Below are 57,671 nucleotides of genomic sequence, written 5' to 3'. Positions count from 1 at the left end.
GTGAGTATAATCAAAATACTTTCCTTCTCTCTCTCCAAAGTCAGCTTATCTAAAAGGAGGCCCAAGAAACATGAATGTGAAAAATACTCAATTTGTGAAATTTGTTTTTAATTACATAAAACCAAAAATAAAATTATTTATTATATCATTTCTTTTTTTAATTGGCTTATCGCTAATTTCTCTTTTGCCTCCCTATGTTACCAAGTTAGCTTTTGATGAAGGAATAATGATGAAAAACTTGAGTATTCTGACAAAATACGTTTTAATACTTGTTGTAATTTATATTTTAAAAAGCACATTTAATTATTTAAGTTCGGCACTTTTCACCATAGTTAGTCAGAACACTTTATTAGAAATAAAAAAAGATTTGACAAATCACATTATAAAATTACCATTAGAATTTTTTTCGAACAGTGAAAGTGGTTACATTGTTTCAAGATTTGGAGAAGTTGATTCTTTAAGTCCATTATTTTCTATGCAAAGTTTCAAGTTGATTCTGAGCATTTTTGAATTCATAGGAGCAATGATAATCATGTTTTTAATGAACGTTAAGTTAACTCTAATTTTAGTCTTAATAATACCTGTATTCTATTTAATCACAAAAACCTTTGAAAATGCTTTTGGTAAACTCACAAGTCAAACAATGGAAAAAGCAGCTACATTTCATGGTAAATTTCAGCAGTCAGTAAGTGGAGTTGAAGAAATCAAGAGAATGAATTTAGAAGATAAAGAAACTGAAAAGATAAACAAAATCAATAAAGATTATGTAAAATCTTCGATAAAATACAGTATCCTATTATCGGTTGGCTCCGAAGTTATTATTCTTCTTTCTTCAATTGTAAGTGTTCTTCTTCTCTATATAGGTGGAAAAGGTGTCCTCCAAGAAAGTTTATCAATAGGAACTTATATGGCATTTGTCGGATATTTTGGAAAATTATATGCCCCAGTAATCAATTGGAATTTAAGTATGTTTACTTTCAAACCAGCTTTTGTAGCTCTTGATAGAATCAAGAATTTCTTCTTAAAGTATCCTCAAGAGAGTGAAACATCCGATAAAATAAAAATAAACGAAATAAATATGATTGAAATGAAAAATGTGACATTTAGCTATCCTGATGGGAAAGAAACTGTTTTAAATAATTTTAATTTAAAAGCAAAAAGAGGGGATAAATTACTTTTGAAAGGACCCAATGGTAGTGGAAAGTCTACAATCATAAGATTGATATTAGGTTTATATGACAATTATGACGGTGAAATTTTAATAAATTCTATAGACTTGAAAAAACTTTCAAAAAGATCTTTAAGAAGTAGAATATCAATAGTTTCACAGAAGATATTCTTATTCAACGATACCATAGAGAACAATATAAAAATAGCAGGGGACGTAAGTGAGGAAAAATACGAGACAGCACTAAAAAAATCTGGGTTAAAGCAGTTTGTAGATAACCTTCCTTTAAAGGATAAGACCTTAGTAGGGGAAAATGGGATAAAGCTTTCTGGAGGAGAAATACAAAAAGTAGCAATAGCGCGAGCACTTATAAAATCAGATTCTTCCGATTTATTTATCTTTGATGAAGCGGCTGCACATTTAGATAAAGAAACAAAAGAGTTAATTAAATCGTTTATAGATACAGAATTATGTGAAAAAATATGCATAATAATAGACCATTCCGACTATTTTACTGATATATGCAATAGAACTATAAATTTGATGTTAAAGCCAAACAATTGGAGTGAACAAAATGTCTAATTTTCTAAGATATCAGAAATTTAGAGGAAAAAAGGATTTGTAGAGGTGTGTTTTGATAGAATGATGATAGTTTTTATCAGAAACATATATCGCTATGTATCAGAGGGGTGCGGTGTAGCTGCTTGCCCTGCCGCTGGTTGCAGCATTGATGCCTGTGGTGCAGCAGCGTGTGGAGGAAATGGTTGTTATTTAAATGGTTGTGTGGCGGTTGCTTGTGGACTTGACGCATGCTTTGCATGTGTGGTTGATGTTCTTCCTTGGTCTAATGACTCTGAGAAGTAGAAAAGTATATACCCATAAGTTTTTAAACCATTTGGACAAAGAATTCACTACTTGAAACCATACCAAGTACAGAACACTCCTTTTGTTCTGTATAGTAGATTTTAACTAAGTGTTTAGCACTGTGATAAGGATCTACGCAGAAGGACTCAACTTTAACTTGTTCATTATTGAGATAAATACAAGCAGCTACAAAATTAACTTGTGTTTTTCTACTATATTAATTTATAAAGGAATAAAAGGTTCTTTTGATTTATTAGATAGTCCATTGAGATTTATTATTGGAGTGTTTTAAAAATCAATGTTCTGTTTTGTATAAAGTGGCTTAAAAGTATTGTATCATTCATTCATTCATTCATACATACATACATACATACACCTACCTGATTAGGTGTATGTATGAGAAATAGAAATCGGCTAACTAGATATTCAACCTTTGTGATAGTTCTAGATTTATTGTAGTAAAAGTATAATCATTAGCAAAGATTATGACCACTTAACGTAGATACCATTGTTTTAACGGTGTAAATAAAATTATGACAGCCATGATGATGTCATTTGAATTCAACTTTTTCTCAAAACTTGGAGGTGACTTGGTGAAAATTATAGAAACGCCTTGGAAAGGGCTATATAAGTTTTTTTTATTCTTATTTGGTATTCCATTATTCTTAATAGGGGTAATATTTTTAGTTATAGGCGGAAGTTGGGCATTCATACTTAATGGTGCTTTGTGGATTATTTTTGGTGTGGGACTAAAAATTAAAAGTATTTATAATAGACGCAAACTTGAAACTTTGAAAAGAGAGGGCCTTTGTTATGAGGGTTCTGTTGTAAGAATAATTCCTTCGCCTTGGATTAGGATTGGAAGTTATGTAACAGGTCGCGTTGAATGCACCGTTAAAACTGAAAAGGGCGATTGCTTAGTTAAGAGTGGCTATCATCTTTTATTGCCTTTTGACAGAAGAGAAGATTTATATGCAAAAATTTATTTTGCTCATAACAATTCAGAGAAGTACATGATTGAACTTTTTCGAAGAGATACCGACGTGTCACTTTAATCTATTACGATTTCACAACTATCAAAACTTTCAAGAGGTATTAAATTACAAAATACGTATAGTTAGAAATCAGCTGAACGTAAAATTTCTTCCTGACTAACAAATTAAATAACATAATCACCCCTCATGGAGATTGAAGAAAAATAAAAGAAATGGTAAAATAAAACAAGCGGTGAGAATATGAAAAAGAAAAAGGTTTATTCCAGTGATTTAAAGCTGCAAATTATTAAAGAATATTTTAACAGTGAAAAGCCTTTAAAAGATTTCTCTGATGAGTATTCTATACCAATTAACACTCTTTCTCAATGGGTTCAAAAGTACAAAAAGTCTAATTATGATGACTCTGTGTTTAATACCAAAAAAGGAAGAACTAAGTCTATGATTTCTGATTACTCAAAGATTCCTCCAATCATTTATGAATCAGCTGGAATAAGTAGGCCTGATGATTCCAACAATTCTAATGATTCTGCTTATCTTAAAAAGAAACTCAATTATTATGAAAAGATACTTCTTGAAAAAGAATTACATTTAAGAATATTGCAAGATGAAGTAGAACTTTTAAAAAAAATATGAACCACAAGTGAATCATACAAGGCTAAAGCTAAACAAAAAAGATTCGTAGGATTCTCTTATACTATCAATGGTCAAATTGTTGAGGATGAACGTATTAAAAAGATTATAATTTCAATTTATTCTAATAACAATCCAAACGATCCAACTTTTTACTTTAAATCTCTTGGAGATAAGAAGTTATCCGTTGCCTTTAAGAACCAATTTGGAATAATTGTTAATCACAAAAAGATTTACAGATTAAGAAAAGAACTAGGCTTTGTTAGACCATGCAGGAACCATTTCAAACATCCAAAGAAAAGACCAAGTAATCATGAAATAGATGCTCCCAATAGATTCTGGGAAGGAGATATTAAATTTATTCCTACAACGAAAGATGGCTTTGTTCCCATACTGGATATTATCGATGCTTTTGATAAGACGATAGTTTCTTCACAGATTGGATACAAGAACAATCCTAATTCACAAGCGTTCATTGAATCACACCATTCAAGCCTTGAAAGAGAGTTTGTTCAACTGAATTCTTTTGAAAATATTGAAGAGGTATTTCAAGCTTACAACGCATATATGTTCTTTTATCATAACTTAAGACCACATGGTTCTTTGAATTATATGACACCTAGTGAATTTAGTAGAATGTTTTCTGATGATAATAATTGTTTTAATTCCAAAACCATTTTTATGAAAAAGTAAGATTTCTTTATTTATTCTCCAATAACTGGGGGTGAGGCCGAATATTACATTTAATATCGAAATATTATTTACACTGCTTTTGGTAATTTTACTGTTTTTTATATATAATGGATTTGCATTGTTATCGTATTTTAAATTTGAAAATTACAGTAAAATTATCTCTGCATTAGTAGTTTTAAGTACAATGATTATATTGATTTTTACAGGCTCATATGTTCCTATATTTTTGACTTTGAATATATTAGTAATGTTATCATCGTTAACATTATATACAAATATTGATAATAAACATTTTCTTCCGTAAAGTCTATTTTAAAATATACAAATCCAATTATTTTATTTGTACTGCTTACATAGTCGCCACTTGACTTCATAATGTCACAAAGATTATATCATGAAAACAATTAGTGCAAATGGCCAGATGTGATGCCTTATGTAAAAGTAGTTGTGTAATAGATGTCGATGGGAGGATGCGTTTTTAATGCGTTAACTATTGAAAGATTGCACGCCTCGTTTTGGAAAAAACCTTACGCTTGCATACCTGCATACCTTGGAAATATAATCTAAAAGCATAGGTATAACATTGACGGATGGAGGTTTTATTTCTTAACTTTTATTTTGAAATATGCTAAAAAAAGAATGAGCTTTTTTATTTAGGAAATATATTGCAAGAAGGGAGCCTTATAAAGGTAAGTGATTTGATGATTTTTCTCAAAAACGTTGAAAAAAAGTTTGGAAAAACAAAGGTTTTAGAGAACATCTCATTCAACATACAAGAAGGGGATGTTATTGCTTATGTTGGGCCAAATGGAGCTGGAAAAACGACAACTATAAAACTTATACTCGGACTTCTGAAACCTTCTGCTGGTGAAGTAAAAGTTTTCAGTGAAAATCCTTATTCAAGTTTGAACGCTCGAAAGAAGATCGATTTTGTATTGGATCATCCAGGGGTAGATGACGATCTAACAGCTTATGAAAATCTTAAATTCTATTCAATGTTATATCATGCAAAAGTTAATAATATAGACAACATTCTTAAAAAGGTTGAGCTTTACGGAGTTAGAAATAAACTTGTTAAAACATTTTCAAGGGGTATGAAGCAAAGGTTAACTATTGCACGCTTATTCCTAAGAGAGCCAAAAGCCATAATAATGGATGAACCAACAAGTGGGTTAGATGTCGATGGAAAACTTCTGGTAAGGGACCTTATCAAAGAGCTTACTTTAACTAAAATCCCGATGTTGATAAGTTCTCATGACCTATACGAGCTTCAGCAAATATGTAATAAGGTTATTCTTATTTTCAATGGAAAGATTGTGAAAATGGATTCAATAGAAAATATTTTAAAAAGTGGGAGTGAAGATTACCAGATAATTATAAACGATGAAGCACCAAATTCATTATTAACATCCTTAGAGATGTATGGTTTTACTTCTTATGACTCTAAAGAAAAAAGGATTTTCATAAGACTTATGGCAGGGAAGATATCTGAAGTTATAAATGTTATTTCTAAAGAAAATATAGAAATAAAAAGTATAGACAAAGTACAAACATCTCTTGAAGATGTTTATAGAAAGGAGAAAAAAAGAGATGTTTAAAGCTATATTTTGGCGTGAATTTAAACGTTATATTAGAAAATTTAAACAGACTCCTAATTTAAATAAGATCTTTCGTGTTATTTATATAGTTATTTTTTTTCTCTTTTCTATATTATTGAGCTTATTAGATGATTCAAACCCGTGGAATGGATTATTCTTTTTTCTAATCAGTTCTACTCTATTTGTAGCAAGTTCTGCAACTAATTTCAAAGAAGATTGGAAAAGAGAAATGTTTGATTACATTTTAGCTATGCCAATAAGTCCTAATGGTTATGTATTATCAGTTAGTCTTTTCGGAGCTTTAATGTCAACTTTTTTTGTTATTCCAACTTCATTAGTACTTGCTTTAATCATGTTGTTTATTTTTAAAGGATCTTTTACTCTAATTGTTTTTTTCTACATTTTATTAATACCATTTGTGCTAGGTTTCCTCATTGCTTTGAGTAATTCTACTTACCTACTTTTCTCATTAAAAGTTCAATGGGTCTACGGGATTATCTATTCAATATTCTTTTTTCTGTCTATTATCATACTTCCTTTTTTACAGCTTATCAGACAAATACACATTTCGTGGATTCATTTTACTTCGGTTTCCATTTTAATTTTTTTTATGATAGACATCCTAATTGTAGTGTTTTTGGATAAAGAAAAAGCAGTGATTAAACAATGAAATATATTTTTTGGTTAGAGATTAAATCATTAAATAAACCACTTTGGTTTGTTGTTATAACAATTTCTATTGCTATATATATATTACTTTTCATCTCAAAATATGTCGGTTTGCCTTTTTTAAATTATCTTCCCATACTTTTAATTGTAACAGTACCCTTGTTTATTCAATCAGATAGATTTAGAAGAATAGATAAATCAAAAGGGTTAATAGACTATTTTTTAGTTATTTCAAGTGCAAGGGCAATTTTGTTGATCAGAGGATTAACGGGGGGATTAATTGGAACGATTATTCTTCTTCTTTCACTACCGGCGATAATCATAATAGGAGGATGGAGTTATCTTTTATTTGCCATTGCCGCTGTCGTATGGACGACTGCCTATATTTTAGTTGAAGGTTATAGTATCTGGTATAGATCTGATAAATTTTCTTCTATCTTCACTGTTGCTATCATGTTTGGAGTAATAATTGCAATAAACTTTCCTCAATTAGATTTTTTAGTTTTCACTGTTTTATTCATTAGTTTTGTAATTTCAGGAATATTATCCTTATTTTATGCAGAAAAGGATAAGGAGAAGATTTTGAGTTAAAACAAGGTGTATTTTCAATGTGAGCAAATTATCATTAGATATTTATGGTAGTAGTTCAAAATCCGAAAGAGTGTTTTTATTTAAAAAAGGAAAAGTATAAGAAAAAATAAGGTATTTGAGCGCAAAAGAAACATCCCGCAGGAGAGATAACAAAAATTGAAACGGAAGGAGATGAATAAAATGACTATGATGCCATTTTATTATTTTTCTCTTAGAGCGGCAGATAAGGTAATAGTATTAAAAGAAGGAGAGATAGTAGGAGAAGGAACACACAACGAATTAATAGAAAGTTCTCCTGTTTACAAAGAGATCATCGAAAGTCAGTTGGTGGTGTGAAAAGAAGATTATAAAAAATTAGTGCTTAAACATATCTTGAAATTAATTCAATTATTTTCAAGATATTTTTCTATACAAATAACAAATTGTTCTAAGTCTTTCAAGTCTTCTTTTACTATATCATACAGTTCTTTTTCAGAAATATTATGATACAAATGAACCAGTCTATTTCTGTACCCTGCCATTTGAATTAATTTCTGACTTAAATGTTCGCTTACTATGCCTTTTTCTCCAAGACCTTTAGCAATTGCTTTATATTCGCCAGCCATATCGATGTTACCAGTTTTAGCCAATATATGTCTACCAATATCGAAGATACATTCTAAAGACCTTCTCAAAAAACTTTCTACTGCTGCCGGGTTCCTACTATCACTGAGAAATTCTTCTTTTGAAAACTGAGATAGCATTTCTAACTGAGATAGATATTTATTAATGAGCAATAGGCGATCTCTAACAAGGCCTTTATTTATCATTCTAAATTTCATTCCTTTCAAGAATTATTTATTATTATTTTTCTAATGCTTCTTTTCTGTATAGATCCAAAACGTATTTAAAATCTGCAGCTCGTCTTAATATTACCATTTCATATTCATCTTTAAAATTTTCTGATACATAATATGCGCATATTCCTTTTAAAGCTTCAACTTGAAATACAGCATGAGTTTCTTGCAAAAAAACAAGGTCTAACTTGTATGGCTTAAAAATCTCTTCAAAATCATTATATACAGCAGAATATAATTTGTACACATGTTTAACTTTTTCCAATTCAAATAGAAAAACTACTCCTACATCTATATCAGTAAGAGGATCATCTATTTTGACATCATCTGAATCGCTACTTAATAATTTAAAGGCTTTATCTTTTTGTGAGCCAAAAAGATAAACCAAGCCAATTTTATATTTTTTACAAAGAGATTCTAACAATTCATATTTATTAATATTCATATTTTCACCTGCCGTATTTTTTCCATATATATTTTAACATAAATTAGTCAGCAAAAATTAAGACCTATTTTTCAAATCATCTCGAAATTAATTTTTCTTTTGCGCTCAAGCAAACGCTTTCAAAGTTTCAACAATCTTCTCTCTTTCTTCACCTTCAAAAATATAGAAAGAAGTTGCAGATAATCTTCTTTTTAAAGTGTATTTCTTCACAAATACATTAATTTCTTTTGGTACTTTTGGTCTTAATTCTTTTGGTATATTTCTTATTTCATAATACCTTCCATAGTTCATTATGAACTTTTCTATTATCTCTTTTTGATTTGAATCAAGTTTTATATATTTTTCAATGAACTCTTGTAAGTATGTTTTATTTAAATCTTTCATGAATCTTTTTACAAGGATTTTCCTTGCTGAATAGTAAGGATGTTCTTTGAAGGTTATATCTTTGTTTGTGAATGTTTTTGATTTTAGTCTTTGGTTATTTATTAGTAATGAATCAACACCTATCTTTAGAGTTTTTTCAAATATTGAGTTTATTAACTCTCTTGTGTAATAACCACATCTTTCTTTTATTAAACTTTCACTTTCTATCTCTTTAATCACCTTTTCTAATTTAACCTCTTGCCTGTGATAATGAACAAGATACGAAGTAAAAAATTCAGAAAGTTGGTTTTCTACCCTTAACTGCATAAATTTGTAAAAGTTTTCTTCAAACTTTTTGTCTATATCTTTCTTTTTTAGTTCTTTTACTATTGGAATAGCAAGAGAGGTGTTTATTTCAAACTCGAGGTTGTTTATTATGTTTCTCAATGTATTCGGCTTTATTTGCTTTGTTTTTCCAGATAAGAAATCATTCAACGTTCTTTTTGAGATATTTAGTTCTTTAATGGGAACTTGCCCATTTTCTATTTCTTGCTTTAGAAAGTCTCTTAAAGTCTTTGTGTTTAAGTAATAACGGTTATCTAAGTTAAAAACACAGTATTTTAGCTGATTGATACTTTTTCCACATTGCTTTTTTAAAATGTTGTATCTTTCTTTATCGACCTTTGATAAATACTTTGAGAAAATATAAGCTGTTTCATACATCATTGGATCGTTGCTTTCTTTTTGCACTTGAAAGATAGTATCAAGTGAATTGAAAACATTGAAGTTATCATTGTCAAAGTAATAACCAAGGTAAAATCCTAATCCTAAGCTAAGGTTTAAAGCTATACTTTTATCTACATCTTTTAACCACCAACTTATATTGTTTAAAGCTTGTACTATTCCAGATGGATGAGGAACATCTTTCAATATCTTAAATGCTTCAATATTTAACTGAGTCGCTTCTTCATATCTTCCTTCATTCTTTTTCTCTCTTGCATCAGCCATGAGGATAAACCCTTTATCAACAGGATTGTTTTCGTATTCTTCGCTCCAATGTCTAACCTTTTCTATACTTTCATTGGATTCATAATACAATTCTCGTATGTTTCTTAAAGATTCTACAACAACTCCTCTAAGATACCTTGGAAGTTTAGAGAACCCGTTTCTTAACTCATAGAAAGTTTCTTTAATTTCTTTCTCCTTTGAAAGTTTAACCAATACATCCATCTTTTCCACTAAAAGCAAATAATCAATGCTTCTTTTTTTAGATAACGTTATTGCCTTTTCTATCTTTTCAAGTGCCTCTTCATATTTTGCAGCCCATTTTAATTTTAATACATCAATGTAATTAATAACTTCTTCATGTTGTTTTGTTGATTCATTTTTCAAATACTCACCCATATAATTTAAAAACGGTTTTGAAAACTGACCAAAGTTGAGTATTTCTACAATATTTTTTAGATTCATCCCTAATTCCCCCAACCGATATATAATCTTTTAGTTACTGAATCAGTACCTAAAAGTTACTTAGGATTGCTTTTCCTATAATGTTAACGTCTTATAGAAACAACGTATTTTTTATTACAAAGATTATTATATCATAACCTTTATTATTCTTGACATAAAGCAAAAATAGGAGAAGATGAAATGTAAAAAACGAGAAGTTGTAACATTTATTTTTAAAAATTCAAAAATAACAATCCTTTGTTTATGCATATTCTAGAAGTTGACAGAACACTTGAAAACCATATAGAAAAGAGTATGATAAATAGTGAAAGGGTGTTTATCTTAAATTATGTGGGGGGGTCAAAAATGAAAAAGGTGCTTGTTATAGTAATTATGATGATGCTGTTTTCATTCGGAACAATTACTTTTGGAGGAGATGATAAGGATACGGTTAAAACAAATATGTTAGAAACTGGAGCTACGATGAATATTATTGAAGAAAGCTGGTAAATGTGTATTTTAAACTTTTAAAGAGGATTAAAAAGATGTGGAATGTTTGGAACGCAGGAGAAAATTATTGAATGGAGAATAAGAATTAAGGTTATTAGCCGGCAAATAAAAATCCTGCAGGAAAGTAAAATCTAAAAAAAGAGGAGGTGAAGAAAAGTGAAATACATAAGTGATAAGATTTTTGATCCTGAAGACCTAAGTAAATTAGCATCAATAACTGATCCAAATCCTCAAACTGTGAAAGATCATTGCTGCTAAAAATTATATTGATGTATTCCTCTGCAGGTGAATGCTTGCCTGCAGAGGATGATTCGAAGTCAAAATTTTATACATAATATAGTTTAATTCTTTTGGTTCTCTCACGAATAGAGTGGGTAATTAAGCTGGAGTTAAATTAAGTTTACCCAAAGCGATAAAGATAGTTATTTTTAAATTCTTTGATGTTTTAAATCCAAAAGCTCTTTTAGTAAAACCTCTTAGTTTAGAGTTCATGCCTTCTATTTTGCCGTTAGTTATATTTGTTTTTATGTGTAATAAGATACCGTCTATATGATTGAGAATAGTATTAGCTGCTTTAATCATTTCTGGTATATGTGTATCTCATTTAACTGTTGAGTTATCTTTACTATTTCCCATGGGTCATTTACATTGAGTATCTGTTCAAAGAATTTTGGTAGTTCATTTCTCATCCACTATCACCTCATTGTTTTTGATTTTGTTCTTTAGAAGATGATACCAGATTTTTTACATTTTAGTCATGCTTTATTTTTTCTACCCACTGTTTTTGGAAGAGAACCTTTCTTTTTTAAATGTAAATAATTGATTTATTATAGTAGGTCCTTAGTTAAGTAGTGGGTTAGAACAATTTAAATAAGAACAAAAATCATAAATCTGGCATCATCTAAGCAAATAATTAAAAAAAGAACCTGATAAGCAAGTAAATTACTTAGGGGCATATAAAAAAATTAAAAACTTAAAGAGGACAGTTTGAAGAAAAAAATATATAAAATTTTAAATAATAAAGATGTTTTATCAAGAAATAATAAGTTTTGAAATATATCACAGAAAATAAAAAGCGAGAAAGAGAGGTTATCATAATGGAATTAAAGAAATCAAATTATAATGTTTTTTTTAAAATAAATGAAGAAAAATTTTTAGCATACAATCTTATGTCCAAAGCACTAGCAGAATTTTGTTCAGAAGATTTTGAAAAAATAAATCAAATATTAGAAAAACCAAATATAAAATATGCATCTTCATATGAAAAACTAAAAGATGATCTATTAAAAGGCAAGTTTTTAATAAAAGAAAGATTGAGTGAAACAAAAATTCTAGAGACATTATATTTAAACGAAAAATTCAATTCAAGGAAATTATCTTTAACTATTATTCCTAATTTTGCATGTAATTTTGATTGTCCTTATTGTTACCAAAATCAATTAAAAGCTTCATCTTATTATGATTTGGAAAATGCTAAAATGAATCAAAGAGAAAAAGATGCAATAGTAGATTATATAGATAAGGCAACAATTAAAAAGGAAGAACTATCAGTAACATGGTATGGAGGAGAGCCACTTTTATCCATATCAGATATAGTCAATATGAGCCTGGATATTAAAAAAATATGTGAAAAAAATGACTGTAAATATTTTTCTTTTATTATAACAAACGGCTATTTATTAAACATGGAAACAAGTAAAAGACTTAAAAATTCAGGAATTAAATATTTTATTGTAACTTTTGAGGGGCCTCCAGAAATTCATGATAAACGTAGAGTAACAAAAGATGGCTCTCCTACTTTTGATACTATTTTTCAAAATATCAAAGATTCTTTGAACATATTTGATAAAATTTTTATTAGGATTAACTTGGACACTGAAAATATTAACTTTCTTGGGGATTTCATAAATCTATTAATATCAAAAGGATTGGATAGTAACAAAGTTTATTTAATTTTTGCTCCTACACAAATTACTTCTGCATGCAATATGGAAGGCTCACAATTAGATTATTCAATCTTCTATAATTTATTAATTGAAGAGATTGATCATATTTTAAAAACACATATAAATATTTTTGTAGGGGATAAATCACAAACATTTGGGTGTTCCGCTACTAAAAATAATAATTTTGTTATTTCCCCAGAAGGAAATATCTATAAATGTGTTACATTTGCTGGGGACACTGCTTTTAGAGATGGTTATTTAGATACTAATAACGCAGAAATAAAGTTAAATTATAATACTATAGCGTGGACTTCTTGGTCTCCTTTTAAAGATGAAAAATGCTCAAATTGTTATTTACTTCCATTTTGTTATGGAGGATGCCCATATAACAGCATTTTAAAAGAATTAAGACGAGAAGACAAATATATGAGGCCAGCAGTTAATGTAAATTGCAAGGGAAATGTATTAAAAGAGCTAGAATTTTTTATAATGCAAAAATACAGAAATTATATGAGAAAATATAATGTATAAAAATAAAAATGAAGTTATAATAACTGGTGCCGGGGTGGTAAGTCCTGTTGGAATTGGAATAAAGTCGTTTTTAAAAAGCTTAAAAAGCGGGGAAAGTGGAATTAGTGAAGTAAGCTTATTCGATATCACTGATTTTCCTATTAAAGTTTCTGGTGAGATAAAGAACGAATCATACAATGAAATGATACCTTTAAAGCAAAGGAGAAACATGGACAGATCCACTAAATTTGCTATATGTTCAGTTTTCGAAGCACTGAATGAAGCAAATTTAAATATAAATTCTAACAACGAAAGAAGAATTGCTATTATTGTTTCAACCGTTCTTGGTGGGATTCCAGAAGCATTACATTATTATGACAGATTTAAAACTTATGGTATTAAACGTGCTAATCCATATTTTACAATTTTTACTACTGATATAGCAGCGTCTCATATTGCAGTTAACTTTGAAATAAAGGGACCTGCATTTAGTGTATCATGTGGATGCTCTTCGGGAGCTGCTGCTTTATCAATTGCTTTTGATTTAATAAATTCTGAAAGTATTGATGCAGTCATAGTTTGTGGAACAGAAACCCCCATAAATAAGGCTGTGATTGCTCCTTTATATATGTCTAAAGTTTTATCAACGGATTTTGAGGAACCACAATTAATAAGCAGACCATTTGATATAAAACACAATGGATTCGTTATTTCGGAAGGAGCAGGAACCATAATATTAGAATCAAAGAGAAGTTTTCTCACGCATAGTTGTAATCCCTATGCTTATTTATTAGGGTATGGATGCTCTACCGATACATTTAGTGTTAATTATTCTTCTAAAACACCTCAAGAAATGATAAATAGTATGAATATGGCACTAAAGAATTCAAAGGTAAAACCTCATGAAGTTGATTATATTAACGCCTATGCTAATAGCTGCAGTCATTCGGATAATTTAGAGGCAAATGCAATAAGTTCTATCTTTGATAACAAAAATTGTCATTTATTAGTCAATTCTACAAAATCATTGATTGGTCATTCTTTGGGAGCGTCTTCTATTATTGAAACAATAGCCACCTTATTAGAACTTAAACATGATTTTATTCATCCTAATCTAAATTATAATAATCCTGATCCAAATGGAAATATAAACAAATTTATTGCGAAGAATACAATTCAAAAAAATATAAATATAGCTCTTAAAAATTCCTTTTCATTTGGTAACAGGAACTATTCACTTGTTTTTAAGAAATTTAATTAATATCAATGTAGTATTCCAATAGGTATTTCCTATAAAGGTTTAGATCTTTCGACAAACAGAATAGCGATTCTCAACCCAATTATAAAGTAACAAGCGATTTTAGAGTAAATATTGAGAATAATTCATGCGTTTTGTTAGTTGTTTAACTATAACTGCCACGTATTCATTGAAATCTTCTTTAATCATATATAAAAAGGAGAATTGAATGATTAGATTATCTAACATAACAAAAATATATTCAACAGGCTTTTTAAATAAAAAAAATTTAACAGCGGTTGACAATCTTAATTTAGAAATAGAAGAAGAAGAAATATTTACATTGCTCGGACCAAATGGTGCAGGGAAAACAACTACCATAAAAATGATTTGTGGACTTATCAAACCAACTTCTGGGAAAATCTACATTAATGGAAACAAATTTAATAAAAATAGCAAAAAATTAATTGGAGCCGTATTAGAAGGAAGCAGAAACGTTTACTGGAATTTATCAGTTTTAGAAAACTTATTTTATTTTGCGAGAATACATAATTGTTATGATGAATCAACACCTAAATATGCTCAAAATTTACTTAAACAATTTGATCTATACGAAAAAAAGAGTACTCCAGTTGGAAAGTTATCAAGAGGTATGCAACAAAAAGTAGCATTATGTTGTGCATTAATAAAAAATCCTTCAATTCTTCTAATAGATGAACCTACTCTTGGGCTTGACGTTGCATCAAGTAAAAAGATAAAAGAAATGATAATAAATTTCAGCAAAAAAGAAGGTAAAACAATCTTGCTGACGACTCATGACATGAAACTATCCTCAGAAGTCTCAGATAGGATTGGAATTATTAACAAAGGTAGACTGATAAGAATCGGTAAACTTGAAGAATTCAAAAAAGATTTTCAAAGATCTGTGTACAAAATTCATTGTGAAGGTAGCTACGAAACAGATTTCATATTATCGCTTCAAAAAAAATTCCCGAATATAAATATAAAAACGGAAAACCAAGATACATTCTTAATTCAAGTGCATATGTCGGAATTTTCAAATTTGTATGAAATTCTCAATTTTTTGAAGAATAACCACATTGTATTTTCTTCTATAGAAAAAGAGCAACCTGACCTTGAGGATATCTTCTTAAAATTGACTGGAGGAATGTGATTATGAAAGGATTTTTGAATCTTTTGTATGCAGACCTTTTTAAGACCTTTTCTTATACTAAAAGATACATTATATCAACTTCTTCAGATGTACTGTCTTTTTATGCAATATTTCTTGTTATGTATTTAGGAATTAGCTCAACTGCTTCAGGTTTTACTACTGAAGAATTCAACAATATGATTTCAGGCCAAGTTGTAGGTTTTATAGTATTTTATTTTTCATCCATGTTTTTAACCGTGCCAGATCATCAACTTTACAATGAAATACTTCAAGGCACAATGGAACAAATAATTCTAACACCACATAATTTGATAACTATAATATTTTCAAAAACTTTTTCGCTTTTTGTTAGAGATGTTTTGGCAGCAATACCGCTCTTTCTTCTTTTGTTATTAACAACAAGGGTTAAAATTACAATGAACTTATCTATGATATTAATATTTTTTCTCGTTTTAGCAGGGGTATTTGGACTCTCACTGATACTTGGTGGATTAATGTTGGTTTTTAAAAGGTTAGGTTCTTTACCATTTATATTTCAAATATTATTTTTGGGAATTGGGTTCAGTACTATAGAAAACCTGCCTGAAGTATTATCAAACATATTTTTAAGTCTTCCTTTTACAAAAGGAGTTTCAATGATTAAAGGAATAGCTTCCACTACAATTTCGTTTTCTTTTTTAAGCATGGATTTTTATTTTTTAATACTTAACACGTTGTTATATCTTGTGATTGGCATTTTTACCTTATGGCTCTGTGAAAAGATAGCGAAAAACAGAGGTCTTTTAGGAGCATATTGAAATTGTATTTTCACTTTAAATGCAGCGACAGTGAATTCAAAGATTAAAAAAAGAAAAGAGGAATAAAATGTCAGGTTCTAAGGGGAGTTTAAATCTTTTAACTAAGAATAGAAATTTTTTACTTTTATTCGTTGGAAGACTTGTTTCAAGTGCAGGAACAGCAATTTTTACTATCTCTATTCTTTGGTCTGCTGCAACTGAGATAGGCGGAGTTGCAGCAGTTAGCGCTATTTTATCTACGGTAGCAGTTGTCAATATAATTTTTTCTCCATTTGCAGGAGTCTGGGCCGATAGGTGGAAGAAGAGGAACATTCTTGTCATAACATATATAACATGTGGCGTGATCCTCTTGTTGTTAGGTTCCTTTTTTGGCACTTATTTATTCCAAATATGGGTGTTAATTTTGGCAATTTTTGGATTACAGATCTGCGGTAGCTTGTTTGGTCCTGCTTTACTCTCTTTGATACCCGTTATTGCTGATGACAGAGATCTTTCTCAAGCAAACGCTTTAATCTCAATGACTGATAGGCTTTCCCAAATTATAGGGATGATTAGGCATCTTTCTTTGATTAAACTTCCACTTTTTATATCTTTAATCACCTTTTCTAATTTAACCTCTTGCCTGTAATAATGAACAAGATAAGAAGTAAAAAATTCAGAAAGTTGCTTTTCTACCCTTAAGCTTATAAATTTGTAAAAGTTTTCTTCAAACTTTTTGTCTATATCTTTCCTTTTTAGTTCTTTTATTATTGGAATAGCAAGAGAACTATTTATTTCAAACTCAAGGTTATCTATTATCTTTCTCAATGTATTTGACTTTATTTGCTTTGTTTTTCCAGATAAGAAATCATTCAACGTTCTTTTTGAGATATTTAGTTCTTTAATAGGAATTTGCTCTTTTTCTACTTCTTGTTTTATGAAATCTCTTAAAGTCTTTGTGTTTAAATAATAATTGTTTTCTAAGTTACAAACACAGTGTTTTAGTTGATCGATCGTTTCTTTGCATTGTCTTTTTAAAGTATTGTATCTTTCTTTATCAACCTTTGATAAACACTTTGAGAATATAAAAGCTGTTTCATACATCATTAGATCGTTACTTTCTTTTTGCACTTGAAAGATAGTATCAAATGAATTGAAAACATTAAAGTTATCATCATCAAAATAATAACCAAGATAAAATCCCAATCCTAAGCTAAAGTTTAAAGCGATACTTTTATCTACATCTTTTAACCACCAACTTATATTGTTTAAAGCTTGTACTATTCCAGACGGATGTGGAACATCCTTCAATATCTTAAATGCCTCAATATTTAAACAAGTCGCTTCTTCATATTTTTCTTCATTCTTTTTCTCTCTTGCATCAGCCATGAGGATAAATCCCTTATCAACAGGATTGTTTTCGTATGCTTCACTCCAATGTCTAATCTTTTCCATACTTTTATTGGAATCATAATACAATTCTCGTATGTTTCTTAAAGATTCTACAACGAGTCCTCTAACATATTGAGGAATATCACAAAAGTTATCTCTTAATTCTTTGTATATTACTTCAACTTCTTTGACATCTTTTAACCTTTTTAAAATAATCATTTTTTGTTCTAAAAAAAGATAATACAAGCCACCTTTTGATAATCCTTTTATTCCTTCTTCTATCTTTTCAAGTGCTTCTTCATATTTTGCAGCCCATTTTAATTTCAATACATCAATGTAATTAATAACTTCTTCATGTTGTTTTATTGATTCATTTTTTAAATACTTACTAATATAATTTAAAAACGGTTTTGAAAACTGACCAAAGTTGAGTATTTCTATAATATCTTTTAGATTCATCTCCAATTCCCCCAACCGATATATAATCTTTTAGTTACTGAATCGGTACCTAAAATTTACTTAGGATTGTTTTTCCTATAATGTTAACGTCTTGTAGAAACAACATATTTTTTATTACAAAAATTATTATATCATAACCTTTATCTTTCCTACCATAAAGCAAAAGTAGGAGAAGATAAAATGTAAAAAACGAGAAGTTGTAACATTTATTTTTAGAAATTCAAAAATAACAATCCTTTGTTTATGCATATTCTAGAAGTTGACAAAACACTTGAAAACCATATGGAAAAGTGTATGATAAAAATTAGAATAGAGGAATTTTATTTATCAAAATAAGTTATAGGGGGTGAAGAAAAAAGTGAAGAGACTTATTGTAATATTCTTAATCACTATTTTAGTGTTGGGGGGAATATTTGTTTTTGGAGGTGATAATACAGGAGTGGATGGAACATCTGGATTTAACCCAGGGGAAGTTGTAAGTTATATTGATGAAAGTTGGTAAGTATGTATTTTAAACTTTTGAAAAGTATTGAGAAATGTTTAGAAACTAATGTGTGAATTATTAAAGGAAGAGCAATAATTAGGATTATTAGCCAGCAAATAAGAAACTCGCAGAAAACACAACACAAAGCAATAATGTAGCTTCAGGTAGAAGTCGAAGTGTTTTGAGGGTACTTAAGAAAGTGGCATAGTAAGGGTGGGACAGGCATTCTTAAGAAGTATCCTATTTAACTAATCTCGAGAGCATCTTGATAAAAAAGTTTGGGTACTTGGCGGAATATCAAAGATCTTTGGAAGGAAGGTGGATACCTTGGATTTCATATCATTGCCCAAGGGTTGTGATGTTTCTCCCCTTTGCTGCGGTGATAACGGCAACTGCAAAACGTGTGTGAATGGAGGATGTACGGATTGCTACCCAAACGGTGATTGCCACCCAAACGCTGGTTGTATGTGAGTATAGAGTGTGAGGGAATCTTTCAATATTAGTACGAGGAGGTGAAAAAGATGGAGTTTTTAGAATTGCCAAATAAAGGAAGTGTTACCCCACTATGTTGTGGAGACGATGGAAATTGTGAGCCTTGCTACCCTGACGGGAGTTGCCATAACCCTGTGTGTGGATGCCAGGCAGGTTGTCAAGGGGTTTGTGTATAAGAGCTAATTTTAAAGAGGGGACAACTCAATTGACTGTTGATGTGGAACCTGAGTTTTTCACTTTGTCCCCTCTCCTGATTGAACATACATAACCAGGTATTTTGCAAGTTGATTCAGGAGTAGCTTATTATGGTATGTTCCTTTTGAAGTCAAGAAATCATATGAAGAAAACTCTAAAGGAGGAAAACAAAAATGGAATTTTTGAGTTTACCAAATAAAGGAAGTATTACCCCGCTATGTTGTGGAGACAATCCAGACTGTCAAGGTTGTTATGACCTAGGATGTTTTGATTGCGCGTGCAATCCCAGCTTCGCAGGATGCGACAACAACTTGTGCTACTCTTGTGTATAGTTTAACTCTACTATATATAGTAGAATGTTGACTCTAAAAGTTTTCAAAAAATTGATTGAGATAGTTTGTTAACGCGTAGAATCGATTTTATAAAGTTTGAGGAGGTAGAGAAAGAGTGCCTAAATACAAAGTTTCCAATTACAATGTTATCTTCAAAGATGGGGAGAAAGTTATTTTTGTAAATTTTCTGACAAAAGCTATTGCAAGAGTTGATAAAGAGAAGTACAATATCATAGAAAAGATATTGAACTCACCAAATGAGAATTGGGAAGGAGAATATGCGAAGCTAAGGAATGATCTAGTGTATGGTGGTTATTTAATAGAAGAGAATTTTGACGAAATACAACATTTAAAGATGACGAATTATAAAACGCGGTTTGATTCTTCTGTGGTTTCTCTTACAATAATGCCAACTATGAAATGTAATTTCGATTGTATCTATTGCTACGAATCCCATGAAGGTGCAAGTATGGATAAGGAGACTGCCTCTAATATTGCAAATTACATATCAAAAATTGCTAAGAATAAGCAAGGAATTTCTATAGCGTGGTTTGGTGGAGAGCCTCTTTTAAAATTTGATATCATGAAATATATAAACGAAAAAGCCATAAAAATGTGTGAAGAGTACAAAAATAATTTTTCTTCCTCAATATCTACGAATGGCTATCTTCTAACGCTGGACAAAGCTGTATTATTTGATCAGCTGAAGATAAGAAATGTTCAGATAACACTTGATGGACCTGCTGAATACCACAATAAATATAGACCATTAAGAGGCGGAAAACCTACATTCCAGACGATATTCAATAACATTGAGGGATTTCTTAAATTTACGAAAGAGGCGAGTGTCAACTTAAGGGTAAATGTGGGGCCAGATAATTACAACAAGATACCTAAGCTACTCGATATGTTTGAGACTCTTCCAAAGGATAGAATAAAGGTGTACTTTAGATGGATATTTCAAGGCTCAGAAGTACAGAAGGAAATACATCGTGAAGTTATGAACTTTAGAGGGGAAAATTCTTACGAAAAATTGGCTAAGTTCTATTACTATGCATCTCAAAAAGGATTTGAAACTTTTCTTCCTATTCTTTCTAATCCGATTTATTGTGAATATGACTGTGAATCTTCTATTTTAATAGGGCCTAAAGGCGAAGTTTTCCCTTGTACAGTTGCAGTAAATGAGGGGAACGAGTTTGGAAAAGTAACAAACAATGGCATCGAATATGATAAAACAAAGTACCTTTTATGGTATAAACACGATGCTTTTCAAGATGAAGAATGTAAAAAGTGTGAGTTACTCCCTCAATGTTTTGGAGGATGTAGAAATGCTATAGTGAATTCAGGAGTTAGAGGATGCCCAGAAGAAAAAACTGCTTTAGAATCTTTCGCAAGATTGTGGTATTTCACAAAAGACATGGAAAGAAAGCTGAAAGCGGTGAAAAAAGATGAAAATATCAAGGTATAATCAACTTATAGAAAAAGATAACTATCTCATTTTATTTAATAGCATTTCAAATGCCATTCTATATGTTGAACCAAACAAAGTAAAAGAAGTTAAAGAAGTTCTTGAAAGTGGAAATATAGAAGAAATAAAGCTATCTGATGAAGATATAGAAAAGTTGAAAAAAGGATTATACATTATCCCTGATGAATTTGACGAAATAACATATTTGAAGATGAGGTTAAACAATTACAAATACAGTGATAGATTTTTAAGATATACTATAAGTTTAACTGAAGAATGTAATTTTTCTTGTGTTTATTGCTATCAACAAATGTTGATAACTTTAATGGATAAGAAACCCGCAAAAATAGCAAAAAATATTGTAAACACAATTCTAAATATGACGGAAAAAAGATTTGAAGAAGAACATCCTAAAGTATTGAGCATAACTTTTTATGGAGGAGAGCCGCTTCTTGCACTCGATGAATTAGAAACGTTAAGTAAAGGTTTTGAAGAAATGTGTAAGAAGTTCGAAGTAAAGTATGAAGCGAATGTCGTAACGAACGGTTATTTGTTAACTCATGACATTGTCAATAGACTACTGAACTGTGGAGTAAACTCCGTAATAATAACAATTGATGGAGATAAGACTCTTCATGACAAATATAGAAAGACTAAAAGTGACAAGCCTACTTTTGATAAAATTATGGAAAATATAAACTATGCACAAGATAAGATGTATGTAACCATTAGAACAAATATCTCTAAAAATAGTATAGAAAATGTGAAAAAAATGATAAAGATACTTGCAGAAAAGGGATGGAGAGTTGATTTTGATTTTCAACCAGTTGAGGTAGTGGAAGAACTATCTACGGGATTTAATGATGAGATGCTTACATTGAGAGAATTTGCTAATGTGGAAGTAGAACTATACAAAGAAGTCATCACACTCATACCCGATTATCCATTCAATCCATTTAGAAGATTAAGAATGGCCAGATGTGATGCCTTATGTAAAAATAGTTGTGTAATAGATGTCGATGGGAGTATTTACAAGTGTTGGGGAGAGATAGGAAATAAATTTTCTTCTGTAGGTAAAATAACAAAAGAAGATATAGAATTAAACCATAAATTTGAAAAATGGATAACTTACGAACCGTTCGAAGATCAAAAATGTATGGAATGTCCTGTACTTCCAATGTGTATGGGAGGATGTGTTTTTAATGCAGTAACTGTTGAAAGATTGAGCGCCTCGCCTTGGAAAAAACCTTACGCTTGCATACCTTGGAAATATAATCTAAAAGAAATGGTAAGTTTAGTTGCTGAGCAGAAACTTAGAAAGAAAGCAAGAAAGGAGGAGTAGCTTATGGACTTTTTAAATGAGCCGCAGGTAAATAATAAGATTTATTTCTCACCTTGCGATGGTGAAGAGGGTAAAGATTGTTGCGCTCAAGTGGGGAATTGTAGTCCATGTTATCCCGACGGGGTTTGCTATGAATGCCAAAATCCAAGGGGTAAGCAAAGATTCCCATGGAGTTGTGCGGATAATTAAAGTTGAGAGATTTAGAAATATCCTGAACAGAGAATCTTACCACGATATTCAAGATAAGAAAGACGTTAGAAAATACAAACCAACCTCCCTTAGGATGAAAAGTACTTTCTTTAAATTTAGAGGAAAAAATGATTTATAGAGGGGGAGTAACTTGGAAATATTTAAAGAATCACTGAGAACACTTTTTTCTAACAAATTAAGGACATTTCTTTCAATGCTTGGAATAATAATAGCCATAGGAGCTGTGATGACCATAATAGCCATAGGGGATGGAGCTCGCAAACAAATAAAGGATACCCTAGCCGGTTTAGGAACAAAGATTATAATTATTAATGGTCAAACTTCTCTTTACTCTTCCAATCCAATGACTGTTCAAGATGCAGAAAATATTAAAAATTCAGTGGCATATATTGAATATGCAATAAGTGTTATGGGTGGAGCAAATTTTATAGTCAACAACGGTAAAAAAACTACTAAAATTCATTTACTTGGTACATTCCCAGAATTTTTTAATATGATGAATCTAAAAATCTCCTATGGTAGAGATTTGGAGGAAGACGATATTGACAAATTAAGACCTTGTGCTGTTATTGGATTTAATATAGCAAACGAGTTATTTGGGAGACAAAATGTTATTGGAGAAAAAATAAGGTTAGTTATAAATTCAAGCGCTGGTGGAATTGTGGAAGTTCCATTTGAAATAATAGGAGTTATCGAGAAAACAGGGAGCATAGTTTTTTTCAATGTGGATGATTTAATGATAATACCATATACTGTTGGAGAATATAGAATAATGAACTCTGATTATAGTAGAAAAGCTCCTCAAATAATAGCTTCTTTTATCGATGAAAACACTTCCGACTTAGCAATTGCGGGAGTCGATCTTTATCTTTTTAATAAATTTAAAGATACAAAATATTACAGTATAACAAGTCAAAGTGCGATGTTGGAATCAGCAAATCAAATTGTAGGAATTATTAATGTCATATTAGTAGGGATAGCAGCAATATCGTTAGTTGTTGGTGGAATAGGGATAATGAATATAATGCTTGTTACAGTCAAAGAAAGAACAAGAGAGATAGGTATAAAAATGGCGATAGGAGCAACAAGACAAAGAATACTGCTTGAATTCTTAGTTGAAAGTATAATCTTAACGGTAGTAGCAGGTTTAATAGGAATAATGTTGGGAGGGCTTCTATCAAGTATAATAGCGTTCTTTGGAAGGTCTTTTGGACTAACAGCATTGGTAACATGGAGATCGATACTTTTCTCATTTGGAGTATCTGCAGGAGTTGGATTATTCTTTGGAATATATCCAGCCAATCAGGCTTCCAAATTAAGCCCCGTAGAGGCTTTAAAGTATGAATGAAGGGATGATATTATAGAAACGATAAAAACACAAAACCTAACGAAGGTATTCAAAGTAAAAAAGAAAGAAATAAGAGCCATACAAGATATAAACCTATCCATTCAAAATGGAGATATATTTGTTTTGCTTGGACCAAACGGTGCAGGGAAAACTACTTTCCTAAAAACCATCTCCACTCTCATACTACCAACATATGGAGATGCTTGGGTTAACGGATACAACATCAAAAAAGATGAGTACAAGGTAAGAAAATCGATAGGGTTATCAACAGGATTTGAAAGATCGTTTTATTACAGATTGAATGGTTATCAAAACCTCGAGTTCTTTGGTACTTTGTACGGTATAAAAAGTAAGGACTTAAAAGAAAGGATAAACTTTTTACTCAATCTGTTCAATTTAGAAGACGCCAAAGATTTAAAGTATATGAAATACTCAACTGGTATGAAGAAAAAACTTTCTTTAGCAAGAGCATTATTACATGATCCTGATGTATACATATTCGATGAGCCAACATCTTCTATCGACCCAATAAGTGCAAATGAGATAAGAGACATAATTCTATCTCTCAAGGATAAAAATAAAACTATTATACTTTCCACACACGATATGCATGAAGCAGAACTTCTTGCCGATAGAATAGGTATATTGAACAAAGGGAATATGCTCGCTGTTGATAAAAAAGAAAACTTAAAAAGAGTATTAAAAAAAGAAATAATAAAAGTGAAAGTAGATAAAGCTATCAGTGAAGATTTAATTTCACAAGATGGCATCAAAGAAAAGATAAACCTATTTAGAAGGATAAAAGATAACGAATTTGAAATAGAAGTTGAGAACTCTGCAGAAGTACTTGATCAACTGATAGAAAAACTGAAAAGCCAAGACAGAAAGATACTTACAATAAATGTTGAAATCCCTTCAATAGAAGAAGTATTCATAAACTTTGTGAGGAATGATAAAAAATGAGTTTTTTAAAAAAATTATGGATATTCATTAAAAGAGGGTTCATAACAAATTTCAGTTATAGAACGTACGCAATACTTGGAATAGCAAGTATGCTGATAGGTGTTTTAAGGTTTGGATTCATGGCTAATTTTTTGCAAGAAGGGAACACCTTCCCCCTGCTTGAACCTTACGGTGGAGACTTAATGGCATTTCTAATAACAGGAACGATGTATATGAGTTATGTCTCAGTTGCATTAGATTCTTTTAGAAATTCTATAAGGTCAGAACAAACAATGGGAACACTTGAATATTTATTGATGAGTAACACACCATTGTGGCAACTGTTAATATTCAATGGAATAAATAGTTTCATATGGACTACAATAAATGTAGGAGTTATTTTTTTGTTTCTGGTTTTGATATTCGATATTCAAATGACAATAAATATAATTTTATCGTTATTCATTTTAATACTTTCAATAATATGTATAAGTGGGATAGGTCTTATGAGTGCAGGAGTAATAATGGTAACAAAGATGGGAGATCCAATAAGTTGGATTTTTAGTACACTGTCTGGCCTTGTTAGTGGGGTACTATACCCAATATCCATATTACCAGCATGGTTGAGGAGTTTTTCATATTTTTTGCCGCCCACATATGCTTTAAGTGCATTGAGAAAGTCCTTACTGACAGGGGCCACCTTTGTTGATGTGAAGAACGAGATAATAGTTTTGATCATCATGAGTTTATTGACAATTCCATTGGGATTGTTGTTATTCAGATTTGGTTTCAACAAAGCAAGAGAAACAGGTAGTTTGATAGAGTATTAGATATTATTAAACTCAAAAAGTTGACATTTTTTACAATATGTGTTATAGTTAAATATAACAACAAAACATTGGAGGTGATTGTAAATGTCCAGTTACAATTATTTGTTAAAGCTTGTCTTTGCCGCTGTTTTCGGTATTTCGGCTCTTTTTATACCTTCTCTCTTTTTGAAAATCATTTTTTCGACAGTTGCGATTGTTCTTCTGGCTCTTAACCTGAAAAGTTTTAAAATCTTGTTTGTTATTTTAGCGGTAGTTTTATTTGTGATTCCAGCAAGTATATTTTCTTATTTTATAGACGCGCATATAGATTGGGATAATTTATGGAATAATATTTTCAACTGGGAAGAATTATATAACCAAAACGGTTATAGCTACAATTCTGATACTGAAGAAATCCGACCAGATACCTACATAGAAAGGGCTGAAAATTTACAAATTGAAGGGATAAATTTAGAAATAATTTTTGATGAAACGTCTGAGCAGATTTACATTCCTAGTCAAATTGATCATAGGAGAAATGAAGATACACTAACATTAATATCGAACATTCAAGATCAAAAATATGTCATAGTAATTGGCTCAAAAGTACCCTACAAGAACATAAGAATAAACTCAACAGGTTTGAATGTAGAGGGGAATTTAGAGGTAGAAAATTTTGATTTAAATACCACTGGACTTAATTTCAATACGACGCTTGAAGCGAGTAATCTTTCGATAAATTCAACAGGTTTAAGTCTTGGTGGTAATATACACGTGGGCAACGCTGAAATCAATGCATCAGGGATTAGTTGGCATGGCTTGGTAGATGCCGAAGAGTTAACGCTAAACGGTGCTGGTGTAGAAATTGACCTCTCAGTAACTAACGCAGAACATATCTATATTAACGGCGCAGCATTGACAGGTACCATACAATACATGGATAAATGGGTAGGTACGAGGTATTTATCAATTGAAGGGGCTTATGGTGAAGTAGACATTCTGGAACCTTCGGATAATGAAGGAAGGTTGGACCTTGATACCCAAGGCAGAATTAAGATCAGAAGAAAAAAATTTTGAAAGGGTTGTAAATATGCTGTATGAAGTAGATAAACACAGTGGGATACCATCTTATTTACAAATAATGAATCAGATAAAAAAGGAAATAATTATGGGAAATCTAAAAGAAGGTGATCAATTACCACCTGTTAGGGAATTGAGTACAATTTTCAAAGTCAACATCAACACGATTTTAAAAGCTTTAGATAAGTTAGAAACATCAGGATACATAGAAGCCCAACATGGAATAGGTTTTTTTGTTTCAACGAATATAGACTTGAAAAAAGGCATTGTTGATGAGATTAGAAATTGTGTAGAAAAATTAAAAAAGGAAGACATAGACTTAGAAACTATAAAATTAATTTTGGAGGAGGTTTGGAAGGATGGTCAATTTTCTGAATAAGTTGGAAGTTTACTTTCAAAAGGAGTTTACTGAAAAGAGTGGAAGAATATTTATATTCTCTTTGATCTTTTTATTTTTCATAACCTTTGATATACCGTTTTTAACGTTATTTTTTATATTCCTTTTCCTTACTAACATGATCGGACATGATTTAAGAAACGGAAAGTTCTCCCTTATAATATCCCTTCCTTATTCATACAGAGAGGTATTTTTCTCATCTTATGTACTTTCCCTGCTCTTGATAGTTATACCGAGTTCTATTGGGCTAGCCTTTTTTAACTTTGGAAGTTTGTACTTGTCAATGGCACTGTTAAAGATTTTGAGTGTCATAATATTTGCAACCGCTTATTTTGCTATTATTATAATCTCTGTTACATTAGGTGGAGATACATTTGGGATACCATTTTTGATATTGATTGTTGATGGAATCCTTGGGGCAATTGGTTCCAGTTATGCTGTAAATCCCTATAAATATATTAGTCCATCACATCAAGGGAATGTTTGGGCAAGTTTGATATTTTCTGTGTTTCTTTTACTCTTATCTTTATATCTGTTTGAAAAAAGAGGTGTACAAAAATGATAGTAGAAGTGAAAGACTTAGTTAAAAGTTTCAATTCAAAACCGATATTGAACAAGATCAATTTTAACGTAAATGAGGGTGAAATCTTTTCTCTAATAGGTCCCAATGGTGCAGGTAAAACAACAACTTTGAGATGTCTATACGGGGAGTTGAAACCAAACAATGGTGAGATAAAGCTTTTTTCTGAAAAAATAACTCCTAAGATAAAAGCAAAAGTTTCGGTGATGACAGAAGATAGATTGACATTTTCTAATTTTAAAGGAAGTGATTACCTAAAAATTTGGAGTATGTTGTATCCTAACTTCAACGAGGAAACATTTTCTAATTTTGTTTTACATTACAACCTCGACATAAACCAAAAAGTGGAAAGATATTCCATGGGTATGAAAACATTGTTTTATTTGGCATTGACCATATCCAGTAATGCCGATCTTTTGCTCTTAGACGAACCGACTCAGAACCTTGATCCCGTTATAAGGTCGGAGGCTTTAAAAATTTTAAGAAATTATGCAAATGAAACGAACAAGACGATAATCATATCTTCTCACGAAATATATGAGCTCGAGGAAATATCCTCATCTTTTGCAATTATAAAAGAAGGTAAAATATTATATACAGACGATATGGATTCTGCTAAAGAAAAGCACAGGATGATAAGAAAAGGTGAACCCATTCCAAGTGGTGAAGTTGTTGCTAACTTTGAAGAAGAGGTATTGGTAAAAACTGAAGAAGAGATCGGAAGATTTGCGACATTTAACGAAATTGTTCTGGGATATTTAAGGAGTATCCAGACTTTTACCCCTTTTGAAATTAAAAAATAACGGTTCTTTTTCTTCCTTTTCAAAAAGATAAAAAGAAAGGATGGATGCTTTTCTGACAAGGTATCCCCCATATAATATAATATTTTAGATACTAGTAAAATAAAAGGGGATGAATCTGATGAAAGTCAAAGAAATAATATTTATAGTAGAAGAAGATCCAGAAAGCGGATATAACGCAAGGGCTTTGGGAGAATCAATCTTTACAGAAGGATCTTCCTTGGATGAGCTTAAAGAAAATATTAAAGATGCTATAAAATGTCACTTTGATAAAGAAGAAGATATTCCTGATATTATAAGATTGCATATTTTGAAAGAAGAGACAATCAAATATGCCGAAAGTTCCAAATCATAAATTTCTAAAAATAGGTACGTTAAATAACATATTAAGAGATGTCTCAGAATACTTAAAAATCACGGAAGACCAGCTGGTAGAAGAAATTTTCAAAAAATAAAAAATTGGTTCTCTCCCACAAAGTGTGGATAGAGAAAAATTAAATATGAGCAAATGATTAAATAATCTGATATCATGTAGGAGAAAATAAAATACATAAGCGATATATTAAGCAATTACAAAAACATAGAAAAGTTATTCTTAGAAAAAGTGAGGGTCCATTATGTATTATCTAAAAAGTCAAAGGTAGTGTTAAACTTGAAGTCAAACAAAGTTAACACTACTTTTTTTCTATTTATTAATGTTAGTAGTAAAATTGAGAGAATAAAAAAGAATCTATGTAGGGGGGGTGAATTAAAATGAGTGTTCTGATTAAAAATTGTAGGATTGTGGATGAAGAAAAAGATTTATTTGGGGATTTGTACATTAAAGATGGGAAGATAGATAATTATGGCAAGGATTTGAATTACGATGCATATACTATAGATGCAAAAGGTTTGGTTGTTATGCCGGCTTTTGTGGATATGCATGCGCACTTCAGAGATCCTGGTTATACTTATAAAGAGGATTTACATTCTGGAAGTTTAGCAGCATTGAAAGGCGGATACACATGCGTGAATCTAATGGGTAACACCAATCCTATATGCAGTGATATGAAAGTTGTTAATTACGTGTTGAACAAAGCTAAGGAGTTAAATTTGATCGATATTCACCAAACGGTTTCTATCACAAAGAACTTTGATGGAAAATCTTTAGAGCATTTGGATTATGTAGATGACAATGTGAAATTCATATCCGATGATGGAAAAGGTGTTCAGTCAAATTTGACTATGTATTTAGCGATGATAAAAGCAAAGGAGAAAGGGTTAACTATCATAGCACATGAAGAAGATAATGAAATAGTAACGATAAACACGAGACTTTCCGAAAATTTGATGACTTTTAGAGATATATACCTTGCGAAATTGACAGGGGCTTGGCTTCATTTAGCCCACGTAAGTACAAAAGAGGCAATAGAAGGTATAAGGAAGGCAAAAGGAGAGATACAAAATCTTACCTGCGAAGTTACCCCCCACCACTTAGCCTTATACAATTATGATTACAAAGTTAATCCTCCAATAAGAGAAAAAGAAGATGTTTTGGAAATAATCAAGGGAATAAAGGATGGGACTGTAGATATTATAGCAACTGATCACGCCCCACATTCTATGCAAGACAAAGAAAAAGGCGCACCTGGTATCTCGGGGTTAGAAACTGCTTTCCCCGTTTGTTATACGAAGTTGGTAAAAAATGAAGAAATTTCACTGAATCGCTTATCTCAACTTATGTCTTCAAAACCAGCACAAATGTTAGGGGTTAAAAAAGGAAAAATACAAACAGGATACGATGGGGATGTAGTTATTGTAGATTTAGAAAAAAAGGTTAAAATCAACAAAGACGAATTTTTATCCAAAGGCAAAAATACACCTTTTGATGGGATGGAATTTTATGGAGAAGTTATAGCAACAATTCGAAAGGGAGAGATCAAATACAAAAAGGGGAGTGTCAAATTTGATAATAGATAGATTATTCAACGAGGTTGAAAAAAACGGGAATGTTTGTGTCGGATTGGATACACATTTGGATTATATACCGGTTAACTTAAAAGAAAAGTATCAAGATATTGATGAAGTTTTGTTCAAATTCAACAAAGAGATAATAGACAAAACATGTGATTTAGTACCGGTATATAAATTACAAATAGCATATTATGAAGCATACGGCATAAAAGGCCTTTTAGGGTATAAAAAAACGATAGAATATTTAAGAAGTATAAAAAAGATAACGATTGGGGATATAAAACGAGGTGATATTTCATCCACCGCTCAGATGTACGCTAAAGCCCATTTCGAAGGAGAGTTTGAGGTTGATTTTATAACGCTAAATCCATACCTTGGTTTTGATACCTTAACACCTTATCTTAAATACATTGAAAGTGGAGAAAAAGGAGTCTTCGTACTTGTTAGAACATCGAATCCAGGAGCCAAAGACATACAATATTTGAAAGTATCTCCAAAAGACCAATATCTTTATTACGTTGTGGGAGACAAACTCGATGAAATAGGGTCTAAGTACCGTGGGAGTTGTGGTTACAGTTCAATTGGGGCGGTTGTAGGCGGAACACATGTTGATGAAGCGAAAGAAATTAGAAATAGATACAAAAATATGTTCTTTTTGATCCCTGGATACGGTCATCAAGGGGCAACTGGAAAAGACGTTTCTCTTTATTTAAACAACGGTAATGGTGGCGTTATCAACTCTTCAAGGGGGATAATTACCGCTTATAAAAATTACGAGGATGGGGGCCAAAGATTTGCAGATTACGCCAGAAAAGCGGTACTTGACATGAGGGAGGATATTCAAAGTGAAAGAGGGGTATAGGGAAGTAGATATTTCCTCTAATACTGAAATCGCAAAAGACATATTCGAGTTGAAAGTTCAAATAGAATCCAACGACAGTTTGGGTGATCCTGGACAGTTTTATATGTTTCGTAGTTGGGATTTTGATCCTCTTTTGTCTAGACCTTTTAGTATATGCAATATAGAAGGAAACGTTGTGACTTTCTTGTACAAAATTGTTGGACGAGGAACAAATTACCTATCCAAACTGAAACCAAAAGATAAGTTAAAGGTTTTGGGTCCCTTGGGGAACGGTTTTAATTTGAATGTAAATGGAAAAGCTGCTTTAATTTCCGGTGGTATCGGTATACCTCCAATGATTTATTTGGCAAAAAAGTTGAGTGCAGAGATAGATTTTTATGCTGGATTTACAAATGAAGTTTATTATATGGATTACGTACACAAGTATGTGGATAAGATCTATATAACGACCGAAGATGGTTCTACAGGTCAAAAAGGTTTCATAACGGATATCTTCAAACCAGAAAAATATGATGTTGTTTTCACTTGTGGCCCTTCTCCCATGATGAAAAAAGTAGTTGAAAAATGTGAAAATAAGATTCCTGTTTTTGCCTCTATGGAAAGTATCATGGCCTGTGGTATGGGAGCATGCTTGGGATGCAGTATAAAGACAAAATCTGGGATGAAAAGGGTATGTAAAGAGGGGCCTGTTTTTAAGGGAGAGGAGGTATTTTTTGATGATTGATACCAAAGTAAACATCGCTGGGGTAGAGTTTAAAAATCCTGTAATAGCCGCTTCTGGGACTTTTGGTTTTGGTAGAGAGTTTTCAGAATACTTTCCCATCTCTAAATTAGGTGGATTATCCACCAAAGGGCTAACTTTAAGACAAAGAGAAGGAAATAAAGGTGTACGGATTCATGAAACCACAGGCGGAATAATGAACAGTATTGGCTTACAAAATCCCGGCATAGATGCATTTATTGAAGAAGAGATCCCTTTCCTAAACAGTCAAGATACGGTGATAATTGCCAATGTTAGTGGAAATACGATCGAAGAATACGTTATTTCTGTTGAAAAACTGAATCAAACCAAAATAGATATGATAGAGTTGAACATTTCTTGCCCCAACGTAAAAGAAGGAGGCATTTCTTTTGGTACCAAGGCAGAAATAGCTAACAACGTTGTAACACAAGTTAGGAAAGTTTGCAAAAAGCCCCTCATAGTAAAATTATCTCCAAGTGCTGAAAATATAGTTGAAATGGCTGAAAGTTGTGTTGAAGCAGGAGCGGACGCACTATCACTTGTAAACACTTTTCCTGCCTTAGCGATAGATATAAGCAAGAAAAAAGCCATCTTCGATAATATAACTGCGGGTCTATCTGGACCTTGTATCAAACCTATTGCCTTAAGAATGGTGTATGAAGTTTCAAAAGCTGTTGATGTTCCTGTTATAGGTCTTGGCGGAATTATGGATTATAAAGATGCTATTGAATTCATAATGGCAGGTGCGTGGGCTGTGCAAGTAGGTACCGCTAATTTTATCAATCCCAAGGCTTGTGTTGAAATCATTGAGGGTATAGAAGAATACATGAAAAAAGCAAGAATTTCAACTTTAGAGGAAATAAGGGGGATCATTTAGTATTTTAAAATAAATTGAAACTTAACTAATTATGGAGATTCTGGTTTAAACTTTAAGTGTTGTTTAAGGTACTGTTTTTTGTAGAATTTTTCTTGACTTAAAGTTGACTAATATGGTAGAATTTAAAAGTAAGATATATAAAAAAAGATATCAGATTAGAAGGAGGAAAAGTGATGTCAGCTCTTTTAGAAATACAGGATTTAAAGGCAAAAGTTAGAGATGAAGATGTCGAAATATTAAAAGGCGTTAACTTAACTATAAATAAGGGTGAGATACACGCGTTAATGGGTCCAAATGGGTCTGGAAAGTCTACATTGGCCCATGTTATTATGGGAAATCCAAAGTACCAAGTTACCTCAGGAGATATCTTATTCGAAGGGCAATCCATTTTAGATCTTTCTACAGATGAAAGGGCTAAACTAGGTTTGTTTATGTCTTTTCAGACTCCTGAAGAGGTTGAAGGTATAAAAATGAGACAATTTTTGATTAATTCTTTCAGAAACATTCATAAAGAAGATAAAATTACACTATTGGAATTGAATAAAGTAATTTCCGAGTTATCTCAAAATTTAGATCTCAACGGAGAATTTCTGGAGAGATATATCAATACAGGGTTTTCTGGTGGTGAAAAGAAAAAAAGCGAAATACTACAAATGGGTTTTCTTAAACCAAAATTGAGTATATTAGATGAGATAGATTCCGGTTTAGATATTGATGCCTTGAGGATAGTGGCAGAAAACATCAACAGAGTAAAAACTGAAGATATGGGCATATTACTGATTACCCACTATCAAAGAATCTTGAACTTTGTTATTCCAGATTACGTGCATATATATATAGATGGGAAGATAGTTAAAACGGGATCAGAAGAATTAGCCAAAGAAATAGAGGAAAACGGTTACTCAACGCTAGAGCAAGAGATGGGAATAACTATTTCCGAGAGGTGAAATTATGGCAAAAAATGAAAATGTTAACATAGAAGATTTGTTGGTAGACCAGAGCAAATTTGATTTTAGAAATCCCGAGACGTACGCCTACAAAACCATTCCAGGATTAAACGAGAAGGTGGTTCAGGAAATATCCGAGCAAAAAGAAGAGCCTGCCTGGATGAGAGACTTACGTTTAAAATCTTTACATATATTTGACACATGGAGAGATCCTCGATTCGGGGTTGATGTTTCTGACTTAGATGTAAGTAAAATCGTTGCATACATTAGGCCAAAGGCAAAAAAGTCTACATCATGGGATGAAGTTCCTGCCGAGATAAGGGATACTTTCGATAAACTAGGAATACCAGAGGCAGAAAAAAAGGCTTTAGCTGGCGTTGGAGCGCAGTACGACTCGGAAATCGTTTATCAAAACATAAAAAAAGAACTTGAAAATTTGGGAGTAATATTTTTAAATATGGAAAGTGCCGTTAAAGAATACCCGGATTTAGTTAAAGAGTATTTCATGAAGGCAGTAGCTCCTACAAACCACAAATATGCTGCTTTACATGGTGCCGTATGGAGTGGAGGAACATTTTTATACATTCCAAAAGGTGTAAAGGTTCCATTGCCACTTCAAGCCTATTTTAGGATGAATAACCCGGGAATGGGGCAAATGGAGCATACGATAATCGTTGCCGATGAAGGTAGCGAGGTGGCATTCATAGAAGGTTGTTCTGCTCCTTATTATGAAATAACAAACCTCCATGCAGGGATGGTAGAAATATATGTAAAAAAAGGCGCCAGGGTAAAATATGCAACGATTCAGAATTGGAGCAAAAATACATACAATTTGAATACAAAAAGAGCAATAGTTGATGAAGATGGTATAATGGAGTGGGTATCAGGCTCTTTGGGTAGTCATAAAACGATGATATACCCATCTTCAATACTCAAAGGCAAAGGAGCGAAAACGGAAACTAAGGCGATCACTTATGCCGGGCCAAACCAACACATGGATTCAGGATCAAAAGTTTTCATGTTCGCGCCATATACCAGTGCAAATGTCGATGCTCGAAGTATAAGTATCGGTGGTGGTTGGGCTTTTTACAGAGGATGGTTGAAAGTAGGAGAAAACGCCAAAGGTGCAAAAGCTTCAGTATCTTGTCAAGCATTGATGCTTGATAATGAATCTAAAAGTGATACGGTGCCTCTTATTGAGGTTTACACTGATGATGCAGATGTTGGACATGAAGCTCGCATAGGTAGAATCAAAGAAGAGCAGATTTACTATTTGATGAGTAGAGGGTTAAGTGAAGCTGAGGCTAAAGCCATGGTGGTTAGAGGTTTTGTAGAGCCTTTTGCAAAAGAGCTTCCATTAGAGTACGCTATTGAATTGAACAGATTAATTAATTTAGAAGTAGAATCAAGCATAGGATAACATTTTTGATCGAAATAGTTATAACAAGGAGTGAACAATAATGGACACAATTTTTGAGAAACCTATAGATATGAGGCATAAAGATCTAAAAGCGGTTGAATGGCAAGTCCCCCAAATTACACCAAAAAGAGATTACGGGGATTATGAATTTCAAGCATCACTGGAACACATCTCTAATGAAATGTTAAAAACATTCAAAAATTATAGATACGAAGCTTACAAAAATTGGGGTTTCCCTAAATGGAAAAGGGCTAAATTAAATGGGTATGAACCAGATAAATACGTTTCCTTTGTCCCTGTTAGCACAACAGGGAAGATATTAGGTTTGAATGGAATCGACCAGGATGGAATAGAAATTTTAGCCAAATACGACTTTGAAGGTGCTCATAGGAAGTTTTTATTGATGGCTGAAGCTTTTTCTAATACTGGTTTTTATCTGAAAACCAACGAAGGAGAAGAAAGAGAACTGATTACTTTGACGTATGACTGGAAGTTCCCAATTTATGAGACCTCAGTTTATAACATAAGCCCATTTTCTAAAGCCACAGTAATTAGGTATTTAATGCCAAGCAAAAATGAAAAGTTATTTAGAACAACTTCAAATAGAATAATAGTGAAAGAAAATGCTTCTTTAGAGCTGATAAATATAAACTTATGTAACAACGACAGTATAAATATTGATAACACACTTATTGAAGTGCAAAAAAATGGAAAAGTTGAAGTCGTTGATATAAATATTGGTGGAAGAATTTCTTCACCTCATATTGTGTTCAGACTTGCAGGAGAAGGCGCACAGGCTCATTTGTTCCCTTATTTTTTGGGAGATGAGGATAACGTTATTGACATGCTTTATTTAATGAGGTTCTATTCACCTGAAACAACTGGGGCAATCGATGCCAAGGGCGTTATAAAAGATGAATCAAAGGCGATATTCAGGGGTTTCTTGGACTTGAAAAAAGGTGCAAAGGAAGCCAATGCATCCGAATCAGAGTACACTTTAACCCTTTCTGAAAAAGCCAAAGCTGAAGCGCTTCCCAGTTTGTTGGTGGATGAAAATGAAGTAAATGCTGCACATGCTGCTACTGTAGGTACTATTGAAAAGGAGAAATTATATTATCTGATGACTCGTGGATTTTCGTTGGAAGAAGCCAAAAAATTAATCTCTTCAGGTTTATTTGAATCCGCTATAGACAGAATTAAAGTTTTTGATGAAGGGATGAGTCAGGTGGTAAAAGATGTTATCTTCCAAAGAATATGAGGAGATATTTCCAGCTTTAAAAAGAAAAATAAATGGGCATAAATTGATCTATCTTGACAATGCTGCCACCACGTTAAGGCCAAAGGAAGTTATGGATGCTGTAAATGAATACAGCCTCAACCATCATTCCAACGTCCACAGATCAGCGCACACTTTAGCAGCTGAAGCTACTCAGTATTATGAAGATGCGAGAAGTAAAGTTGCAAATTTCATAAACGCTGAAGCCGAAGAAGTTATTTTCACAAAAGGTGCGACTGAATCTCTTAATCTTATAGCATATTCCGTTGCAGTTTCAAATATTTTGCAGTCTGATGACGAAATTTTGATATCTACAATAGAACATCATGCAAATTTTGTTCCCTGGCAGCAAATAGCCAAAATTTTTAATTTAAAGATAAAATACTATCCCGCTAAAAGTGGGATTTTTGATTTATCTGATTTTCTCAAGCATATTACAAATAAAACGAGGTTAGTAAGTATTACCGCTTTGTCAAACGTTACCGGTCAACTTATTCCAGTTAATACTTTAATAAAACAAATTAGAAATATCAGACAAGATGTAATTATTGTTGTGGATGGGGCTCAAGCTGTACCTCACCTTCCTATCGATGTAAAAAAAATGGATTGTGATTTTATAGCCTTTTCTGGCCATAAGATGCTTGGACCCACGGGAATAGGTGTGTTGTATGGTAAAAGAAAGTATTTAAACATGATGACCCCTTTTTTGTTTGGGGGAGAAATGATCGATAAAGTTTCTACCGATGGAACTACTTTTAACGTGTTGCCTTACAAATTTGAGGCGGGAACTCCAAACGTTGACGGAGCCGTAGGATTAGCTAAAGCCATAGAAATACTTGAAAGTATTGGCATGGATAATATTCAAGAACATGATAAACAACTCACCTCTTATGCATTGAAAAAATTAAAAGAGTTAGATTTTTTAGAAATATTCGGCCCTCAAGACGAAACGCAGCAGTCAATAATATCCTTCAATATGAAAGGTGTTCATCCACACGATGTAGCGCATATGTTGAACGATTTGACTGGAATAGCCATTAGAAGCGGTCATCATTGTGCACAGCCATTGATGAAAGAGTTTGGTACAACCGCCACTTGTAGGGTAAGCTTCTATTTGTATAACGAAGAAGAAGATGTTGATAAATTATGTGAAGGATTAAAAAAGGTTTGGGAGTGGTTAAAATAGGTTTAGAAGAACTTTACTCTGATATAATATTAGATTATGCAAAAAATGAGAGGTACAAAAAAGAGATACAAAACGCTAAGAAAGCTGAAGGGAAAAATTTATCTTGTGGAGACGAGATAACCCTTTATTTAAAAGTAGAAGATAATATAATAAAGGAAATTACTTTCACAGGGCATGGCTGTATTATAAGTCAGGCAAGTGCATCGATGATGTGTGAATACCTTGAAGGAAAAACAGTAGACGAGGCAAATAAAATTTTTCAAGAAATTATAAAGATGTCACAAGGCAAAGAATTTGATAAAGAATTAGTAGATGGAATAGAAATTTTTTCTGATATCTCCAAATTTCCTATGAGAACTAAATGCTTCACCCTTGCTTGGCATACGTTGGATGACGCCCTCAATGGTGGAAACAAGTAAAAATTAAAAAACCGCCTCAGCGAGGCGGCTTTTTTCTTAACTTTCTACAATATCTTTTAGTTGTGCTACTCTGTTTGGATGTCTCAATTTCCTCAACGCCTTAGTTTCTATCTGCCTTATTCTTTCTCTTGTGACGTTAAAGAACTGTCCAACTTCTTCTAGTGTCTTTTGTTTGCCATCTAAAAATCCATATCTCATTTTCAAAACCAAAGCTTCTTTAGAGTTTAAGGTGTCAAGAACTTCCTCCAGTCTTTCTTTCATAATCATTTTTTGAGCTTCTTCTTCCGGGGTTGTTTCTTCGGTACTAATAAAATCTCCTGTTTCAGATTCTTCATCATCACCATTACCGCTAGATATAGGTGAGTTTAAAGAAAGTACATCTTTTGCACTCATTAGGATTTCATTAATCTTATCTTCTGGTTTATCTAGAATTTCTGCAAGTTCTTGTGCTGAAGGATAATCTCCGTTTTCTTGTAAATACTCTCTGATAACTTTGTTCATTCTGTTTATAGTCTCAACTAAATGAACAGGGATTCTAATCGTTCTTGCTTGATCAGCTATGGCTCTGGTAATTGCCTGTCTAATCCACCATGTTGCATAGGTTGAGAATTTGAAACCTTTTCTCCAGTCAAATTTGTCTACAGCCTTTATCAATCCGATATTTCCCTCTTGGATCAAATCTAAAAAAGTCAACCCTCTACCCGTGTACCTTTTGGCTATACTGATAACTAACCTTAAATTTGCCTTTATCAGTTCGTCTCTGGCTTTCTGATCACCTTTTTGAGCTCGTCTTGCTAGTTGCCTTTCTCTGGAAGGACTTAAAAGCTCAACTTTGCTTATTTCTTTGAGGTATATTTTTATAGGATCACCTAAAGAAATATTGTCATACATTTTAAGCTCTGTATCGGAAAATAACTCTTCAACCTCTTCATTTTCATATTCCGTTTCATTTAAGGCATCTTTCTCTTCTTCTTCAACTTCTTCTTCTAAAATTTCTATACCTTCTGCTTCCAAAGCCTCGTAAATCTTTTCTATGTAATCACTGTCAATTTCTTCCGATAAATCTGTAGGGATCGCATGATCAATATCGGAATAAGATAATTTATTGCCTTTGTTCTTTGCTTTATTTATTAATAATGAAATGAAAGTATCTACTGATTTTGCTTCTTCGTGGGACTTTTTCACTTTTACTTTAACGGTATCTCCGTCTTTTTCGGCATCTTCAAAATCGATATTCTCTATGCTTTTCATAATTTTTTTCTCTTCTTTCTCACTTATTCTTTTGTTTTTCACTTAATTCCCTCCTTTCATTAAAAAACCAGACTCGCTTTAAAAGCTCTAAAACTTTACAGAGCGCTTCTTAACACCTTGGCACACCCGGAACCGGAACAAGCCCCTTCAATTTAGAAAGTCTAGCAATGAAACTATTTATTTAGACACCTATAATATGATTTGGTTCTAAAAATACATAAAGAAATAAAAAGTTTTGGTAAATCTTCTATTAAAAATATTATTTACAATAACTCTAAAGGGTTTCTTTCCACAATCTTTTTTGCCTCTTCTATGTTCAAACCAGCAGACATAGCTACTTTTAAACTAAAATCATAGTCTAAAAAGTCATCTGGCCCGTGCGCGTCACTATTTACGAGTAATTTTGCATCATATTTTTGAGCCAATTTTGCTACATGCCCATTGGATAAACTATGACCCTTTCTGGCACTTAATTCTAAGAAAACTCCATTGCTAGCAGCCAGGGCAACTTCTTCCTCGGTAATTAAACCAGGGTGAGCTAATATATCTACATATTTTGAATTTACAGCGTAATAGTCAGTTTTTTGAAAAACCGGTTCAACTATAGTTTCTCCGTGAACCAATACAACATCTGCACCGTTTTCTTTTGCATATTTTGCAAGTTCATCTATTAAAGAGGGAGGAACGTGAGTAATTTCAACCCCTTTTAAAATCTTGATCCCTTCAAAGAAACTGCTTTCGTTATCAACAAATTTGTTCAAACTACTTAAAACAAAATCAATGTTGGATTCATCCACATGATCGGATATTGCAATGGCTGCATAACCGTGGGTTTGTGCACGTCTTATCTGTTCGCTGCAGATTAATTCTCCATCACTCAAAATTGTGTGTGTGTGAAAATCATAGACTTTATTCAAAAAAAGACCTCCTCATTTTTGTCTTAATAATAGTATACAAATCTTTAATTCTTTTAAATCTAATAGTAACTCATTTACCTTGAAGTTTAACACATTCTATATTATAATAGTAGTGAAAAAAGAAAGATCCCCCTATCCCCCTGAGATAAACCCAGACATTCTTGCCGGATCCCTCGTGGATCCGGTTTTTTTTAATCTTTTTTTGATGTATAATTATATCACAAAAACTTTTAGCTAAATTAAAGAGGTGAAATTATGCTTCATGAGTACAAAGGCAAATATCCTGTTGTTCAAGAAGATGTTTTTTTAGCTCCTGGTTGTCAAATTATTGGAGATGTAAAGATTGCTAAAGGATCTAGTATTTGGTACAATGCCACATTGAGGGCAGATATTGGTTCTATAACCATTGGAGAATTCTCAAACATACAAGATAACTCAGTGGTTCATATCGACACCGAATATCCAACTATAATTGGTAATTACGTTACTATTGGGCACAACGCTATTATACACGGCTGTGAAATCTCCGATAACTGTCTCATAGGTATGGGAGCAATTATATTAAACGGTGCAAAGATAGGTGAAGGGTGTCTTATTGGGGCAGGAGCTTTGGTAACAGAAAACAAAATAATTCCTCCCAAGAGTTTAGTTTTAGGGGTTCCAGCAAAGGTCATAAGAAATCTTACTGATGAAGAGTTCGAACAAATTAAAGAACACGCTAAAGAATACTTTAATTTGGCAAAAAGTTATAGCAAAAAATAGTAATGCCCTTTAAACAGGCATTACTATTTCTCGTTCACTTCTTCCACTATTCTTTTAGTATCTTGAGCTATCATTAATTCCTCATCAGTTTTTACTATTAAAATGTCAACATCAGAATCCGAAGCTGAGATAATTCCGTTTTTTCTATTCAACAAAGTATTTTTTTCTTTATCAATTTTAACTCCAAAGAAGTCTAAGTAATCACAGACGTCCATTCTTACATGTTCGTCATTTTCTCCCACACCCGCTGTGAATACCAGCACATCTAACCCTTTTAGTGCGGTTATATAACTTCCTATATATTTTGCTAAGCGATATACATACACATCGTATGCCAACTTTGCCTTTTTATCCCCATTTTCTATTCCTTTTCTGATGTCTCTCATGTCGTTGCTCGTTTTACTCAAACCGTAGACACCACTTCTTTTGTTCAACAAATCGTCCACTTCGTCTACGCTGTAGCCTTTTCTTATAAGGAAAAAAACTATTCCTGGATCTATATCTCCGCTTCTTGTTCCCATTATCAATCCTTCCAAAGGTGTGAAGCCCATCGATGTATCGATCACTTTTCCTCTGTTAATTGCAGCTAAAGATGCACCGTTACCTAAATGTGCCGTTATCATCTTTAATTCGTTCATATCTTTTTTTAATATCTCAGAAGCTTTTTGAGATACGTACCTGTGACTGGTCCCATGAAATCCATAACGTCTTATCTTGTATTTTTGATAAAGTTCGTAAGGTAAACCATACATGTACGCTTTCTCTGGCATCGAATGGTGAAATGATGTATCAAATACCGCTACTTGAGGTACGTTGGGTAATAATTTTTTAGCTGCTCTTATGCCCATCAAATTGGGAGGGTTATGTAAAGGAGCAAGATCAGAGTTCTCTTCTATAGCTTTAATAACTTCTTCATCTATCAGTACGGAAGAGAAAAACTCTTCTCCTCCATGTACTACCCTGTGCCCAACCGCATCTATCTCATTTAATTCTTTTAAACATCCATATTCAGGATCAGTGATCAATTCCATAGCTTTTTTCAACGCTTCTTCATGGTCTTTTATCTTGGTTATGTTTTTGTACTCTTTTCCTTCGTTTTCTTGTTCAATATCTGATTCTTGTTCCCCTATTCTTTCAACCAACCCTTTAACCAGACAACTTTCGTTTTCCATTTCTAATATTTGATATTTTAAGGATGAACTTCCGGAGTTGATCACTAGTATTTTCATTCGAAATCCTCCTGTTAATATTTTTGGTTAAAATAAAAAAGTACAACCATGGAAGCCATGGCTGTACTTTAAATCAAGCTTTATTAGCAGAACCTAAAAGCTCCAATCTATCTGAAACAACCTTTTTCACATAAGACTTTGCCGTTTCCATGTATTTTCTAGGATCAAACTCTTTGGGATTGTTCTGCAAGAATTCTCTTAGTCCTGCAATAAAAGCCATCCTAAGGTCAGTATCTGTATTTACTTTATTTATACCTAATCGAACGGTTTCTTTCAATATATCTGAGGGTACACCTTTTGATCCTCCGAAATCAGCTCCATAATTTTCAGCTATTTCGACCATTTCTTGCACAACACTTGAAGCACCGTGTAGTACCAAAGGCATTTTTGTCAATTCTTTAACTTTTTTCAATCTATCAAAGTCTAATTTAGCTTCTCCTTTAAACTTAAATGCTCCATGGGAAGTGCCAATAGCCGGAGCTAGAAAATCAACTTGGGTTTCCTCTACAAAATATTTCGCCTCATCGGGATTAACTAGAACAGATTCAGCTGAAGCAACGTTGTCTTCTATTCCAGCTAACTTTCCTAATTCTGCTTCCACTGAAACACCTGCTGCATGAGCTATTCTTACAATATCTTTTGTGGCTTTTAGATTTTCTTCCAATGGTTTATCAGATGCATCTATCATTACAGATGAATAACCAGCTTTAATTGCGGATATTATATATTTAAAATTCTTCCCGTGGTCTAAATGCAGAGCGATTGGTATATCTAAAGAATCTGCAAACTCTCTAACCATTTTTACAAACAGGCTTGCTCCTCTCAAAGGATCACCCATGCCAGCATACTTCATTGCCCCTTCACTTGTTTCGATTATCAGAGGAGATTTTTTCTCTATCCCTCCTTCAACTATAGCCTGGAGAAACTCAAGATTGTTAATGTTGAAAGCTGCAACCGCATAGTATTCCTTATTCGCCTTTTCTAAAATATCCTTTGTATTTACGTAAGGCATAATTTGTTTCCTCCTTTTATTGAATTTTTGTTATTATTTTTAGAGTCTCTAAAACTTTAGTAGCGCCCTTTTTAAGTTACTTCTTTATCTTTTAATTGTCTTTCTAGTACCGCCTTTTCTAGTAGTTCTACAAGCTCTTTTGCTTCGCTATCAACTTCTTTTTCTTTTAAAATTTCTTCAGGTGAAAGAGGTTCATTATAATAATCCTCATTCGCATTATCATCTGCTCTTATGTAAGCCCCTTCAACAGACACTCCAGCGTAGAAGCCCTTTGCAATTGAATAAGAATAAATGGAGGCTTGTAATTTATAATCTAAATCTGCAGAAAGCTGTCTACCCAATGGTCCAGCAGAAATACCAACTGAACCTCCTAAGGTAAAGTTGTTTCCCATGAACCCTTCCATTCCTTTTTCATTCATTACAACTAAGATTAACGCTGCGGATTGTACTCCTATTTGTGCTCCCCAGCTTAATCCATATATATTTACAAATGACGGCCCGTACCATTTTCCTGTTTCACTGTCTTTTCTTAATACAATGCCTTCACCATACTGTCCACCAACCACATAACCCAATTTATAAAATGTAGGAAAGATTACTAAGCCTTCTGACAATTCTACTAATTGAACAAAAGCTCCGCTATCTGGTTTTGATAATAACTCTTCTACAGCTAAGAGAGCTTCTTCTACGGTATCTTGAGCAGTGGCATATAAGCTAAATGAAAACAGTAGGATAATGAGAGTTGCTAAAATACTTTTTTTCATTTTTCATCCCCTCGCTTTTAAAACTTTACTTTGTTTAGAAACTTTAAGGCTGATTAGTCTAATAAAAATTTTTACTTTTTCGATTCTCTCTTAATATTATATCAAATAAAAAGATTATTTAAAAACGATGTATTTATTACTAAATAATAATGGCTACGAGTCCGATAGCAAAACAATAATATGAAAAATATTTTAGTTTTCCAACCAGTACCGTTTTTTTCAGTAGATACAGACCAAACAAACCAAACACGAACGCAAACAACCCTCCTAAAATTACCCAAGGAGAAAAAGTAACCTTATTTATTTCAAAAATACCCGCCCCAAAGGTTACAGGAAGGCTCATCAAAAAGGAATATTTTAGGGCATCTTCCCTTTTTGTTTTCATTAAAAGAGCACCGAACAACGTTGCACCGCTTCTAGATATCCCTGGAAATATTGCAAGGGCTTGCATGAGACCTATAATCAAGGCATCAACATAAGTTATCTGTGTTAAACTCTTTTTACCTTTTAGTGTGTCAGAAATTAATAAAAAGATGGCCGTCACTATTAAAAAAATCCCTATCAAATTAAGAGAAGAAAAGGCTGATTCGATCAAAGATTCCAAGGTAAAACCTACAACAGCAGCTGGGATTGAGGAAATGATTAATTTAAGGATTAGAGTAAGTGATTCTTTTTCCCATTTAAAGAGTCCCTTGATCAAATTGACAACTTCTTTCCAAACAAAGAACAATACGGCAAAAAAGGTGGCTAAATGAAGAAGAGCGAAATACGGTACATTTGTATCGATGTCCATGAATGATGAAAATATTGCAAGATGTCCAGAGCTGGATACTGGTAGAAATTCCGTTAGACCTTGTACGATTCCTAAAATGATTTCTCTCACTTTTTACCTCCTAGTATGATAGATTTTTTAATTGTTTTTCAACTTTTCTTTTAGATATTCTAAAGCTAATATATATCCATAGAATCCTAGTCCAGATATGACCCCATCGCATGAGGAAGAGGTAACAGATGTTTGCCTAAAACTTTCCCTTGCCATGATATTTGTTATATGAACCTCCACTTTCGGCACATTTACAATTTCCAAGGCATCTCTTATCGCATAAGAATAATGTGTATAAGCACCTGGATTGATTATTAAAGCTTCAAAATCCAATTTTTGAATTCTATCTATGATTTGGCCTTCTGAGTTTGATTGAAAAAACTCCACATCTATACTATTATTTTGTGCAAAATGGTTTATCTGGTTTTTTAAGTCTTCGTAAGTTTCAGCTCCATAGATATCTTTAGGACGTTTCCCCAACATATTCAAGTTAGGTCCATTTATTATCAGAATCAAAAGATTTCACCTTCTTTTATTTTGATTTCTTCTATTATAATATTTCCTGGTGACTTTAAAATTGGCAGTTTTATTTTTTTATTTGCGCCTATTTTTTTGTCATTTGATAAATAATAATATATGTCTTTTTCTCCTATTTGAATGTTTTTAACTTTTTCAGGAACAAGTGTTTCTAATGTGTCTTTAATTTCTAGATAATCTTTTTCTTTCAAATATTTTTTCTTGTAGAAAAATTCTATTTCTTTGATCAAACCCCATCCTACGGATAAACCATGTGCGATTCCTGTAGTGGCTTCAAAGGCGTGACCTAAAGTGTGTCCAAGATTTAAACAACTTCTCAACCCCGTATCTTTGAAATCTTGTTCCACTATACGAAGTTTTTCCTCTACGGATCTTTTAATAAAAAAAGATAATTTATCTAGATTCCTGTTAAGTATTTCTTGCAAATTCTCTTTAAAATACTCATAAAAATCATTCCCTGAGATCAATGCCATTTTATAACCTTCGATTAAACCTTCTATGAATGTTTCTTCATCTAAGGATAATATAGAAAGTGGATCTATAACCACTTCTTTGGGTAGGTTTATTGTTCCAACGACATTTTTATATTTTTTGAAATCTATTCCATTTTTTCCCCCTATTGCGGCATCGATCTGAGAAAGAAGTGTGGTAGGGTAAAAAGAAAATTTCATTCCTCTTTTGTAAGTGGAGCCAACAAAACCCGTAAAATCGGTTATAGTTCCTCCGCCAATCCCAAGAAGCAAATTATCTCTAGAGACATTGTTTTCAAGGAGATATTCGTAAGCCCTTATTACAAAAGAAATGTCTTTTGTTTTTTCCCCATTTGGTAAGACAAGTTTTTTCTGTGGTAGGTATTCTCCGTATAGTTCATTGACCTTTTCGCTGGTAAAAACTATCGAATCTGAGGGGAGAGACTTCAGGCTTCCTGCATTTATTGATACTTTTTGAAAAGATGAATCTATTTCAGCATCGTTTTTGATATCGTATTGGTAGAGAATTTTGGCAACCGATTCCCATTCGGTTAAATTTGTGATATCTACCGTTTTGAATTGTTCATACAATTCTTTTCGATCTTGGTATATCTTTATAATATTTTCTTTGTTGTTTGCTAGAAGGGGCCTATTTTCTAAACTTACGCGATCTTTAAGCTTTTCAGGATCCACTTTCAGGTATAAGGCATTTTCTTTTTTCAATATGGCTCTGTTTTTAGCGGCTAAAATTATTCCTCCTCCAGTTGATACAACTAAGGATTGAGTGTTTTCTGCTAATTTTTCGAGAATGTCGGTTTCCAATTTCCTGAAGTATTCTTCACCGTATCTTTCAAAGATGTCTTTTATTTTAAGATTTTCATTTTTTTCAATTTCTTCATCTATGTCGATATGGGGTATGGAAAGAACTTTTGAAATCTTTTTTGCGAGGGTTGTTTTACCTGACCCCATCATACCTACCAAGAAGATTTTCATCGAATATCACCCTATTTCTTGAAGTATCTATCTTTTATGAGTTCAATATTATCGTTTCCAAATCCGTCTATAATTTCTTCCATTAATATAATAGCTAGAGTACATTCTGTTATTACAGTCGCTGCGGGAATAACAACAGAATCAGATCTTATATAAGGTGCTTCTTTTGGTTCTTTGGTTTTAAGATCAACAGAAGGAAGAGGATTTGCAAGTGTAGAAATAGGTTTGAAGTAGGTAGTAACTATTATATTTTCTCCATTAGTTATCCCTGCTTCTATGCCACCTGCGTAATTCTTTGTTCTGTGTATAATACCATCTTCAACTTTGAAAGGATCTTGGAATTCAGAGCCAGGTATACTTACATCTTCTTTGCCTATAAAAACCCCTTTCACAGAAGGGATCGACATAAAGTATTTTCCTATTTTTGAATCAACTCTGTTCAAAACATCGGCGTAACTTCCCAATCCAGGTTTCACATTTGTGGCGAATGTTTTTACACTGCCTCCCAAGGTGGTTGCTTTTTTTAGGGCATTTTCTTTTATTTCTTCCATCATTTTTTCAGAAATATCTTCAAAAGGACATTGAACTTCCGATTCATTTCTTTTTTGAATATAGTAAGTGAAATCTTTTTGGATTTCTTCGAACCTTTCTTCTTCAACACTGACTTTTCCGATCGATTTTACAAAACTCATCGTTGTAATACCGAAATTTTCAAGAAATTGTTTGGCAACGCTCCCTATCGCAGTGAGTACACTTGTCCAGCGCGCGCTGTTTCTTTCCGTGTATATATTCAAGTCATCTAATCTGTATTTATACCAACAGGAATAATCCCCATGTCCAGGCCTTGGAATATGTCTTTCTTCTTTAATGGGATTTTTTGCTTTGTTGTTTATAATTAAAACCAATGGAGCTCCAGTAGTTATTCCCTCCCATAATCCGGAAACGATGATTACTTCATCTTTTTCTAATTTCATCCTGTTCCCCCGGCCGTACCCTAACTGTCTTCTTCTTAGATCTGTGTTTATTTTTTCTATATCTATCTTTAACCCTGCTGGTATTTCATCTATTAATCCAATCATCTGTGGACCATGTGAATCTCCAGCTATCTTTACTTGCATTTTATTCACCTCGAGCAAAAGTTTTGAATGTTTCATCGAATATTTCTGGTGTATAAATCTGCCAAATCTTCAAATTTTCAATTGCTTGATGGTACCAAAAAGTACGTCCATCTATACATTTGACACTATTTTCTTTTGCAATCTTTTGAAGAGGGGTATTATTGTAAACAATATCGTAAATTAAAGATAGATTAGAAAGATCTCTAACTTCTAAATTAAATGATTCTCCAAACATTCCAATAGAAGTGGCGTTTATGAAGGTTTTAGAACTAAGGATTATGCTTTGTAGGCGATCAAAAGATTCAATTTTTATATCTATTTTTGACAAGAAAATCTTTCTTAATTTTTCTGCTTTTTCAACCGTTCGATTTACAAGAAACAACTTTTTTATACCCATTTTTGACAAAGCGTAGATGATGGATTTGCTCGCACCACCCGCTCCAACTAAAAGTACTGGTTCTTGCAGCATCGATGATTTTAACGAGTTATAAAAGCCTTTCCAATCTGTGTTGTAACCTTTATTATTGAAAATGCAGTTAACCGCATTTATTTCTTTAGCTTCTTCAACAGGTTCGACGTATTTAATCACCTTTTCTTTGAATGGAACCGTAACGTTGAGCCCATCGTAAGAATCAATATATTTGATAATTTCATCGTCAAAATTATCAGGTACTATGACTATATCTTCATATACAGCATCGATATGAGCTTTTTTAAAGTATTCATTAAAAACCTTTTTTGATAAGCTTTCTTTGTGGGGGTATTCTAATAATCCAAATTTTTTCATCATATACTCCTTATCTTCTCAAAAATCTCTGTAAATTCTGGGAAAGATATATTCACGCATTCAAAATTATCAATTTCTATAGGATTATCTGCTATCAATCCGGCTATAGCAAGTGACATGGCTATTCTATGATCGTTGTAACTTTCACAAGTACAGTTTCCTCGTATTTTCTGATTGCCAATTATATCAAAACCATCTTCTTTTTCTAAAATATCTATGCCTAATTTTTTTAATTCTCTGGTGATTGCTCTTATTCTGTCTGTTTCTTTGTAACGTAATTCTTTTGCGTCTTTTATAGTTGTTTTCCCTTTCGCTTGGGTAGCAGCTATCGCCAGTATAGGGATTTCATCGATAATCAAAGGAATCATCTCACCTTTTATTTCAACACCTTTTAACGAACTACTTTTTACGAGTAAATCCCCAACTGGCTCATTGTTTAATGTTTTTTCGTTGATTATCTTTATATCCGCTCCCATCATCTTCAACACGGATAATATGCCAGTTCTAGTTGGGTTGATTCCCACATTTTTTATCAATAACGTCGAGTTTTTTGTTATAAGGGCAGCAACTATGAAAAAGGATGCGGATGATAGATCACCCGGTACAAAGAACTCCCGACCTTCAAGATTTTTAGTGAGACCTTGGATAACAACGGTTGTATCTTTTTGAGCGATATCAGCACCAAAATATTTTAACATCCTTTCAGTATGATCACGAGATTTGGCAGGTTCTATTACTTGAGTTTCTCCTTTCGCATACAAAGCTGCCAACAAAATTGCCGATTTAACTTGGGCGCTTGCAACTGGGGTTTTATAAACAATGGGGGATATATCTTTCGTACCCAATATTGTGATGGGAGCAAATTCGCCATTTTTCCTCGCAAAAAAACGTCCACCCATTTTACTTAGTGGATCTATGACTCTTTTCATAGGCCTTTCCCTCAAAGAGTCGTCCCCTGTAATTACACTGTAAAAATTTTGAGCCGATAATACACCCATCATTAAGCGCATTGTGGTTCCAGAGTTTTTTGCGTTTAGAACGTTTGATGGTTCAATGAAATTATCCTTTCCCTTACCCTCTACAATTACCTCATCTTCGCTAATTTGTTTGATACTGGCGCCTATTGAATTTAATATATTTAACGTACTTAAGGTATCTTCAGAACTTAAAAAATTGTGTATTTTTGTTTCACCTTCAGCGAGGGAACCAATGATTAGTGCCCTGTGTGATATTGATTTATCACCTGGTAGGGTGATCTCTGCATTTATATTTTCTGTTGGAGTTACTTCAATTTTCATCTTTTCCTCCCAATATTGAGTTTTTTTGCCTTTACAACTCGAATTTACTTATTTTGATCATATCATCTTTTATTTCGTTGTATTTATCTTCGATTAAATTCTTCTTGAAGGCATTTAACTCTTTTTCAAAGTTCTCAATTGAATCTAGTATATTCTCCTTGTTTTGTTTGAATATATCGATCCACATTTGGGGATCGCTTTTTGATAATCTTGTTGTGTCTTTAAAACCAGATCCGACTAATTTTAGATAATTTTCATTATCTTCTTTTAAATTCATCAGAGTTTTTACTAGATAATAAGCAGTTATCTGCGGCAAATGGCTTGTTGTTGAAAGAATTTCATCGTGAGTTTTAGCATCTATTATTATTGGAATGGCTCCGATTTTTGTGATCAACCTTTCAAACTTATTAAAATATACTTGGTCACAATTAGCACTTTTTATCAATACATATTTTTTGCCTTTGAATAAATTCGCCTTGGCGTTTAATGGACCAGACTTTTCTGATCCTGCCAATGGATGACCTCCTATGAAATTGACCCTTTTGTTTTTAAAAGTATCAAAGAGTTGCATAATTTCATATTTAGTACTACCCACATCGGTTATAACTGTATTTTCTTTTACTAGACTAATTGTATCATGTAAAATACTTTTTATACTTTCTACTGGCGTTGCAAAAATTATTAAATCCGCTTTTGAAATTTCTGATATTTTGGCAGGTTCATCGATAGCTCCTAACTTTAAAGCTTCTTTTAAAGAGTTATTATCGATATCGTATCCAATGATATTTTTAACTTCTTTTGTTTCTTTAAAGGCTAATGCTAATGAAGTTCCAATCAATCCAGTGCCAACAATTATCGCGGTGTCGAATAACATTAATCGTTCCTCCCAATAACAACGTTGTTTGTGTCTCAGGCTAAGATTTTACTGTCTATTTCTAATAAGGCTTTTATTTGATCCATTAATTCACTGAATTGCTCAAAATTTAGAGATTGCTTACCGTCAGAGAGAGCGTTTTTAGGATCCGGATGGACTTCTATTATTAATCCATCAGCACCAGCGGCTACAGCAGCTTTTGATAGAGGAGCGACGTATCTCCAATCTCCACTGGCGTGACTTGGGTCGATTATAATAGGTAAATGGCTGTATCTTTTGATTACAGGTATTGCACTGATGTCCAAGGTATTTCTGGTTTCATCAGTAAATGTTCTAATTCCTCTTTCACACAGTATAACTTGGTTGTTCCCTTCAGAAATGATATATTCTGCTGACATTAAAAATTCTTTATATGTAGCTGATAGACCCCTTTTAAGTAAAACTGGCTTGTTGAGCTTACCTACTTCTTTTAAAAGCGCAAAATTTTGCATGTTTCTTGTTCCTATCTGTAAAACATCAGCATATCTTGAAACCAACTCGACCTCTCTGGTGTCCATAACTTCTGTAACTATCTTTAGACCAGTTTCTTCACTTACTTCTTTGAGAATTTTTAATCCTTCTTCCTTTAAGCCTTGAAAAGAATATGGAGAAGTTCTTGGTTTATAAGCTCCACCTCTTAGGAATTTAACCCCTTTCTCTTTTAAGAATAGAGCGGTTTCTAAAACCTGTTCTTTACTTTCGACTGCACAAGGTCCAGCAATCGTTAAAAAATTTTCTCCTCCTATTTTTATCCCTCCTATGTCGTATATTGAATCTTTAGATTTGAATGTTCTACTTGCTAATTTGAAAGGTTGAGTTATCTCTACAACCCTTTCAACCCCCGGGAATGTTTCAATGTTGCTTAAAATGTATTCCCTGTCACCTTCTCCTACTACCCCAACGATCGTGTGATTTTCTCCTTTATCAGGATGAGCTTTAAAACCTACTTCTTCCACTTTTTTAATAACATTTCTGATTTCCTCTTCTGTTGCATTTTCCTCCATTACAATTACCACCAGAATTCACCTCCGAATTTTAAAAATATTGTCTTTAGAGATTCTAAAACTTGTTTTAGCGCCCCTTCGCCCCCTTAATTTATTTCTAAAGTATCTGTAAAAAAAATAGGTGCCTACTAAAAGAGTAGACACCCATTTTGGAATCTTTGCGGACTATGTTTTTATACGACAAAACAAAGCCACCAAAATGGGTGTCTTGCTAAAATACCAATAATATTTATTTTCATTTTCGATTAAGACCTTTGTAACCATTTATGCTCTCTCCTCAACTTTCCTTTAAATTTATTTTATCAAGAAAAAAGATTTTTGTCAACTTCAAAAGATTTTTTTCTCCGTAATTCAAAATTAATAGGTATAAAAGTATACACATCTGTAAAATAGACTAAATGAAAAGGTGCTAAAATTTTTTATGAAGTATAGATTTAAAATGCTTATTTACAAAGTAAATGGAGGTGAATAGTCATGTATTATACTACTATGTTGTTGTTGATACCACCATTGATATTAGCTATCTGGGCTCAAAGTAGAGTTAGCAGTACTTTCAACAAATATTCTCGGGTAAAGGCATCAATTGGAGAGCCAGGCTATATGTTTGCCAGAAGATTACTTGATTCCGTTGGGTTATATGATGTTAAAGTCGAAAGAGTAAGAGGTACTTTGAGCGATCATTATGACCCTACAAAAAAAGTTTTGAGACTTTCTGACTCCACTTATAACAGTTCGTCTATAGCGGCATTAGGAGTTGTGGCTCACGAAGCAGGTCATGCTATACAACATGCTAAGGGTTATAAACCTTTAGTTCTTAGGAATCTGGCAGTACCGTTGGCAGGTTTTGGTTCTAATATGGCGTGGATTATCTTTTTCATTGGACTAATTTTTTCTACACCTTTCTTACTGAATGCAGGAATTTTCTTGTTTCTTTTCGTGGTCTTATTTTCAGTTATAACGTTACCAGTTGAGTTCAATGCAAGTAGTAGGGCTTTGAAACTTTTACCCGTTATGGGCATGTCTAAAGAAGAAGTATCAGGTGCAAAAAAGGTGTTATCAGCCGCTGCGTTGACCTACGTGGCAGCTGCGTTGATGTCGATTGCTCAACTTTTGAGAATGCTGGTGTTAGCTCGTTCAAGAAATTAAGGTATATCTTCCTATGGTTTGCAAAAGATGGATACTGTATGGGCGAGTTCAAGGTGTTGGATTAAGACATTTTTTAAGAGTGCATGGAGTAAGGCTTCAACTTGAAGGGTACGTTAGAAACTTACCCGACGGTTCGGTTGAGGTGGTTGCACAAGGAGAAAAAGAAAAAGTTTTGAAACTAAAAACTATCATCTTACAAGGAAATGGGTTCAGTAGATTAGAAGATGTTCAAGAAGAAGATTTCCCCATAGGGAATTATGGAAGTTTCCATATAGAGTATTAAACCAAAATAGAGGCGAGTAGCCTCTATTTTTTTCACCATACTTTCAAACTTTTAGTAAATCTTTTTATTTCTTTAAGCAACTTACCTTTGTCATAACTGTTTTCATCGATTATTTTTATTAGGGCACTTCCCACAATTATTCCATCGAAGTATTCAATAATATTTTTAGCCTTTGTTGGGCTATCTATTCCAAAACCGATAGCTAAAGGTATATTAACATAATTTCTCACTCTTTGTGAATACTCTTTCAAATGCTCCATAGGTGCTTGGCTATCCCCTGTTACTCCCATAATAGATACACAATACAAAAATCCAGAACATACCTTAGAGATTTCTTTTAGTCGCTCTTCAGAGGTATTTGGAGCAACTAGTAAAATAGGATCGATACCGTTTTCTTTTATTTTTGCGTAAAATTCCTCTTCTTCGTCAAAAGGCAAATCAGGAATTATTACTCCAGAGATGCCTGTATTCACGGCTTCTGTTATAAAATTGTCGATACCATAATTGAGAATTGAGTTGTAATAACCCATTAAAACGAGTGGGCAAGTAACCTCTTCTTTGATTTCATTCAAGGTTTCAAAAATTTTTTTAAGGGTAACCCCATTTTTTAAAGCTTTTTGGCTTGCTTTTTGAATTATTGGTCCATCTGCTAAAGGATCGGAAAAAGGTATTCCTACCTCTATAATATCAACACCATCTTTGTTCAATTCTAATATAATTTCTTTTGTAGCCTCTAAGTTCGGATCTCCGGCTGTTATATAGGTGATTAAAGCCTTGCTATTTTTGAAAACTTCACTTATTTTGCTCATTCTAGTGCCTCCCTACCAAGTTTTATATAAGAATCGACATCTTTGTCTCCTCTTCCAGAAAGATTTATCACCATGATTTTATCTTTATCAAGTGATGGTGCAATTTTCATAGCGTAAGCTATTGCATGGGAACTTTCAAATGCTGGGATGATTCCCTCCAATTTCGTTAAAAGTTCAAAACCTTTCAACGCTTCTTCATCTGTTATCGATACATACTGAGCTCTTTTTTCATCATGTAGATAACTATGTTCAGGTCCCACACCCGGATAATCTAAACCTGCAGAAATAGAATATGCCAGTTGAATTTGACCGTCATCATCTTGTAAGACGTAAGATTTACTCCCGTGAAGGACGCCTATTTTCCCCGCAGTTAAAGAAGCGGCATGTTGGCCAGTTTCTAATCCTTTTCCTGCAGCTTCCACTCCTATCAATTCAACATCTTTATCTTCTATAAAAGGGTAGAATATACCCATAGCGTTACTACCTCCGCCAACACATGCAACTATATAATCAGGCAACCTTCCTTCTTTTTCTAAAATCTGATTTTTAGATTCATCACCAATAACCCTTTGAAAATCTCTAACTATTTTAGGATATGGATGTGGTCCTACAACAGAACCTATAACGTAGTGGGTGTTTTCTACGTTTGTAACCCAGTCTCTAATAGCTTCATTTATGGCTTCCTTTAAAGTTTGGCTACCGCTGTATACAGGCACTACTTTTGCTCCCAACATCCTCATTTTGTATACATTGAGCGCTTGTCTTCTGATATCTTCTGCCCCCATGTAAACTATACATTCCAACCCAAATCTAGCTGCAGCGGTTGCTGTTGCCACACCATGCTGGCCTGCACCAGTCTCTGCTATTATTCTTTTTTTATTCATTCTTTTTGCAAGTAATACTTGCCCCAACGCGTTATTAATTTTGTGCGCCCCCGTATGGTTTAAATCTTCTCTTTTTAGATATATTTTTGGACCATTAAGATATTCGGTGAATCTTTCAGCAAAATATAAAGGGGTGGGCCTTCCACAGTAATCTTTCAACAAACCTTGGTATTCATTTATAAAATCAGGATCTTTTGAATATTTTTCGTGAGCTTCCTCCAACTCTTCGAGCGCTGGAATCAACGTCTCTGGAACGTATCTACCTCCATACTGACCAAAATAAGCTTTTTTCATAAAATTTCATCCTCCTTTTTTATTTTTTTGCAATTAAAAAGTTTGTTATAGCACCCCTTCGCCCCGCTTCCCACCCTTCTTTAGAAAGGGACCTGCGGTCCCATAAACCCATACATTAAGGGGCTTCGCCCCTTAAGATCCCCAAAACCAAGTTCAAAGTCAAATTCATCTAAAAACACAGTTTGCATAGTGCAGCAAACAAGGGGTAAACCCCTTAAGATCCCCGTGCATCATTTGCTGCGCAAATGAGAATTTGGAAATTATTTCAAAGGAATTATGAACAAGGCGTTTTGCATAAGGCTGCAAAATGCTGCGCAAATGAGAATTTGGAAGTTACTTCTAAAGCTTTATAAAAAACATTTTGCACAAAGCTGCAAAAGGGCTCCGCCCTGTGACCCTTTTAAAATCAAAATCTTGTTTCTAAAACGTGCGTTAAAGACCCTTCGCCCCGCTTCCCACCCTTTTAATTTTATTATTTTATTTTGATAGAATTTATCCTATCGATAGTTTCTTTTATTAACCTAATATCTTTTTTACCTGGATACAATTCAACTTTGCTGTTTAGATCAACAGCATTGGGTTTAATCGTTTTTATAGCTTCAACTATGTTTTCTGGGCTCAAACCACCCGCTAAGATGAACGGTTTTTTTATATTAGCTTCTTTTAAAATCTCCCAATTGAAAGTATGCCCTGTACCACCTATCTTTTCACCAATTTTTGTATCAAATAAGAAGTAATCCACAAAATCATTGTACTTGGATATTTCTTCCAAAGAACTCTTATTTTCAATTTTAATAGCTTTTATTGTTTTTAACTTGCAATTTTTAATTATATTTACGTCTTCTGATCCGTGAAATTGAACGTAATCAAATACTTTACTTCTTTCAATTTTTTCAATTTCTTCTTTGACAGGATTAACTACTACAGCTACCCTACTTACAAAGGGGGGTAACTCTTTAGATATTTCAAGAACCTTTGATAATTCAATTTTTCTTGGGCTTTCAGCTAAAATGAAACCTAAAGCATCTACCCCGGCTTCGGATATGTTAATAGCGTCTTCAATGTTTGTGATTCCACAAACTTTTATCCTAATCACTGTAAATTGCTCCTTTTTTCTGGAAATAGTTCTCCAATCTTCGAAACAGGATCGTTTTCTTTCATTAGAGCTTCTCCAATTAATACCCCATCTACCCCCAAACTTCTAAGATAATCGATATCACTTTTTTCTTTAATCCCACTTTCTGAAATAACATAAAAATCCTTACGTTTATCTAATTTTTCAAGTTCTTCAAGTAGTTTTTCTGTGTTTCGTAAGCTAACAGAAAAATCATTCAAATCTCTGTTATTTATTCCCAAGATTTCAGTTTCAGTATCTAAAACCTTTGTTAATTCTTGGGGGTTATGAACTTCGACTATAGCTTCTAAACCAATATCTTTTGATATCTTAAGAAAATCAGAGATCTCTTTTTTTGTTAGTATTGAAGCTATGAGTAAAATAACGTTGGCACCAAGAAATAATGACTGGTAAATCTGTATAGGATCGATTATGAAATCTTTTCTTAAAATAGGAAGGTTTGTTTTGGTTCTTAACTCTTTTAAAATATTTGTACTACCTTGAAAGTATTTTTCATCAGTTAGAATAGAAATAGCATCTGCACCACCTTTTATATATAACTCTAACTGCCTTTGTGGGTCAAAATTCGTTGAAATGATCCCTTTACTTGGCGAGGCTTTTTTGATTTCCGCTATTAAAGTTAATTTTCCTTTTTTGAAGGTGTCTTTTAAGGAGATTTTCTTTTCTTTTAGCTTTGCTACTTCTTCCCTTTTTGTTTCTACTATTTTTTCTAAATACATCATTTCCTCCTTTATCAGAATTTTTCACTATTTTAGCGCCCCTTCGCCCCGCTGCCC

62 protein-coding genes and 2 pseudogenes are annotated in these 57,671 nt (G+C 32.7%); 41 read left to right on the top strand and 23 right to left on the bottom strand.

The genetic code is table 11. From position 1 onward, the window contains the following. Positions 1 to 70: 70 nt before the first annotated feature. The 5 genes and pseudogenes from X926_RS04945 to X926_RS10415 all read left to right on the top strand — a co-directional run. Positions 71 to 1,750 (top strand): ABC transporter ATP-binding protein, encoded by a 1,680-nt coding sequence (locus tag X926_RS04945; protein ID WP_103065261.1) that lies wholly within the window; start codon positions 71 to 73, stop codon positions 1,748 to 1,750. A gap of 60 nt (positions 1,751 to 1,810) precedes the next feature. Then, a complete protein-coding gene (locus tag X926_RS04940; RefSeq protein ID WP_103065260.1) occupies positions 1,811 to 2,032 on the top strand; it encodes a Cys-every-fifth RiPP peptide CefA in 222 nt (73 codons plus the stop codon). Between the two features lie 593 nt (positions 2,033 to 2,625). Next, entirely contained in the window at positions 2,626 to 3,087 is a 462-nt protein-coding gene (locus X926_RS04935) for a hypothetical protein (protein ID WP_103065259.1), read from the top strand. 180 nt (positions 3,088 to 3,267) lie between these two features. Next, entirely contained in the window at positions 3,268 to 3,660 is a 393-nt protein-coding gene (locus X926_RS04930; protein ID WP_103065258.1) for a transposase, read from the top strand. Positions 3,661 to 3,723: 63 nt separating this feature from the next. Further along, a pseudogene (locus X926_RS10415) lies at positions 3,724 to 3,927 on the top strand (IS3 family transposase); the annotation flags it as partial. 41 nt (positions 3,928 to 3,968) lie between these two features. Here X926_RS10415 and X926_RS10145 read toward each other — a convergent pair. Next, positions 3,969 to 4,133 (bottom strand): hypothetical protein, encoded by a 165-nt coding sequence (locus X926_RS10145; RefSeq protein ID WP_158245199.1) that lies wholly within the window; start codon positions 4,131 to 4,133, stop codon positions 3,969 to 3,971. Here X926_RS10145 and X926_RS10410 point away from each other — a divergent pair. The 5 genes from X926_RS10410 (at position 4,057) to X926_RS04905 (ending at position 7,544) form a co-directional block, all read left to right on the top strand. Continuing rightward, positions 4,057 to 4,350 carry an integrase core domain-containing protein gene (locus X926_RS10410; RefSeq protein WP_369973678.1) on the top strand — a complete coding sequence of 98 codons (294 nt, stop codon included), beginning with the start codon at positions 4,057 to 4,059 and terminating at the stop codon, positions 4,348 to 4,350. The two genes, X926_RS10145 and X926_RS10410, sit on opposite strands and share 77 nt — an antisense overlap. Positions 4,351 to 5,051: 701 nt before the next feature. Then, positions 5,052 to 5,948 (top strand): ABC transporter ATP-binding protein, encoded by an 897-nt coding sequence (locus tag X926_RS04920; RefSeq protein WP_123821364.1) that lies wholly within the window; start codon positions 5,052 to 5,054, stop codon positions 5,946 to 5,948. Continuing rightward, positions 5,941 to 6,618 carry a hypothetical protein gene (locus tag X926_RS04915; protein ID WP_103065255.1) on the top strand — a complete coding sequence of 226 codons (678 nt, stop codon included), beginning with the start codon at positions 5,941 to 5,943 and terminating at the stop codon, positions 6,616 to 6,618. The genes X926_RS04920 and X926_RS04915 overlap by 8 nt, the downstream gene beginning before the upstream one ends. Then, positions 6,615 to 7,208, top strand: a complete 594-nt coding sequence (locus X926_RS04910) for a hypothetical protein (RefSeq protein WP_103065254.1) — start codon at positions 6,615 to 6,617, stop codon at positions 7,206 to 7,208. Before X926_RS04915 ends, X926_RS04910 begins: the two co-directional genes overlap by 4 nt. Before the next feature lie 156 nt (positions 7,209 to 7,364). Next, on the top strand, positions 7,365 to 7,544 hold the full coding sequence (locus X926_RS04905; protein WP_199171179.1) for a hypothetical protein: 180 nt from the start codon (positions 7,365 to 7,367) through the stop codon (positions 7,542 to 7,544). 47 nt (positions 7,545 to 7,591) lie between these two features. Here the strand turns inward: X926_RS04905 and X926_RS04900 are convergent, their stop codons facing one another. From X926_RS04900 to X926_RS04890, 3 genes are all read right to left on the bottom strand, one after another. Beyond that, complete coding sequence (locus X926_RS04900; RefSeq protein WP_103065253.1) at positions 7,592 to 8,017, bottom strand: DUF86 domain-containing protein; 426 nt, start codon at positions 8,015 to 8,017, stop codon at positions 7,592 to 7,594. Positions 8,018 to 8,051: 34 nt separating this feature from the next. Next, positions 8,052 to 8,489, bottom strand: coding sequence for a nucleotidyltransferase domain-containing protein (locus X926_RS04895; RefSeq protein WP_103065252.1), 438 nt, complete (start codon positions 8,487 to 8,489; stop codon positions 8,052 to 8,054). A 105-nt stretch (positions 8,490 to 8,594) separates the two neighbouring features. After that, entirely contained in the window at positions 8,595 to 10,322 is a 1,728-nt protein-coding gene (locus X926_RS04890) for a hypothetical protein (protein WP_103065251.1), read from the bottom strand. A gap of 345 nt (positions 10,323 to 10,667) precedes the next feature. On the opposite strand from X926_RS04890, the gene X926_RS10140 reads away from it, so the two are divergent. Continuing rightward, positions 10,668 to 10,811, top strand: a complete 144-nt coding sequence (locus X926_RS10140; RefSeq protein ID WP_158245198.1) for a hypothetical protein — start codon at positions 10,668 to 10,670, stop codon at positions 10,809 to 10,811. Positions 10,812 to 11,189: 378 nt separating this feature from the next. On the opposite strand, the gene X926_RS04885 is transcribed toward X926_RS10140, so the two are convergent. Continuing rightward, positions 11,190 to 11,393 (bottom strand): transposase, encoded by a 204-nt coding sequence (locus tag X926_RS04885; protein ID WP_103065250.1) that lies wholly within the window; start codon positions 11,391 to 11,393, stop codon positions 11,190 to 11,192. A 515-nt stretch (positions 11,394 to 11,908) separates the two neighbouring features. On the opposite strand from X926_RS04885, the gene X926_RS04880 reads away from it, so the two are divergent. The 5 genes and pseudogenes from X926_RS04880 to X926_RS04860 all read left to right on the top strand — a co-directional run. Beyond that, a complete protein-coding gene (locus tag X926_RS04880; RefSeq protein ID WP_103065249.1) occupies positions 11,909 to 13,288 on the top strand; it encodes a radical SAM protein in 1,380 nt (459 codons plus the stop codon). Next, complete coding sequence (locus X926_RS04875; protein ID WP_103065248.1) at positions 13,281 to 14,528, top strand: beta-ketoacyl synthase; 1,248 nt, start codon at positions 13,281 to 13,283, stop codon at positions 14,526 to 14,528. The genes X926_RS04880 and X926_RS04875 overlap by 8 nt, the downstream gene beginning before the upstream one ends. 205 nt (positions 14,529 to 14,733) lie before the next feature. Next, positions 14,734 to 15,678 carry an ABC transporter ATP-binding protein gene (locus tag X926_RS04870; RefSeq protein ID WP_103065247.1) on the top strand — a complete coding sequence of 315 codons (945 nt, stop codon included), beginning with the start codon at positions 14,734 to 14,736 and terminating at the stop codon, positions 15,676 to 15,678. A gap of 2 nt (positions 15,679 to 15,680) precedes the next feature. Then, a complete protein-coding gene (locus X926_RS04865) occupies positions 15,681 to 16,475 on the top strand; it encodes a hypothetical protein (RefSeq protein WP_103065246.1) in 795 nt (264 codons plus the stop codon). A gap of 67 nt (positions 16,476 to 16,542) precedes the next feature. Next, positions 16,543 to 16,968, top strand: a pseudogene (locus X926_RS04860) (MFS transporter); the annotation flags it as partial. A gap of 2 nt (positions 16,969 to 16,970) precedes the next feature. Here the strand turns inward: X926_RS04860 and X926_RS04855 are convergent. Continuing rightward, positions 16,971 to 18,305, bottom strand: a complete 1,335-nt coding sequence (locus X926_RS04855; protein ID WP_233186683.1) for a hypothetical protein — start codon at positions 18,303 to 18,305, stop codon at positions 16,971 to 16,973. A 358-nt stretch (positions 18,306 to 18,663) separates the two neighbouring features. Between X926_RS04855 and X926_RS10135 the strand changes: the two genes are divergently transcribed. From X926_RS10135 to sufU, 22 genes are all read left to right on the top strand, one after another. After that, entirely contained in the window at positions 18,664 to 18,807 is a 144-nt protein-coding gene (locus tag X926_RS10135; protein ID WP_158245197.1) for a hypothetical protein, read from the top strand. A 503-nt stretch (positions 18,808 to 19,310) separates the two neighbouring features. Further along, the gene (locus tag X926_RS10130) at positions 19,311 to 19,457 is read left to right on the top strand and encodes a hypothetical protein (protein ID WP_158245196.1); all 147 of its coding nucleotides are present in this window, start codon (positions 19,311 to 19,313) and stop codon (positions 19,455 to 19,457) included. A gap of 466 nt (positions 19,458 to 19,923) precedes the next feature. Next, positions 19,924 to 21,276, top strand: a complete 1,353-nt coding sequence (locus X926_RS04850; protein WP_103065244.1) for a radical SAM protein — start codon at positions 19,924 to 19,926, stop codon at positions 21,274 to 21,276. Continuing rightward, positions 21,257 to 22,618, top strand: coding sequence for a radical SAM protein (locus tag X926_RS04845; RefSeq protein WP_103065243.1), 1,362 nt, complete (start codon positions 21,257 to 21,259; stop codon positions 22,616 to 22,618). Before X926_RS04850 ends, X926_RS04845 begins: the two co-directional genes overlap by 20 nt. Positions 22,619 to 22,748: 130 nt before the next feature. Next, a complete protein-coding gene (locus X926_RS04840; protein ID WP_103065242.1) occupies positions 22,749 to 22,946 on the top strand; it encodes a hypothetical protein in 198 nt (65 codons plus the stop codon). A gap of 12 nt (positions 22,947 to 22,958) precedes the next feature. Beyond that, complete coding sequence (locus tag X926_RS04835) at positions 22,959 to 24,176, top strand: ABC transporter permease (protein WP_103065241.1); 1,218 nt, start codon at positions 22,959 to 22,961, stop codon at positions 24,174 to 24,176. A gap of 9 nt (positions 24,177 to 24,185) precedes the next feature. Then, positions 24,186 to 25,139, top strand: coding sequence for an ATP-binding cassette domain-containing protein (locus X926_RS04830; protein ID WP_369973677.1), 954 nt, complete (start codon positions 24,186 to 24,188; stop codon positions 25,137 to 25,139). Beyond that, a complete protein-coding gene (locus X926_RS04825) occupies positions 25,136 to 25,948 on the top strand; it encodes an ABC transporter permease (protein ID WP_103065239.1) in 813 nt (270 codons plus the stop codon). Before X926_RS04830 ends, X926_RS04825 begins: the two co-directional genes overlap by 4 nt. Before the next feature lie 84 nt (positions 25,949 to 26,032). Beyond that, positions 26,033 to 27,004: a hypothetical protein gene (locus X926_RS04820; RefSeq protein ID WP_103065238.1), complete on the top strand. Its 972-nt coding sequence runs from the start codon at positions 26,033 to 26,035 to the stop codon at positions 27,002 to 27,004. Positions 27,005 to 27,017: 13 nt separating this feature from the next. Beyond that, entirely contained in the window at positions 27,018 to 27,386 is a 369-nt protein-coding gene (locus X926_RS04815) for a GntR family transcriptional regulator (RefSeq protein WP_012208498.1), read from the top strand. Next, positions 27,367 to 27,966: an ABC-2 transporter permease gene (locus X926_RS04810; RefSeq protein WP_103065237.1), complete on the top strand. Its 600-nt coding sequence runs from the start codon at positions 27,367 to 27,369 to the stop codon at positions 27,964 to 27,966. The genes X926_RS04815 and X926_RS04810 overlap by 20 nt, the downstream gene beginning before the upstream one ends. Next, positions 27,963 to 28,787: an ABC transporter ATP-binding protein gene (locus tag X926_RS04805; protein ID WP_012208496.1), complete on the top strand. Its 825-nt coding sequence runs from the start codon at positions 27,963 to 27,965 to the stop codon at positions 28,785 to 28,787. The genes X926_RS04810 and X926_RS04805 overlap by 4 nt, the downstream gene beginning before the upstream one ends. A gap of 118 nt (positions 28,788 to 28,905) precedes the next feature. Continuing rightward, on the top strand, positions 28,906 to 29,139 hold the full coding sequence (locus X926_RS04800; protein WP_103065236.1) for a 2-oxoisovalerate dehydrogenase: 234 nt from the start codon (positions 28,906 to 28,908) through the stop codon (positions 29,137 to 29,139). Positions 29,140 to 29,537: 398 nt separating this feature from the next. Next, entirely contained in the window at positions 29,538 to 30,743 is a 1,206-nt protein-coding gene (locus X926_RS04795; RefSeq protein ID WP_103065235.1) for a dihydroorotase, read from the top strand. Further along, the gene (pyrF, locus tag X926_RS04790) at positions 30,730 to 31,599 is read left to right on the top strand and encodes an orotidine-5'-phosphate decarboxylase (RefSeq protein ID WP_103065234.1); all 870 of its coding nucleotides are present in this window, start codon (positions 30,730 to 30,732) and stop codon (positions 31,597 to 31,599) included. Before X926_RS04795 ends, pyrF begins: the two co-directional genes overlap by 14 nt. Continuing rightward, on the top strand, positions 31,583 to 32,323 hold the full coding sequence (locus tag X926_RS04785; protein ID WP_103065233.1) for a dihydroorotate dehydrogenase electron transfer subunit: 741 nt from the start codon (positions 31,583 to 31,585) through the stop codon (positions 32,321 to 32,323). The genes pyrF and X926_RS04785 overlap by 17 nt, the downstream gene beginning before the upstream one ends. Next, the gene (locus X926_RS04780) at positions 32,316 to 33,218 is read left to right on the top strand and encodes a dihydroorotate dehydrogenase (protein WP_103065232.1); all 903 of its coding nucleotides are present in this window, start codon (positions 32,316 to 32,318) and stop codon (positions 33,216 to 33,218) included. The genes X926_RS04785 and X926_RS04780 overlap by 8 nt, the downstream gene beginning before the upstream one ends. A gap of 173 nt (positions 33,219 to 33,391) precedes the next feature. Further along, positions 33,392 to 34,165, top strand: coding sequence for a Fe-S cluster assembly ATPase SufC (gene sufC, locus X926_RS04775; RefSeq protein ID WP_103065231.1), 774 nt, complete (start codon positions 33,392 to 33,394; stop codon positions 34,163 to 34,165). 4 nt (positions 34,166 to 34,169) lie between these two features. Further along, positions 34,170 to 35,585 carry a Fe-S cluster assembly protein SufB gene (gene sufB, locus X926_RS04770; RefSeq protein WP_103065230.1) on the top strand — a complete coding sequence of 472 codons (1,416 nt, stop codon included), beginning with the start codon at positions 34,170 to 34,172 and terminating at the stop codon, positions 35,583 to 35,585. Between the two features lie 40 nt (positions 35,586 to 35,625). Continuing rightward, positions 35,626 to 36,843 (top strand): SufD family Fe-S cluster assembly protein, encoded by a 1,218-nt coding sequence (locus X926_RS04765; protein WP_103065229.1) that lies wholly within the window; start codon positions 35,626 to 35,628, stop codon positions 36,841 to 36,843. Beyond that, positions 36,821 to 38,047 (top strand): cysteine desulfurase, encoded by a 1,227-nt coding sequence (locus X926_RS04760; RefSeq protein WP_103065228.1) that lies wholly within the window; start codon positions 36,821 to 36,823, stop codon positions 38,045 to 38,047. Before X926_RS04765 ends, X926_RS04760 begins: the two co-directional genes overlap by 23 nt. Further along, the gene (sufU, locus tag X926_RS04755) at positions 38,035 to 38,466 is read left to right on the top strand and encodes a Fe-S cluster assembly sulfur transfer protein SufU (RefSeq protein WP_233186682.1); all 432 of its coding nucleotides are present in this window, start codon (positions 38,035 to 38,037) and stop codon (positions 38,464 to 38,466) included. The genes X926_RS04760 and sufU overlap by 13 nt, the downstream gene beginning before the upstream one ends. Positions 38,467 to 38,502: 36 nt before the next feature. Here the strand turns inward: sufU and rpoD are convergent, their stop codons facing one another. Then, a complete protein-coding gene (gene rpoD / locus X926_RS04750) occupies positions 38,503 to 39,759 on the bottom strand; it encodes an RNA polymerase sigma factor RpoD (RefSeq protein ID WP_012208484.1) in 1,257 nt (418 codons plus the stop codon). A gap of 221 nt (positions 39,760 to 39,980) precedes the next feature. Beyond that, entirely contained in the window at positions 39,981 to 40,634 is a 654-nt protein-coding gene (locus tag X926_RS04745) for a histidinol phosphate phosphatase domain-containing protein (protein ID WP_012208483.1), read from the bottom strand. Between the two features lie 255 nt (positions 40,635 to 40,889). On the opposite strand from X926_RS04745, the gene X926_RS04740 reads away from it, so the two are divergent. Then, positions 40,890 to 41,396, top strand: coding sequence for a gamma carbonic anhydrase family protein (locus X926_RS04740; RefSeq protein ID WP_012208482.1), 507 nt, complete (start codon positions 40,890 to 40,892; stop codon positions 41,394 to 41,396). Positions 41,397 to 41,419: 23 nt separating this feature from the next. Here the strand turns inward: X926_RS04740 and X926_RS04735 are convergent, their stop codons facing one another. The 11 genes from X926_RS04735 to aroF all read right to left on the bottom strand — a co-directional run bounded on the left by X926_RS04735 (position 41,420) and on the right by aroF (position 52,356). Next, a complete protein-coding gene (locus X926_RS04735; RefSeq protein WP_103065226.1) occupies positions 41,420 to 42,625 on the bottom strand; it encodes an acetate kinase in 1,206 nt (401 codons plus the stop codon). Positions 42,626 to 42,698: 73 nt separating this feature from the next. Beyond that, entirely contained in the window at positions 42,699 to 43,637 is a 939-nt protein-coding gene (gene fba / locus X926_RS04730; protein WP_012208480.1) for a class II fructose-1,6-bisphosphate aldolase, read from the bottom strand. Positions 43,638 to 43,708: 71 nt separating this feature from the next. After that, a complete protein-coding gene (locus X926_RS04725; protein WP_103065225.1) occupies positions 43,709 to 44,401 on the bottom strand; it encodes a lipid-binding SYLF domain-containing protein in 693 nt (230 codons plus the stop codon). A 139-nt stretch (positions 44,402 to 44,540) separates the two neighbouring features. Then, a complete protein-coding gene (locus tag X926_RS04720) occupies positions 44,541 to 45,284 on the bottom strand; it encodes an undecaprenyl-diphosphate phosphatase (protein WP_103065224.1) in 744 nt (247 codons plus the stop codon). Positions 45,285 to 45,311: 27 nt separating this feature from the next. Then, the gene (aroQ, locus tag X926_RS04715) at positions 45,312 to 45,740 is read right to left on the bottom strand and encodes a type II 3-dehydroquinate dehydratase (RefSeq protein ID WP_103065223.1); all 429 of its coding nucleotides are present in this window, start codon (positions 45,738 to 45,740) and stop codon (positions 45,312 to 45,314) included. After that, a complete protein-coding gene (aroB, locus tag X926_RS04710) occupies positions 45,737 to 47,224 on the bottom strand; it encodes a bifunctional shikimate kinase AroK/3-dehydroquinate synthase AroB (RefSeq protein ID WP_103065222.1) in 1,488 nt (495 codons plus the stop codon). Before aroB ends, aroQ begins: the two co-directional genes overlap by 4 nt. A gap of 11 nt (positions 47,225 to 47,235) precedes the next feature. After that, positions 47,236 to 48,342: a chorismate synthase gene (aroC, locus tag X926_RS04705; RefSeq protein WP_103065221.1), complete on the bottom strand. Its 1,107-nt coding sequence runs from the start codon at positions 48,340 to 48,342 to the stop codon at positions 47,236 to 47,238. 1 nt (position 48,343) lies between these two features. Continuing rightward, a complete protein-coding gene (locus X926_RS04700) occupies positions 48,344 to 49,129 on the bottom strand; it encodes a shikimate dehydrogenase (RefSeq protein WP_103065220.1) in 786 nt (261 codons plus the stop codon). Then, positions 49,129 to 50,427 carry a 3-phosphoshikimate 1-carboxyvinyltransferase gene (gene aroA / locus X926_RS04695; protein WP_103065219.1) on the bottom strand — a complete coding sequence of 433 codons (1,299 nt, stop codon included), beginning with the start codon at positions 50,425 to 50,427 and terminating at the stop codon, positions 49,129 to 49,131. The genes X926_RS04700 and aroA overlap by 1 nt, the downstream gene beginning before the upstream one ends. A gap of 31 nt (positions 50,428 to 50,458) precedes the next feature. After that, positions 50,459 to 51,301, bottom strand: coding sequence for a prephenate dehydrogenase/arogenate dehydrogenase family protein (locus tag X926_RS04690; protein ID WP_103065218.1), 843 nt, complete (start codon positions 51,299 to 51,301; stop codon positions 50,459 to 50,461). Positions 51,302 to 51,336: 35 nt separating this feature from the next. Next, positions 51,337 to 52,356 carry a 3-deoxy-7-phosphoheptulonate synthase gene (gene aroF / locus X926_RS04685; protein WP_103065217.1) on the bottom strand — a complete coding sequence of 340 codons (1,020 nt, stop codon included), beginning with the start codon at positions 52,354 to 52,356 and terminating at the stop codon, positions 51,337 to 51,339. A 462-nt stretch (positions 52,357 to 52,818) separates the two neighbouring features. Here aroF and X926_RS04680 point away from each other — a divergent pair, with 462 nt between their 5' ends. Together X926_RS04680 and X926_RS04675 are read left to right on the top strand one after the other, a co-directional pair. After that, positions 52,819 to 53,490 (top strand): zinc metallopeptidase, encoded by a 672-nt coding sequence (locus tag X926_RS04680; RefSeq protein WP_103065216.1) that lies wholly within the window; start codon positions 52,819 to 52,821, stop codon positions 53,488 to 53,490. 13 nt (positions 53,491 to 53,503) lie between these two features. Beyond that, complete coding sequence (locus X926_RS04675) at positions 53,504 to 53,773, top strand: acylphosphatase (RefSeq protein ID WP_012209023.1); 270 nt, start codon at positions 53,504 to 53,506, stop codon at positions 53,771 to 53,773. A gap of 32 nt (positions 53,774 to 53,805) precedes the next feature. Here X926_RS04675 and trpA read toward each other — a convergent pair whose 3' ends face one another. The 4 genes from trpA to trpC form a co-directional block, all read right to left on the bottom strand. Next, on the bottom strand, positions 53,806 to 54,582 hold the full coding sequence (gene trpA, locus X926_RS04670) for a tryptophan synthase subunit alpha (protein ID WP_103065215.1): 777 nt from the start codon (positions 54,580 to 54,582) through the stop codon (positions 53,806 to 53,808). Continuing rightward, positions 54,579 to 55,760, bottom strand: a complete 1,182-nt coding sequence (gene trpB, locus X926_RS04665) for a tryptophan synthase subunit beta (RefSeq protein ID WP_012209025.1) — start codon at positions 55,758 to 55,760, stop codon at positions 54,579 to 54,581. Before trpB ends, trpA begins: the two co-directional genes overlap by 4 nt. A 472-nt stretch (positions 55,761 to 56,232) precedes the next feature. After that, entirely contained in the window at positions 56,233 to 56,856 is a 624-nt protein-coding gene (locus X926_RS04660) for a phosphoribosylanthranilate isomerase (protein ID WP_103065214.1), read from the bottom strand. Next, the gene (trpC, locus tag X926_RS04655; protein ID WP_103065213.1) at positions 56,853 to 57,614 is read right to left on the bottom strand and encodes an indole-3-glycerol phosphate synthase TrpC; all 762 of its coding nucleotides are present in this window, start codon (positions 57,612 to 57,614) and stop codon (positions 56,853 to 56,855) included. Before trpC ends, X926_RS04660 begins: the two co-directional genes overlap by 4 nt. Positions 57,615 to 57,671 lie beyond the last annotated feature (57 nt).

The sequence above is a fragment of the Petrotoga sp. HWHPT.55.6.3 genome (assembly GCF_002895495.1).
GTDB classification, from domain to species: domain Bacteria; phylum Thermotogota; class Thermotogae; order Petrotogales; family Petrotogaceae; genus Petrotoga; species Petrotoga mobilis.
The sequence above is the reverse complement of the archived record's forward strand: the minus strand, read 5'-3'. Positions and strand labels throughout refer to the sequence as shown.

Coding starts and splice junctions, on each gene's coding strand:
- X926_RS04945 (WP_103065261.1), top strand. CDS start 71: ATGAATGTGAAAAATACTCAATTTGTGAAATTTGTTTTTAATTACATA.
- X926_RS04940 (WP_103065260.1), top strand. CDS start 1,811: ATGATGATAGTTTTTATCAGAAACATATATCGCTATGTATCAGAGGGG.
- X926_RS04930 (WP_103065258.1), top strand. CDS start 3,268: ATGAAAAAGAAAAAGGTTTATTCCAGTGATTTAAAGCTGCAAATTATT.
- X926_RS10145 (WP_158245199.1), bottom strand. CDS start 4,133: ATGAACGCTTGTGAATTAGGATTGTTCTTGTATCCAATCTGTGAAGAA.
- X926_RS04920 (WP_123821364.1), top strand. CDS start 5,052: ATGATTTTTCTCAAAAACGTTGAAAAAAAGTTTGGAAAAACAAAGGTT.
- X926_RS04915 (WP_103065255.1), top strand. CDS start 5,941: ATGTTTAAAGCTATATTTTGGCGTGAATTTAAACGTTATATTAGAAAA.
- X926_RS04910 (WP_103065254.1), top strand. CDS start 6,615: ATGAAATATATTTTTTGGTTAGAGATTAAATCATTAAATAAACCACTT.
- X926_RS04900 (WP_103065253.1), bottom strand. CDS start 8,017: ATGATAAATAAAGGCCTTGTTAGAGATCGCCTATTGCTCATTAATAAA.
- X926_RS04895 (WP_103065252.1), bottom strand. CDS start 8,489: ATGAATATTAATAAATATGAATTGTTAGAATCTCTTTGTAAAAAATAT.
- X926_RS04890 (WP_103065251.1), bottom strand. CDS start 10,322: ATGAATCTAAAAAATATTGTAGAAATACTCAACTTTGGTCAGTTTTCA.
- X926_RS10140 (WP_158245198.1), top strand. CDS start 10,668: ATGAAAAAGGTGCTTGTTATAGTAATTATGATGATGCTGTTTTCATTC.
- X926_RS04885 (WP_103065250.1), bottom strand. CDS start 11,393: ATGATTAAAGCAGCTAATACTATTCTCAATCATATAGACGGTATCTTA.
- X926_RS04880 (WP_103065249.1), top strand. CDS start 11,909: ATGGAATTAAAGAAATCAAATTATAATGTTTTTTTTAAAATAAATGAA.
- X926_RS04875 (WP_103065248.1), top strand. CDS start 13,281: ATGTATAAAAATAAAAATGAAGTTATAATAACTGGTGCCGGGGTGGTA.
- X926_RS04870 (WP_103065247.1), top strand. CDS start 14,734: ATGATTAGATTATCTAACATAACAAAAATATATTCAACAGGCTTTTTA.
- X926_RS04865 (WP_103065246.1), top strand. CDS start 15,681: ATGAAAGGATTTTTGAATCTTTTGTATGCAGACCTTTTTAAGACCTTT.
- X926_RS04855 (WP_233186683.1), bottom strand. CDS start 18,305: ATGAATCTAAAAGATATTATAGAAATACTCAACTTTGGTCAGTTTTCA.
- X926_RS10130 (WP_158245196.1), top strand. CDS start 19,311: ATGGAGTTTTTAGAATTGCCAAATAAAGGAAGTGTTACCCCACTATGT.
- X926_RS04845 (WP_103065243.1), top strand. CDS start 21,257: ATGAAAATATCAAGGTATAATCAACTTATAGAAAAAGATAACTATCTC.
- X926_RS04840 (WP_103065242.1), top strand. CDS start 22,749: ATGAATGCCAAAATCCAAGGGGTAAGCAAAGATTCCCATGGAGTTGTG.
- X926_RS04825 (WP_103065239.1), top strand. CDS start 25,136: ATGAGTTTTTTAAAAAAATTATGGATATTCATTAAAAGAGGGTTCATA.
- X926_RS04820 (WP_103065238.1), top strand. CDS start 26,033: ATGTCCAGTTACAATTATTTGTTAAAGCTTGTCTTTGCCGCTGTTTTC.
- X926_RS04815 (WP_012208498.1), top strand. CDS start 27,018: ATGCTGTATGAAGTAGATAAACACAGTGGGATACCATCTTATTTACAA.
- X926_RS04810 (WP_103065237.1), top strand. CDS start 27,367: ATGGTCAATTTTCTGAATAAGTTGGAAGTTTACTTTCAAAAGGAGTTT.
- X926_RS04805 (WP_012208496.1), top strand. CDS start 27,963: ATGATAGTAGAAGTGAAAGACTTAGTTAAAAGTTTCAATTCAAAACCG.
- X926_RS04800 (WP_103065236.1), top strand. CDS start 28,906: ATGAAAGTCAAAGAAATAATATTTATAGTAGAAGAAGATCCAGAAAGC.
- X926_RS04795 (WP_103065235.1), top strand. CDS start 29,538: ATGAGTGTTCTGATTAAAAATTGTAGGATTGTGGATGAAGAAAAAGAT.
- X926_RS04780 (WP_103065232.1), top strand. CDS start 32,316: ATGATTGATACCAAAGTAAACATCGCTGGGGTAGAGTTTAAAAATCCT.
- sufC (WP_103065231.1), top strand. CDS start 33,392: ATGTCAGCTCTTTTAGAAATACAGGATTTAAAGGCAAAAGTTAGAGAT.
- sufB (WP_103065230.1), top strand. CDS start 34,170: ATGGCAAAAAATGAAAATGTTAACATAGAAGATTTGTTGGTAGACCAG.
- X926_RS04765 (WP_103065229.1), top strand. CDS start 35,626: ATGGACACAATTTTTGAGAAACCTATAGATATGAGGCATAAAGATCTA.
- X926_RS04760 (WP_103065228.1), top strand. CDS start 36,821: ATGTTATCTTCCAAAGAATATGAGGAGATATTTCCAGCTTTAAAAAGA.
- X926_RS04740 (WP_012208482.1), top strand. CDS start 40,890: ATGCTTCATGAGTACAAAGGCAAATATCCTGTTGTTCAAGAAGATGTT.
- X926_RS04735 (WP_103065226.1), bottom strand. CDS start 42,625: ATGAAAATACTAGTGATCAACTCCGGAAGTTCATCCTTAAAATATCAA.
- fba (WP_012208480.1), bottom strand. CDS start 43,637: ATGCCTTACGTAAATACAAAGGATATTTTAGAAAAGGCGAATAAGGAA.
- X926_RS04725 (WP_103065225.1), bottom strand. CDS start 44,401: ATGAAAAAAAGTATTTTAGCAACTCTCATTATCCTACTGTTTTCATTT.
- aroB (WP_103065222.1), bottom strand. CDS start 47,224: ATGAAAATCTTCTTGGTAGGTATGATGGGGTCAGGTAAAACAACCCTC.
- aroC (WP_103065221.1), bottom strand. CDS start 48,342: ATGCAAGTAAAGATAGCTGGAGATTCACATGGTCCACAGATGATTGGA.
- X926_RS04700 (WP_103065220.1), bottom strand. CDS start 49,129: ATGAAAAAATTTGGATTATTAGAATACCCCCACAAAGAAAGCTTATCA.
- aroA (WP_103065219.1), bottom strand. CDS start 50,427: ATGAAAATTGAAGTAACTCCAACAGAAAATATAAATGCAGAGATCACC.
- X926_RS04690 (WP_103065218.1), bottom strand. CDS start 51,301: ATGTTATTCGACACCGCGATAATTGTTGGCACTGGATTGATTGGAACT.
- X926_RS04680 (WP_103065216.1), top strand. CDS start 52,819: ATGTATTATACTACTATGTTGTTGTTGATACCACCATTGATATTAGCT.
- X926_RS04675 (WP_012209023.1), top strand. CDS start 53,504: ATGGTTTGCAAAAGATGGATACTGTATGGGCGAGTTCAAGGTGTTGGA.
- trpA (WP_103065215.1), bottom strand. CDS start 54,582: ATGAGCAAAATAAGTGAAGTTTTCAAAAATAGCAAGGCTTTAATCACC.
- trpB (WP_012209025.1), bottom strand. CDS start 55,760: ATGAAAAAAGCTTATTTTGGTCAGTATGGAGGTAGATACGTTCCAGAG.
- trpC (WP_103065213.1), bottom strand. CDS start 57,614: ATGTATTTAGAAAAAATAGTAGAAACAAAAAGGGAAGAAGTAGCAAAG.